This is a genomic window from Amycolatopsis sp. NPDC004368, from assembly GCF_053602515.1.
This window is the reverse complement of record NZ_JBSGDT010000005.1, coordinates 180,792-235,149: the sequence shown is the minus strand read 5'-3', so window position 1 is coordinate 235,149 and position 54,358 is coordinate 180,792. Positions and strand designations below refer to the sequence as shown.

Annotated in this window: 62 protein-coding genes (2 of these 62 only partly in view); 18 read left to right on the top strand and 44 right to left on the bottom strand. The window is 69.7% G+C overall.

The genetic code is table 11. From position 1 onward, the window contains the following. The 3 genes from ispG to dxr form a co-directional block, all read right to left on the bottom strand. Window positions 1–112, bottom strand: the beginning of a protein-coding gene (gene ispG / locus ACWEOE_RS11225; protein ID WP_326569405.1) for a flavodoxin-dependent (E)-4-hydroxy-3-methylbut-2-enyl-diphosphate synthase. Its footprint begins 1,040 nt before the window's first position; only the first 112 of its 1,152 coding nucleotides appear in the window; it begins with the start codon at window positions 110–112; the stop codon falls past the left edge of the window. Window positions 113–231: 119 nt separating this feature from the next. Beyond that, on the bottom strand, window positions 232–1,458 hold the full coding sequence (locus tag ACWEOE_RS11220; protein WP_452007094.1) for a M50 family metallopeptidase: 1,227 nt from the start codon (window positions 1,456–1,458) through the stop codon (window positions 232–234). Window positions 1,459–1,461: 3 nt separating this feature from the next. Next, window positions 1,462–2,667: a 1-deoxy-D-xylulose-5-phosphate reductoisomerase gene (dxr, locus tag ACWEOE_RS11215; RefSeq protein ID WP_452007092.1), complete on the bottom strand. Its 1,206-nt coding sequence runs from the start codon at window positions 2,665–2,667 to the stop codon at window positions 1,462–1,464. A gap of 104 nt (window positions 2,668–2,771) precedes the next feature. Here dxr and ACWEOE_RS11210 point away from each other — a divergent pair, with 104 nt between their 5' ends. The 3 genes from ACWEOE_RS11210 (at window position 2,772) to ACWEOE_RS11200 (ending at window position 4,914) form a co-directional block, all read left to right on the top strand. Beyond that, entirely contained in the window at window positions 2,772–3,026 is a 255-nt protein-coding gene (locus tag ACWEOE_RS11210) for a DUF2631 domain-containing protein (RefSeq protein WP_452007090.1), read from the top strand. Window positions 3,027–3,052: 26 nt separating this feature from the next. Further along, the gene (locus tag ACWEOE_RS11205; protein ID WP_452007088.1) at window positions 3,053–3,733 is read left to right on the top strand and encodes a peptidylprolyl isomerase; all 681 of its coding nucleotides are present in this window, start codon (window positions 3,053–3,055) and stop codon (window positions 3,731–3,733) included. Window positions 3,734–3,846: 113 nt separating this feature from the next. Then, window positions 3,847–4,914, top strand: coding sequence for an acyltransferase family protein (locus ACWEOE_RS11200; RefSeq protein ID WP_452007086.1), 1,068 nt, complete (start codon window positions 3,847–3,849; stop codon window positions 4,912–4,914). Window positions 4,915–4,969: 55 nt separating this feature from the next. Here the strand turns inward: ACWEOE_RS11200 and ACWEOE_RS11195 are convergent, their stop codons facing one another. After that, complete coding sequence (locus ACWEOE_RS11195; RefSeq protein WP_452007084.1) at window positions 4,970–6,736, bottom strand: MFS transporter; 1,767 nt, start codon at window positions 6,734–6,736, stop codon at window positions 4,970–4,972. Window positions 6,737–6,863: 127 nt separating this feature from the next. Then, entirely contained in the window at window positions 6,864–8,246 is a 1,383-nt protein-coding gene (locus ACWEOE_RS11190) for an FAD-binding oxidoreductase (protein ID WP_452007082.1), read from the bottom strand. Window positions 8,247–8,456: 210 nt separating this feature from the next. On the opposite strand from ACWEOE_RS11190, the gene ACWEOE_RS11185 reads away from it, so the two are divergent. Then, window positions 8,457–8,705 carry a hypothetical protein gene (locus ACWEOE_RS11185; protein ID WP_452007080.1) on the top strand — a complete coding sequence of 83 codons (249 nt, stop codon included), beginning with the start codon at window positions 8,457–8,459 and terminating at the stop codon, window positions 8,703–8,705. Window positions 8,706–8,783: 78 nt separating this feature from the next. Here the strand turns inward: ACWEOE_RS11185 and ACWEOE_RS11180 are convergent, their stop codons facing one another. The 4 genes from ACWEOE_RS11180 to ACWEOE_RS11165 form a co-directional block, all read right to left on the bottom strand. Beyond that, a complete protein-coding gene (locus ACWEOE_RS11180; RefSeq protein WP_452007244.1) occupies window positions 8,784–9,374 on the bottom strand; it encodes a class F sortase in 591 nt (196 codons plus the stop codon). A 20-nt stretch (window positions 9,375–9,394) separates the two neighbouring features. Continuing rightward, entirely contained in the window at window positions 9,395–10,195 is an 801-nt protein-coding gene (locus ACWEOE_RS11175; protein WP_452007078.1) for a choice-of-anchor P family protein, read from the bottom strand. 846 nt (window positions 10,196–11,041) lie between these two features. Beyond that, window positions 11,042–12,079 carry a tryptophan--tRNA ligase gene (gene trpS / locus ACWEOE_RS11170; RefSeq protein WP_452007076.1) on the bottom strand — a complete coding sequence of 346 codons (1,038 nt, stop codon included), beginning with the start codon at window positions 12,077–12,079 and terminating at the stop codon, window positions 11,042–11,044. Further along, window positions 12,079–12,483: a MarR family winged helix-turn-helix transcriptional regulator gene (locus ACWEOE_RS11165; RefSeq protein WP_452007074.1), complete on the bottom strand. Its 405-nt coding sequence runs from the start codon at window positions 12,481–12,483 to the stop codon at window positions 12,079–12,081. The genes trpS and ACWEOE_RS11165 overlap by 1 nt, the downstream gene beginning before the upstream one ends. A gap of 137 nt (window positions 12,484–12,620) precedes the next feature. On the opposite strand from ACWEOE_RS11165, the gene ACWEOE_RS11160 reads away from it, so the two are divergent. Genes ACWEOE_RS11160 through ACWEOE_RS11150 form a run of 3 tightly spaced genes read left to right on the top strand, consistent with a single transcriptional unit; the run spans window position 12,621 to window position 14,154 of the window. Further along, window positions 12,621–13,073, top strand: coding sequence for a DUF3237 domain-containing protein (locus ACWEOE_RS11160; protein ID WP_452007072.1), 453 nt, complete (start codon window positions 12,621–12,623; stop codon window positions 13,071–13,073). Window positions 13,074–13,094: 21 nt separating this feature from the next. Beyond that, window positions 13,095–13,892, top strand: a complete 798-nt coding sequence (locus tag ACWEOE_RS11155) for a methyltransferase domain-containing protein (RefSeq protein ID WP_452007070.1) — start codon at window positions 13,095–13,097, stop codon at window positions 13,890–13,892. A gap of 34 nt (window positions 13,893–13,926) precedes the next feature. Beyond that, window positions 13,927–14,154: a hypothetical protein gene (locus tag ACWEOE_RS11150; RefSeq protein ID WP_452007068.1), complete on the top strand. Its 228-nt coding sequence runs from the start codon at window positions 13,927–13,929 to the stop codon at window positions 14,152–14,154. Window position 14,155: 1 nt separating this feature from the next. On the opposite strand, the gene ACWEOE_RS11145 is transcribed toward ACWEOE_RS11150, so the two are convergent. Further along, a complete protein-coding gene (locus ACWEOE_RS11145) occupies window positions 14,156–14,743 on the bottom strand; it encodes a TetR/AcrR family transcriptional regulator (RefSeq protein ID WP_452007066.1) in 588 nt (195 codons plus the stop codon). A gap of 196 nt (window positions 14,744–14,939) precedes the next feature. Here ACWEOE_RS11145 and ACWEOE_RS11140 point away from each other — a divergent pair, with 196 nt between their 5' ends. Both ACWEOE_RS11140 and ACWEOE_RS11135 read left to right on the top strand, forming a co-directional pair. Next, window positions 14,940–16,286 (top strand): MFS transporter, encoded by a 1,347-nt coding sequence (locus ACWEOE_RS11140; RefSeq protein ID WP_452007064.1) that lies wholly within the window; start codon window positions 14,940–14,942, stop codon window positions 16,284–16,286. 313 nt (window positions 16,287–16,599) lie between these two features. Continuing rightward, complete coding sequence (locus tag ACWEOE_RS11135) at window positions 16,600–18,102, top strand: GMC family oxidoreductase (protein ID WP_452007062.1); 1,503 nt, start codon at window positions 16,600–16,602, stop codon at window positions 18,100–18,102. 324 nt (window positions 18,103–18,426) lie between these two features. On the opposite strand, the gene ACWEOE_RS11130 is transcribed toward ACWEOE_RS11135, so the two are convergent. The 6 genes from ACWEOE_RS11130 to ACWEOE_RS11105 all read right to left on the bottom strand — a co-directional run bounded on the left by ACWEOE_RS11130 (window position 18,427) and on the right by ACWEOE_RS11105 (window position 24,479). Then, a complete protein-coding gene (locus ACWEOE_RS11130) occupies window positions 18,427–18,699 on the bottom strand; it encodes a hypothetical protein (protein ID WP_452007060.1) in 273 nt (90 codons plus the stop codon). 29 nt (window positions 18,700–18,728) lie between these two features. Further along, window positions 18,729–19,835 (bottom strand): 23S rRNA (adenine(2503)-C(2))-methyltransferase RlmN, encoded by a 1,107-nt coding sequence (rlmN, locus tag ACWEOE_RS11125; protein ID WP_452007059.1) that lies wholly within the window; start codon window positions 19,833–19,835, stop codon window positions 18,729–18,731. Between the two features lie 262 nt (window positions 19,836–20,097). Further along, complete coding sequence (gene folP, locus ACWEOE_RS11120) at window positions 20,098–20,925, bottom strand: dihydropteroate synthase (RefSeq protein ID WP_452007057.1); 828 nt, start codon at window positions 20,923–20,925, stop codon at window positions 20,098–20,100. Then, the gene (locus tag ACWEOE_RS11115; protein ID WP_452007055.1) at window positions 20,922–22,187 is read right to left on the bottom strand and encodes a glycine cleavage T C-terminal barrel domain-containing protein; all 1,266 of its coding nucleotides are present in this window, start codon (window positions 22,185–22,187) and stop codon (window positions 20,922–20,924) included. Before ACWEOE_RS11115 ends, folP begins: the two co-directional genes overlap by 4 nt. 211 nt (window positions 22,188–22,398) lie before the next feature. After that, window positions 22,399–23,049, bottom strand: coding sequence for a response regulator (locus ACWEOE_RS11110; protein WP_452007053.1), 651 nt, complete (start codon window positions 23,047–23,049; stop codon window positions 22,399–22,401). Beyond that, entirely contained in the window at window positions 23,046–24,479 is a 1,434-nt protein-coding gene (locus ACWEOE_RS11105; protein WP_452007051.1) for a histidine kinase, read from the bottom strand. Before ACWEOE_RS11105 ends, ACWEOE_RS11110 begins: the two co-directional genes overlap by 4 nt. Window positions 24,480–24,564: 85 nt before the next feature. Here ACWEOE_RS11105 and ACWEOE_RS11100 point away from each other — a divergent pair, with 85 nt between their 5' ends. Genes ACWEOE_RS11100 through ACWEOE_RS11090 form a run of 3 tightly spaced genes read left to right on the top strand, consistent with a single transcriptional unit; the run spans window position 24,565 to window position 26,974 of the window. Continuing rightward, complete coding sequence (locus tag ACWEOE_RS11100) at window positions 24,565–25,500, top strand: bifunctional 5,10-methylenetetrahydrofolate dehydrogenase/5,10-methenyltetrahydrofolate cyclohydrolase (protein ID WP_452007049.1); 936 nt, start codon at window positions 24,565–24,567, stop codon at window positions 25,498–25,500. Continuing rightward, window positions 25,497–26,354 (top strand): formyltetrahydrofolate deformylase, encoded by an 858-nt coding sequence (gene purU / locus ACWEOE_RS11095; RefSeq protein ID WP_452007047.1) that lies wholly within the window; start codon window positions 25,497–25,499, stop codon window positions 26,352–26,354. Before ACWEOE_RS11100 ends, purU begins: the two co-directional genes overlap by 4 nt. After that, complete coding sequence (locus ACWEOE_RS11090; protein WP_452007045.1) at window positions 26,351–26,974, top strand: cyclodeaminase/cyclohydrolase family protein; 624 nt, start codon at window positions 26,351–26,353, stop codon at window positions 26,972–26,974. The genes purU and ACWEOE_RS11090 overlap by 4 nt, the downstream gene beginning before the upstream one ends. Window positions 26,975–27,091: 117 nt before the next feature. Here ACWEOE_RS11090 and ACWEOE_RS11085 read toward each other — a convergent pair whose 3' ends face one another. Further along, a complete protein-coding gene (locus ACWEOE_RS11085) occupies window positions 27,092–28,744 on the bottom strand; it encodes a glutamate--tRNA ligase (RefSeq protein ID WP_452007043.1) in 1,653 nt (550 codons plus the stop codon). Between the two features lie 194 nt (window positions 28,745–28,938). Between ACWEOE_RS11085 and ACWEOE_RS11080 the strand changes: the two genes are divergently transcribed. After that, window positions 28,939–29,586 (top strand): PadR family transcriptional regulator, encoded by a 648-nt coding sequence (locus ACWEOE_RS11080; RefSeq protein WP_452007041.1) that lies wholly within the window; start codon window positions 28,939–28,941, stop codon window positions 29,584–29,586. On the opposite strand, the gene ACWEOE_RS11075 is transcribed toward ACWEOE_RS11080, so the two are convergent. Further along, entirely contained in the window at window positions 29,532–30,347 is an 816-nt protein-coding gene (locus ACWEOE_RS11075) for a class I SAM-dependent methyltransferase (RefSeq protein ID WP_452007039.1), read from the bottom strand. The genes ACWEOE_RS11080 and ACWEOE_RS11075 overlap by 55 nt on opposite strands. Before the next feature lie 109 nt (window positions 30,348–30,456). On the opposite strand from ACWEOE_RS11075, the gene ACWEOE_RS11070 reads away from it, so the two are divergent. Beyond that, a complete protein-coding gene (locus ACWEOE_RS11070) occupies window positions 30,457–31,299 on the top strand; it encodes a VOC family protein (RefSeq protein WP_452007037.1) in 843 nt (280 codons plus the stop codon). On the opposite strand, the gene ACWEOE_RS11065 is transcribed toward ACWEOE_RS11070, so the two are convergent. From ACWEOE_RS11065 to rpsB, 6 genes are all read right to left on the bottom strand, one after another. Continuing rightward, window positions 31,287–32,624: a DHA2 family efflux MFS transporter permease subunit gene (locus tag ACWEOE_RS11065; protein WP_452007035.1), complete on the bottom strand. Its 1,338-nt coding sequence runs from the start codon at window positions 32,622–32,624 to the stop codon at window positions 31,287–31,289. The genes ACWEOE_RS11070 and ACWEOE_RS11065 overlap by 13 nt on opposite strands. Window positions 32,625–32,712: 88 nt before the next feature. Continuing rightward, complete coding sequence (locus ACWEOE_RS11060; RefSeq protein WP_452007033.1) at window positions 32,713–33,630, bottom strand: phosphatidate cytidylyltransferase; 918 nt, start codon at window positions 33,628–33,630, stop codon at window positions 32,713–32,715. Continuing rightward, entirely contained in the window at window positions 33,630–34,187 is a 558-nt protein-coding gene (gene frr / locus ACWEOE_RS11055) for a ribosome recycling factor (protein WP_452007031.1), read from the bottom strand. The genes ACWEOE_RS11060 and frr overlap by 1 nt, the downstream gene beginning before the upstream one ends. A gap of 49 nt (window positions 34,188–34,236) precedes the next feature. After that, window positions 34,237–34,980, bottom strand: a complete 744-nt coding sequence (pyrH, locus tag ACWEOE_RS11050; protein ID WP_452007030.1) for a UMP kinase — start codon at window positions 34,978–34,980, stop codon at window positions 34,237–34,239. A gap of 132 nt (window positions 34,981–35,112) precedes the next feature. Next, window positions 35,113–35,928: a translation elongation factor Ts gene (tsf, locus tag ACWEOE_RS11045; RefSeq protein ID WP_452007028.1), complete on the bottom strand. Its 816-nt coding sequence runs from the start codon at window positions 35,926–35,928 to the stop codon at window positions 35,113–35,115. Window positions 35,929–36,010: 82 nt separating this feature from the next. Beyond that, complete coding sequence (rpsB, locus tag ACWEOE_RS11040; protein ID WP_452007026.1) at window positions 36,011–36,895, bottom strand: 30S ribosomal protein S2; 885 nt, start codon at window positions 36,893–36,895, stop codon at window positions 36,011–36,013. 860 nt (window positions 36,896–37,755) lie between these two features. Between rpsB and ACWEOE_RS11035 the strand changes: the two genes are divergently transcribed. Beyond that, a complete protein-coding gene (locus tag ACWEOE_RS11035) occupies window positions 37,756–38,193 on the top strand; it encodes a murein hydrolase activator EnvC family protein (protein WP_452007242.1) in 438 nt (145 codons plus the stop codon). Between the two features lie 3 nt (window positions 38,194–38,196). Here the strand turns inward: ACWEOE_RS11035 and ACWEOE_RS11030 are convergent, their stop codons facing one another. The 7 genes from ACWEOE_RS11030 to ACWEOE_RS11000 form a co-directional block, all read right to left on the bottom strand. Continuing rightward, on the bottom strand, window positions 38,197–39,045 hold the full coding sequence (locus ACWEOE_RS11030; protein ID WP_452007024.1) for a FliA/WhiG family RNA polymerase sigma factor: 849 nt from the start codon (window positions 39,043–39,045) through the stop codon (window positions 38,197–38,199). Window positions 39,046–39,154: 109 nt separating this feature from the next. Then, window positions 39,155–40,156, bottom strand: a complete 1,002-nt coding sequence (locus ACWEOE_RS11025; RefSeq protein ID WP_452007022.1) for a tyrosine recombinase XerC — start codon at window positions 40,154–40,156, stop codon at window positions 39,155–39,157. Window positions 40,157–40,214: 58 nt separating this feature from the next. Then, complete coding sequence (dprA, locus tag ACWEOE_RS11020; RefSeq protein WP_452007020.1) at window positions 40,215–41,384, bottom strand: DNA-processing protein DprA; 1,170 nt, start codon at window positions 41,382–41,384, stop codon at window positions 40,215–40,217. Next, window positions 41,381–41,524 (bottom strand): hypothetical protein, encoded by a 144-nt coding sequence (locus ACWEOE_RS11015; protein ID WP_452007018.1) that lies wholly within the window; start codon window positions 41,522–41,524, stop codon window positions 41,381–41,383. The genes dprA and ACWEOE_RS11015 overlap by 4 nt, the downstream gene beginning before the upstream one ends. After that, window positions 41,521–43,026 (bottom strand): YifB family Mg chelatase-like AAA ATPase, encoded by a 1,506-nt coding sequence (locus ACWEOE_RS11010; protein ID WP_452007016.1) that lies wholly within the window; start codon window positions 43,024–43,026, stop codon window positions 41,521–41,523. Before ACWEOE_RS11010 ends, ACWEOE_RS11015 begins: the two co-directional genes overlap by 4 nt. Window positions 43,027–43,101: 75 nt before the next feature. Then, on the bottom strand, window positions 43,102–43,287 hold the full coding sequence (locus tag ACWEOE_RS11005; RefSeq protein ID WP_452007015.1) for a DUF397 domain-containing protein: 186 nt from the start codon (window positions 43,285–43,287) through the stop codon (window positions 43,102–43,104). Next, window positions 43,284–44,168 (bottom strand): helix-turn-helix domain-containing protein, encoded by an 885-nt coding sequence (locus ACWEOE_RS11000; RefSeq protein ID WP_452007013.1) that lies wholly within the window; start codon window positions 44,166–44,168, stop codon window positions 43,284–43,286. The genes ACWEOE_RS11005 and ACWEOE_RS11000 overlap by 4 nt, the downstream gene beginning before the upstream one ends. Before the next feature lie 166 nt (window positions 44,169–44,334). Here ACWEOE_RS11000 and ACWEOE_RS10995 point away from each other — a divergent pair, with 166 nt between their 5' ends. The 3 genes from ACWEOE_RS10995 (at window position 44,335) to ACWEOE_RS10985 (ending at window position 45,624) form a co-directional block, all read left to right on the top strand. Then, entirely contained in the window at window positions 44,335–44,541 is a 207-nt protein-coding gene (locus tag ACWEOE_RS10995) for a hypothetical protein (protein ID WP_452007011.1), read from the top strand. Next, on the top strand, window positions 44,538–44,849 hold the full coding sequence (locus ACWEOE_RS10990) for a hypothetical protein (RefSeq protein WP_452007009.1): 312 nt from the start codon (window positions 44,538–44,540) through the stop codon (window positions 44,847–44,849). The genes ACWEOE_RS10995 and ACWEOE_RS10990 overlap by 4 nt, the downstream gene beginning before the upstream one ends. 592 nt (window positions 44,850–45,441) lie before the next feature. Next, window positions 45,442–45,624, top strand: a complete 183-nt coding sequence (locus ACWEOE_RS10985; protein WP_452007007.1) for a hypothetical protein — start codon at window positions 45,442–45,444, stop codon at window positions 45,622–45,624. Between the two features lie 61 nt (window positions 45,625–45,685). On the opposite strand, the gene ACWEOE_RS10980 is transcribed toward ACWEOE_RS10985, so the two are convergent. The 13 genes in view from ACWEOE_RS10980 to ACWEOE_RS10920 are tightly spaced (at most 22 nt apart) and all read right to left on the bottom strand, a layout consistent with a single transcriptional unit that may run on beyond the window. Further along, complete coding sequence (locus tag ACWEOE_RS10980; RefSeq protein WP_452007005.1) at window positions 45,686–46,018, bottom strand: hypothetical protein; 333 nt, start codon at window positions 46,016–46,018, stop codon at window positions 45,686–45,688. Next, the gene (locus ACWEOE_RS10975; RefSeq protein WP_452007003.1) at window positions 46,015–47,304 is read right to left on the bottom strand and encodes a LamG-like jellyroll fold domain-containing protein; all 1,290 of its coding nucleotides are present in this window, start codon (window positions 47,302–47,304) and stop codon (window positions 46,015–46,017) included. Before ACWEOE_RS10975 ends, ACWEOE_RS10980 begins: the two co-directional genes overlap by 4 nt. Before the next feature lies 1 nt (window position 47,305). Beyond that, entirely contained in the window at window positions 47,306–47,764 is a 459-nt protein-coding gene (locus ACWEOE_RS10970; protein ID WP_452007001.1) for a hypothetical protein, read from the bottom strand. Between the two features lie 3 nt (window positions 47,765–47,767). Next, window positions 47,768–48,172 (bottom strand): hypothetical protein, encoded by a 405-nt coding sequence (locus ACWEOE_RS10965; protein ID WP_452006999.1) that lies wholly within the window; start codon window positions 48,170–48,172, stop codon window positions 47,768–47,770. Continuing rightward, window positions 48,169–49,071: an N-acetylmuramoyl-L-alanine amidase gene (locus ACWEOE_RS10960; RefSeq protein WP_452006997.1), complete on the bottom strand. Its 903-nt coding sequence runs from the start codon at window positions 49,069–49,071 to the stop codon at window positions 48,169–48,171. Before ACWEOE_RS10960 ends, ACWEOE_RS10965 begins: the two co-directional genes overlap by 4 nt. Window positions 49,072–49,093: 22 nt before the next feature. Continuing rightward, window positions 49,094–49,795: a hypothetical protein gene (locus tag ACWEOE_RS10955; RefSeq protein ID WP_452006995.1), complete on the bottom strand. Its 702-nt coding sequence runs from the start codon at window positions 49,793–49,795 to the stop codon at window positions 49,094–49,096. Beyond that, on the bottom strand, window positions 49,792–50,070 hold the full coding sequence (locus tag ACWEOE_RS10950; protein ID WP_452006993.1) for a hypothetical protein: 279 nt from the start codon (window positions 50,068–50,070) through the stop codon (window positions 49,792–49,794). Before ACWEOE_RS10950 ends, ACWEOE_RS10955 begins: the two co-directional genes overlap by 4 nt. Continuing rightward, complete coding sequence (locus ACWEOE_RS10945; RefSeq protein WP_452006991.1) at window positions 50,067–50,465, bottom strand: hypothetical protein; 399 nt, start codon at window positions 50,463–50,465, stop codon at window positions 50,067–50,069. The genes ACWEOE_RS10950 and ACWEOE_RS10945 overlap by 4 nt, the downstream gene beginning before the upstream one ends. A 12-nt stretch (window positions 50,466–50,477) precedes the next feature. Continuing rightward, window positions 50,478–50,834 (bottom strand): hypothetical protein, encoded by a 357-nt coding sequence (locus tag ACWEOE_RS10940; RefSeq protein ID WP_452006989.1) that lies wholly within the window; start codon window positions 50,832–50,834, stop codon window positions 50,478–50,480. A 13-nt stretch (window positions 50,835–50,847) separates the two neighbouring features. Further along, the gene (locus ACWEOE_RS10935) at window positions 50,848–51,366 is read right to left on the bottom strand and encodes a hypothetical protein (RefSeq protein ID WP_452006987.1); all 519 of its coding nucleotides are present in this window, start codon (window positions 51,364–51,366) and stop codon (window positions 50,848–50,850) included. A 10-nt stretch (window positions 51,367–51,376) separates the two neighbouring features. Continuing rightward, window positions 51,377–52,537, bottom strand: coding sequence for a hypothetical protein (locus ACWEOE_RS10930; protein ID WP_452006985.1), 1,161 nt, complete (start codon window positions 52,535–52,537; stop codon window positions 51,377–51,379). Then, on the bottom strand, window positions 52,537–53,733 hold the full coding sequence (locus ACWEOE_RS10925; protein ID WP_452006983.1) for a hypothetical protein: 1,197 nt from the start codon (window positions 53,731–53,733) through the stop codon (window positions 52,537–52,539). Before ACWEOE_RS10925 ends, ACWEOE_RS10930 begins: the two co-directional genes overlap by 1 nt. A gap of 12 nt (window positions 53,734–53,745) precedes the next feature. Then, a protein-coding gene (locus ACWEOE_RS10920; RefSeq protein WP_452006981.1) for a hypothetical protein crosses the window boundary here: on the bottom strand, window positions 53,746–54,358 show its 3' portion. The gene runs 314 nt beyond the window's last position; the window shows 613 of its 927 coding nt (coding positions 315–927); its start codon lies off the right edge, out of view; the stop codon is at window positions 53,746–53,748.

The window sequence follows — 54,358 nt, the reverse complement described above, 5'->3', positions numbered from 1 at the left end:
AGATGGGGAAGTCGCTGCCGACACCGACGGAACCCACGTGGAGCTGGCGGGTCTTGCGGCGCTCGGCGAGGACGGGGGGCGGCAGTGCGGGCATACCCAGAGCGACGGTCACGCCCCCCAGCCTACCTACTCCATCCGGCCCTGCCTCAACGAAGTCAACCGTCACGGTGAGCAGCGTTACGCCCGGTCGGGGGCCCACCGGCCGGGTGCTGCCCCGACCGGTGGGACGCGCTACTGCAAGCGAATCGGGTTCACGATGTCCGCGACGACCGTCAGTAGAGTCACGCCACCGCCGACGACGACGAGCACCATCGTGATCGCCGACAGCTTCGTGTAGTCGACCGGTCCCCCGGCCGCCTTGCCGCGCAACCCGCGCAACCAGTCGCGCACCCTCTCGTACCAGGCGACGGCGATGTGCCCACCGTCCAGCGGCAGCAGGGGCAGCAGGTTGAACACGCCGATGAAGAAGTTCAGGCTGGCCAGCAGGAAGAAGAAGATCTCCCAGAGCCCCTGCTCCACGGCCTCGCCGCCGATGCGGCTGGCGCCGACGACGCTGACGGGCCCGTTGGGGTCGCGCTCGCCGCCGAAGATGGCGTTGACCACGCCGGGCACGCGCTCCGGGAACTGCACGAGCCGCACGGCGGTCTGGGCGAACATGTCGCCGGTGAAGGAGAACGTGGCGCCGATGCCGGTGATGCCGTTGTAGTGCAGGTACTGCGGCGGGGTCACGGTGGACGCGCCCATCATGCCGACCTCGTGCACCTTGCCGTCGGTGCCCAGGCGCTGCACGCGGGGGATGTCCACCTGCAAGGTCAGGGTCTGGTTGCCGCGCTGCACGGTGATCGGCGTGACGCCCTTCGCGTCCTGTACGACCTGCAGCACGTCGGTCCAGCTCGGGGTGGGCTTGCCCGCGACGGCGACGATCTTGTCGCCTTCCTTGAGTCCGGCGGTTTTTGCCGGAGTGGGCGCCCCCGGCGGGCACGTGAGGTCGTTGAGCTGCTGCGGGGTGGTGGCCGTGCGGGCGCAGGACGTGCTCTGGATGACTGGCGGCCACGGCTCCGACGCGGCCGCGATGTTCGGCAGGCCCATCGTGATCGACATCAGGTAGAGCACGATGAAGCCGAGGATGAAGTGCGTGATCGAACCGGCCGACATCACGACGGTGCGCTTCCACGTCTTGAACCGCCACATCGCACGCGGCGCCTCGTCGGGCGTCACCTCGTCGAGCGCGGTCATGCCGGCGATGTCGCAGAACCCGCCGAGCGGGATCCACTTCGCGCCGTACTCGGTCTCGCCGCGGCGGAAGGAGAAGATCGTGGGCCCGAACCCGATGAAGTACCGGCGGACCTTCATCCCGAACATCTTGGCCGTGACCATGTGGCCGGCCTCGTGCAGCGCGACGGAGAGGCAGATGCCCAGGGCGAACAGCACCACCCCGAGAATGTTCTTGACGAGCACGCGCTACTTCCCCTTACCCAGCATCGATCCGGCGCGCGCCCGAGCCCAGCGCTCGGCGGCGAGTACGTCGTCGACGTCGCGAGGCTCGCGGCGCCATTCGTCAGCGGCTTCCACCACCTGCGAAACAGTGTCCACAATCGACGTGAAGCTGCTGTTCTGCGCCAGGAAGGCCGCCACCGCCTCCTCGTTCGCCGCGTTGTAGACGGCGGGCAGGCAGCCGCCGACGGTGCCGACGTGGCGCGCGAGCTCCACCGAGGGGAAGGCCTCGTTGTCGAGCGGTTCGAACGTCCAGCTGGCGGCCGTGTCCCACGAGCACGCCGCGGCCACGCCGGGCACGCGCTCGGGCCAGTGCAGCGCCAGCGCGATCGGCAGCCGCATGTCGGGCGGGCTGGCCTGGGCGATGGTCGAGCCGTCGGTGAACGTCACCATCGAGTGCACGATCGACTGCGGGTGCACGGTCACGTCGATGCGCGCGGGCTCGATGCCGAACAGCAGCGCGGCCTCGATCAGCTCGAGGCCCTTGTTGATCAGCGTGGCCGAGTTGATGGTGATGACCGGGCCCATGGACCACGTGGGGTGCGCCATGGCCTGCTCGACGGTGACGTCCGTGAGGTCCTCGCGCTTCTTGCCCCGGAACGGCCCACCCGACGCCGTGAGCACCAGGCGCGCCACCTCGTTGTCCCGCCCGGCGCGCAGGGCCTGCGCGATGGCCGAGTGCTCGGAGTCCACCGGCACGAGCTGCCCCGGTTTGGCCGCCGCGAGCACCAGCGGCCCGCCCGCGATAAGGGACTCCTTGTTGGCCAGCGCGAGCGTCGAGCCGGTGGCCAACGCCTTCAGCGTCGGGCCGAGCCCCTGCGAGCCCGGCAGTGCGTTGAGGATCACGTCCACGTTGACGGAGTCGATGAGCTCCGTCACGGCGTCGGCACCGGCGAAGATGCGCGGGATGCGGAACTCGCCCTTCGAGTAGCCACGATGCTGCGCCTCGGCGTACAACGCGAGCTGCAGGTCTTCGACCACCGTCGGGCGGCTCACGGCCACGGCCTGCACGCCGTGGGCCAGGGCCTGCGCGGCGAGCGCCTGCGGGTCGGACCCGCCCGCGGCGATGCCCGCGACGGTGAACAGGTGGGGGTAACGGGCGGCGACGTCGAGGGCCTGTGCCCCGACGGACCCGGTCGAACCGAGCACGAGGACGCTTCGCGAGGTAGTCATCGCGCGCCATTATCGCCCGCCGACGCACGGCCCGTCTCCGCGGCGCACCCGGGGGTGTGGGATCATTGCGCCGTACGAGGTTGAGCGGGTCAGGAGGAGTGATCGTGGCAGGCAAGGCGATCGAGAAGCGCCCCGCGGTGGACCCGCGCGACGAGCCGTCGGCCGAGTGGGGCTGGCACGGCTCGTTCCCGACCGCCACGCGCGTCGCCGGCTGGGTCAGCGTGGTCATCCTGCTGCTCATGCTCAAGGGCAACCACGAGAACAACACCGAGAACGTGTGGCTCATCGGCCTCGCCGCGTTCCTCGCCCTGTTGCTCGTGCTCGACTTCCGCAAGCGCCGCACGGCCTGGCGCAAGTAGGTCGATCTTCGCTACCTTGCGGGGCTATGAAGTCACGCTGGGTCGCTCTCGTTCTTTCGGTCGTGGCCGGTCTGGCGTTGTTCGCCGGGCCGGCCACTGCTGCGTCTGCCGCCGTTTCTGCTGCGGCGCCTGTGGTCGGCTGCACCTTCACCCCGACCCCGGACAACCCGGCGGCCCGGCCGGTACTGCGCCCGCTGCCCTTCGCCTTGACGCGCGGCACGGTCGACGTGACCTTCCACTTCAACTACGGCCCGGTCACCGTGCGCCTGAACCGTGCCGGGGCAGCTCCGTGCGCCGTGGCGAACATGGTGTCGCTGGTCCTGCAGCACTTCTACGACCGTTCCCAGTGCTGGCGCCTGTCCGATTCCGAACGCCTCGGCGTCCTCCAGTGCGGTGACCTGTACGAGGTCGAAAAGGGCGGGCCGGGCTACAAGTTCCCGGACGAGGTCTCGGGCGCGGAGACCTACGACCGCGGCACGATCGCGATGGGGAACCAGGGCCCGGGCACGAACGGGTCGGAGTTCTTCATAGTCCATTCCTTCGCCCACATCCCGGCCCAGTACTCGGTGCTGGGGAAGGTCGTGCGCGGGATGGGGGTGATCGACCGGATGGTGGCGGACGGCATCGTGCCGACGGATCCCGACGGACCGTTGGACGGCGCGCCGAAGAATCCGGTGAAGATCGGTTCGGCGTCGTTCGGCTGGTAGGTCGAACCGGCCGTTCCGGCTTGATCAGCACGCGTCACCCCAACGAGTGAACGCCCCCGAGATCCAATTACAGTACGCAAGCACTCGGGCGGCGGATGGGGGACCTCATGCTGATGAGCCACGAAACCTACCTCGCCACCAGGCGGTTTCCGGCGCTCGACGGGGTGCGGGCCATCGCGGCGGTGCTCGTGGTGCTGTTCCACTTCGGGGGCAGTGCCTGGGTGCGCGCGAACGGCTGGATCGGCGTGCACGTGTTCTTCGTGCTCTCCGGGTTCCTCATCACGACGCTCGCGTTGCGCGCGGAAGACCGCAACGGCCGTCTGTCGCTCAGGAATTTCTACCTGCGGCGGGCCTTCCGGATCCTGCCGGTGTACTACGTCGTGCTCGCGATCTTCGTCGTGGTCACGTTCGCGCGCGGGGAGCTGCGGTCGAGCGGGCTGCTGGGGGCGCTGCCCTGGTTCGCGACGTTCCTCAACGAGTTCCACGTCGTCGGGGTGTTCGGCGTGGCGTGGACGCTCGGGGTGGAGCAGAAGTTCTACCTGGTGTGGCCGTTGCTCGCCTTCGGGGTCGCCCGCCTCCGCTTCGCCAGAAGGGTCAGCCTCGCGCTCGGCCTGGTGGTCGCGCTCGTCGCGTTGGTGCCGGTGCTGCCGTACTCCGGGGCGTACTCGTCGATCGTGATCGGGTGCACCGTGGCGATCGCGCTGCACCACAAGCGAGGATTCGCGGTTCTCAAGCCCTTCACGCACCCGGCGGCGGGCATCGTGGTGGCCGCGGCGATCGTGGTGACGCAGGTGTTCTTCACCGACCTCACCGCCGCGCTGCACGACGACGGCGGAGTCGCCCTCGGCACGACCTACGCGGTGCTCGTGGCCCTGCTGCTGCCGTCCCTGGTCGCGGGCGGGCCGCCGGCGAAACTCCTGTCGATCACGCCGCTGCGGTTCATCGGGGAGCGGTCGTACTCGCTCTACCTCATCCAGTCCATCGCCGGCTGGACGCTCGCGGGGCTCGTGCCGCAGCTGGCGCACCCGCGCACGCTCACCGCGGTGGGCGTGACGGCCGTCGCGTTGCTGATGGCCGATCTGCTGTACCGCTGGGTGGAGCTGCCGATGATCGCGCTCGGCCGCCGGGTCACGGCGAAGCCGGCAAAACCCGTCCCTGCCAAGGAACCCGTCCCGGCATAAGAGGGGCCGCCCCGGAACCGTAGTCCCGGAGCGGCCCGTGCACCCAGAAGTGGTCTCAGCGTTCGCTGGTGGGCGCCACCAGCTCGCTCGGCCCGGCACCGGACTCGCCGGCGACGGCCGCCAGCTCCTCCCCCACCGATTCCGAAGTCTTGCCCTTGTCCTTCGTCAGCACCGAAGCCACCGCGCCGATCAGGCACACCACGATGGCGAAGCCGAACGCCACGGCCAACCCGTCCTGGAACGGTCCCGAGATCAGGTTCGGGAAGAAGCTGCGCCCGGTCAGGAACGACGCCTGGTCCGGCGGCAGGCTGCCCAGCTGGCCACCCAGCAGCTGCTGGATCGGGTTGTAACCGAGGAACGCGGCGAACAACACGGCCACCGCGGGCAGGTGCGCAACCTGGTTCGCCGACGCGGCCGGCACGCCGTGGGCGGTGAGGCCCTGGAACATCGCGTTGGGCAGGTTGTCGGAGAGACCGGCGATGATCAGGCTGAAGAAGAAGCCGATCGAGAGCACCATGGCCGCGTTCTGGAAGGTGGTCATCATGCCCGCGCCGGAACCGCGGGCGTCCGCCGGCAGGCTGTTCATGACCTCGGCGCGGTTGGGCGAGGAGAACATGCCCATGCCGATGCCGTTGATGAGCAGGATCGCCGCGAAGGCCCAGTAGTTGAAGTTCACCGGCAGCAGGATCAGCAACAGGAACGTCGCCGCGGTGATCACCAGTCCGCTGGAGGCGAGCAGCCGGCTGCCGATGCGGTCGGACAGGATGCCGGCCGTCGGCGCGGACACCAGGAAGCCCACGGTCATGGGCAGCATGTAGATGCCGGCCCACAGCGGGGTCTGCTCGAAGGTGTAGCCGTGCTGCGGCAGCCAGATGCCCTGCAGCCAGATGATCAGGATGAACTGCAGGCCGCCGCGGCCGAGCGAAGCCGTGAGGTTCGCCAGGTTGCCCCAGCTGAACGAGCGGATCCGGAACAGCGAAAGCCGGAACAGCGGGTTGGCCACCTTGGTCTCGATGACCACGAACGCGATCAGCACCGCGACGCCGCCGATGAGGCACGCGAGCACCATCGGGCTGCCCCAGCCGGTGGGCGAGGAGCCGTAGGGCTGGATGCCGTAGGTGATGCCCACGAGCACGGCGATGAGGCCGACCGCGAAGGTGATGTTGCCCCACCAGTCCATCTTCGCGTGCTTGCGCACGCCGGTGTCGTGCAGCTTCACGTACGCCCAGATGGTGCCGACGATGCCGAACGGCACCGACACCAGGAAGATCAGGTTCCAGTCGACGGGCGCGAGCACACCGCCGACGACCAGGCCGAGGAACGAGCCGGCGATGGCCGCGACACCGTTCATGCCCAGGGCGAGACCACGCTGGTTGGCCGGGAACGCGTCGGTGAGGATGGCCGAAGAGTTGGCCATGAGGAACGCGCCGCCGATGCCCTGCACGATGCGCCAGCCGATGAGCCACAGGGCCGCCGCGTCACCGTCGAACCAGGTGATGGCGAGGAAGATCGACGACACCGTGAACACCGCGAAGCCGAGGTTGTACATCCTGGCGCGGCCGTACATGTCCCCCAGCCGCCCGAAGCTCACCACCAGCACGGCGGTGACCACCAGGAAGCCCATGATCATCCACAGCAGGTAGCTGGTGTTCGCCGGCTCCAGCGGGTTGATCCCGATGCCCTTGAAGATGTCGGGCAGGGCGATGAGCACGATCGACGAGTTGATCGTCGCGATCAGCATGCCCAGCGTCGTGTTGGACAGCGCGATCCACTTGTATCGCGGGCCCAGTTCCGCGAGTGAATACGTTCTGCGCTCAGCCACGGTCAAACCTTTCTCTCGTTCCCTTAGCTAGGCTAAGCAAGTTGGTTGCCTGTGGCAACCAACTTCAAAGATCGGTTACGAGAGAACCGTCACAGCACCTTTACTGTCCTTTGAGGACTATTTACTTTCACTCGACCGAGTGAAAAGCGAAAACCTTCCCGGGATTGAGGATTCCGTGGGGGTCGAGCGCGTTTTTCACGGCTCGGTGCATCTGGAGCACGGCCGGTGCGAGCTCGTTTTCCAGGCCGGTCCGCTTGAGCAGCCCCACGCCGTGCTCGCCGGTCACGGTGCCGCCCAGCGCCAGCGCGTCGGCCACGATGTCGTCGAACGCGGCCTGCGCGCGCCGGCGCGCGTCCTCGTCGCCGAGGGGGGTGCTGAGCAACGGGTGCAGGTTGCCGTCGCCGATGTGGGCCACGTTGGCGATGTGCGTGTTGTGCCGCTTCGCCGCGAGGTCGATGCGGGCGAGCATCTCGGGCACGAGGTGCGTGGGCACGCAGACGTCCTCGGTGAGCACCGGGCCGAGCCGCTCCAGCGCCGGGTAGGCCAAGCGCCGCGCGGCGAACAACGCGTCGGCCTCCGCCTGGTCCGACGACTGTGCCGCCCAGCTCGCGCCTGCCTTTTCGAAGCACTCCAGCATCACGGTGGCCTCGTGCTCCCCCGCCGCGCCCGGGGCGTCGCTGCGGCCCAGCAGCACCACCTCGGCGTCGGCCGAAAGGCCCATGTTCTTCCACTCGTCCACGGCCACCAGGCAGTGCCGGTCGACGAGTTCGAGCGCCGAGGGCACCACGCCGGCCGCGCGGATCGCCGCGGCCGCCTCACCCGCGGCGACCGTGGAGTCGAAGTAGCCCGCCACGGTGCGCTCGGGCGCGCGCTTGCCGCGCAGGCGCACGGTGATCTCGGTGATCACGCCGAGCGTGCCCTCGGACCCGACCATCAGGCCGGCCAGGTCGTAACCCGCCACGCCCTTCGCGGTGCGGCGTCCGAGCCGCACGAGCTCACCGGTGCCGGTGACGACCTGGAGGCCGAGCACGTAATCCCGAGTGACGCCGTACTTCACGCAGCACACGCCGCCAGCGTTGGTGGCGACATTGCCGCCGATCGTCGACCACGGGGAGCTCGCCGGGTCGGGCGGGTACCAGAGGCCGTGCTCCGCGCAGGCCGCGCGCAGGGCGTCGTTCACGACGCCGGGCCCGACCACCGCGAGGCGTTCGACCGGGTCGATCTCGTGGATCGCCGTCATGCGGTCGGTGACCAGCACGACGCAGCCGGCCACGGCGTTGGCGCCGCCGGACAGCCCGGTGCCGGCGCCGCGCGTGACCACGGGCGCGCCGTGTTTCACGCACACCTGCACCGCGGCCTGCACGTCCTCGGCCGAGCGCGGCCGCACCACGACCTCGGGCAGCGCCCACGGTGCCCACTCGGCCTCGTCGTGGGCGAACCCGCGCAGCACGTCGGGATCACGCACGAGGACCTCGGGCGGCAGGACGGCTTGCAGGTCGTCGATCAGCATGGGCACTCCCGTCACATCGCGGCTTCTCCCGCCAAGTTACTGATCCGACCAAAAGTAGGCCGACCCCCTCGCGGCACGTAACCGTTGCTGCGAAGTCATTCGGCCGTGACTGTGGTCGGATCGGTAACAATCGACACAGTAGGGGCGGCGATGTCGAAACGGCGGCCTCAGCTTCGACGTAGAGGTAAGGAGCGACTTCAGAAGGCAGCCATGGAAACCAGCTCACGCGGGATCGCGATGTTGCGGGCCGTCGCCGCCGGGCGCGCGCGGGTGACGTGCAGTGCCGAACCGGACCTGTTCGTGGACGGTCTGCCGTGCTGCGATCAGTTCGCCGCCCACGCCCTGGCCCACGAGGGGCTCGTGCGCCCGGCGCGGCTCGGGCTCGTCGGGCAGCAGGTGCCGGCGGAGCTGACGCCGGCAGGCGCGGCCCTGCTGACGACAGCAGCCGCAGCGGCGTGAGATACCACGGGGGTGGGAAAGGGCAGGGCCCTGTCGACTCGCCCGAGCGCGAGTCGGCAGGGCCCTGGTCCGGGACGCCTACGTGTTGAGCGAGCCGTAGACGATGATGTTGTCGAGGTAGCTGTGCGCGGCGGCGTCGAACGCCCCGCCGCACGTGATGAGGCGGATCTGCGGGTCGCTGGTGTTGCCGTAGACCGCTTCGGTGGGGAATTCCTTCTTCGCGATCTGGTCGACCTTCGTGACGGTGAACGTGGCCTTCGACCCGTCCTGGCGCCCGATCACGACCTGGTCGCCCTTCTTGACCTCGTGCAGGCGCCAGAAGATGCCCTTCTGGTGGTTGCCGTCGATGTGCCCGAGCACCACGGCGGGGCCGACCTGGCCCGGCGTCGGGCTGTTTTCGTACCAGCCCGCCTGCAGCGGTTCGGTCACCGGCGGGACCTGCACGGTCTTGTCGGCGTTGAGGCCCAGCTGCACCAGCGACGAGTGCGCATCGATGCTCGGCACGTCGAGCGACACCGGCACCGAGCGGGAGAGCCCGAGCTGCGGTGCGGCGCTCGCGGGCGCGGCCGGCTGCTGCGCCGGGGCCGGCGCCGCGCCGCAGCCGGACAGCGCGAAGGTGGCGACGAGCGCCACCAGCAGCGCGAAGAACCCGAGGCGGCGGCGGATCACCGGGCGGTCGTTCACCGCGCTCACTGGGCGAAGACGGTGGCGAGCGAGCCGTCACCGGTTTCCGGCGCGCCGGCCGGGATCACCGTGACCTGGCCGGGGCCCTGGGCCGGCGGCTTCGCGGGCGCGGTGGGCTTCGTGGGCTCGCTCGGCGTCGCGGCGACCTTCGCGCAGGTGGCGGAGGCGAGGACGATGTCGCCGCTGCCCAGCGCACCGGTGGCCTTGCCGCCGAGGAGCTTCACGTGCAGGGCGTTGACCGTCAACGAGCCGTCTTCGTGCTTGATCTGCTCGTTCACGATCACCTGCACCACGCCCGGAACGCCGAGCTTCTGGTTCGGCGCGGTGCCCACGGGCAGCTTGCCGATGCGGCCGAGGTCGAGGCCGGCGAGCTCGGAGGAGGCCTTGATGCCGTCGGCCGTCGACGTGCACTCGGAGCTGATCACGCGCGCCTTCGGTGTCGCGCCCGCGAGCGGGGTGAGCACGGGCAGCGTGGCGTCGACGATCGAGGCCTTCGACGCGACCTGGCCCTCGGTCTTCTTGGCCGAGCTGCTCACCGCCTTCGCCGTGACGAGGCCCTTCAGCGGCACGTTCACCACCTCGGCCGACGTGGGACCGTCGGTGTTCGACGGCGCGATCTTGCCCGTCTCCACGGAGATTCCCTTGTCCCCCAGCACTCCCGCGAGCAGCGAGACCGACGCGGACGCACCGTAGGCCGACCCGGCGGGCGCGTCGGCGGCGACCGCCGAGGGGGCGGCGGTGGCGAGCAGGGCGAGGGCTGGAGCGGCGACCACGAGGGTCCGTCCGCGCAGCAGGGCAGAACGCATGAATTGTCCTTTCGAACACCAAGAATGGAACCCGCCCGCGGATCCCCGAATCCACGCGTGACCCGACGCAACTGTCGATCACCGGCGAGGAACGCGACGCTATCAAGGGGGCCCGGAATTGCAAAGCAAGATCCGCTGCGGTGCGCGCCGGTCAGCCGAGTTTGTGACCACGTTTTCCGCAATTTCACCACTAAAGAGTGATGTAACGCGCTGGGTTGCGCTCGGTTTTCTTACGCTGCGCAAGGGTGGTCCCGCGCCCACTTGGCGGAATGCTCCCCCTTCCACTCTTCGGAGTGATCCTAGGGATGGGTGATCGGCCGCCACTCACCGTCATGTGACCACTACGGCAGACCGTGAGTTTCTCGTCAAAGTCGCACAACCCGAGACGCACGGAATCGTCGTCCGGAATTGTCCACAATGGAGCATGGGCGGCATTCCCCGTCAGCGCGTACGCAGGTACTCGGTCGTCTACGCCGCGGTGACGACGTCGGCGCACCGGGCGAGCCACTGAGCACGCCGGCGACAACCACGGACACACAAGAGAGGAGGGGAACCCCCTCGGCTCCCCTCCCCGTCGCGTCGGCCCGTCCAGCGGGTCAGATAGCTCCGCCGTTGGCGAAGATGTTCTGGCCGTTGACCCAGCGGCCCGGGGCCGGCCAGGAAGGCGACGACCTCGGCGATGTCCTCCGGCTGACCGAGGCGCTCCGAAGGCACCTGCGACGCGATGCGGTCCCTCAGCATCCGTTTCTGGTGCCGGTGACGTGCAACCCGCCCGTGTACCGCGGCGCCGGCCACCGGAGGCGAAGTTGAACCGATCGCGACGGAAGACGAGTCCGAAAACGGTCCTCAGTAGACCGTCGCCATCGCCTCCCGCACCTCGGCCAGCGTCGCGTCCGCCGCGGCGGACGCGCGCAGGTTGCCGTCGCGCAGCAGCTCGGACACCAGCGCCGGATCGCCGGCGAACTCCGCCCGGCGCTGCCGGATCGGCGCGAAGTAGTCGTTGACGGCTTCGGTCACCACGCGCTTGAGCACGCCACCACCGCCGCCACCCACCTCCTGCGCGATTTCCGACGGCACGACGCCCCGGCACAACGCGGCCAGCAGCACCAGGCTCGACACCTCGGGCCGCTGCTCGGGATCGTAGGTGATCACGCGGTCGGAGTCGGTTTTCGCGCCCTTGATGAGCCGCGCGGTCTCGTCCGCACTGGCCCGCAGGGCGATCGCGTTGCCGCGGCTCTTGCTCATCTTCCGGCCGTCGGTGCCGAGCAGCGACGGCGCCGCCGACAACAACGCCTCCGGCTCGGGGAAAACGGGGCCGTACCGGTCGTTGAAGCGGCGGGCGATGGTCCGCGTCACCTCGAGGTGCGGCAGCTGGTCACGCCCGACGGGCACGAGATTGGCCTTGCAGAACAGGATGTCCGCCGCCTGGTGCACCGGGTAGGTGAACATCAGGCCGCTCACCGAACCCTGGTGCGAGTGCGCGATCTCCTCCTTCACGGTCGGGTTGCGTTGCAGCTCGGGCACGGTCACGAGGCTCAGGAACGGCAGCAGCAGCTGGTTGAGCGCGGGCAGCGCGCTGTGGGTGAACACCGTCGAACGCTCGGGGTCGATGCCCACGGCGAGGTAGTCGAGCACCAGCTCCCGCACGTGGCCGGGCAGGTCGTCGGCGACGTCGCGGTCCGTCAGCACCTGGTAGTCGGCGATCACGAGGATCGTGTCGACGCCCTGGTTCTGCAGACGAACTCGGTTCTGCAGGGTGCCGAAGTAGTGCCCCAGGTGCAGCGGCCCGGTCGGCCGGTCGCCGGTGAGCACGCGGAAGTCGGCCGGCGACTTGAGGATCTCGGCCTCGAGCTCGGCGCTGCGCGCCACGGCCGGGTCGGTCATCAGGAGTTCCGTCCTCGGTGGTGTTCGACGATCTTCGTGGTCAGCGCCAGCAGCTGCTCGCGCTCTTCGGCGCTCAACGGTTCGAGGCTCGCCTTCTCGGCCGCCCGGGCGCGAGGTTTGACCTTTTTGAGCAACGCCGCACCTTCCTCGGTGAGCCCGAGCAGCTTCCGGCGCGCGCTGGCCGGGTCGGTCGTGCGGGTCAGCAGCCCGCGTTCGACGAGCCGGGAGACCAGCGGCGTGAGCGTGGCGGAGTCGATCATGGTCACCGCGGTGACCTCGGTGAGGCTCGCCCGGGGGTTGGCCTCCAGCGCGAGCAGCACCGTGTACTGGGGCGGCGTGATCTCGGTGATGCGCTCCTGCCAGCACGCGGTGGTGGCCTGGACGGCCCTGCGCAAGATGATCACGTGGTTGCCTCGCAACCCGGTTCGCTCGGCACGGACCACCACTCCTCCGTTCTCGACACAACACCTCGACACGGCGCTGATCTCTCGTGTACGAATGTTTCGTACACGAGTGTACTACAACCACCGAAGGAGCACCCGTGCTCGACCTCGCGCCCCTGTTCACCCTCGACGTGCGGCTCGCCGCGCCGAAGTTCGTCCACAACGGACCCCACGGCGAGCGCCGCGTGATCGACGTCCTCGGCGGGACCTTCACCGGGGAACGCCTGAGCGGCGAGGTGCTGCCCGGCGGCGCCGACTACCAGCTCATCCGCCCCGACGGCGTGGCCGAGATCGACGTGCGCACCACCCTGCGCACGGAGCACGGCGACCTCGTCTACGTGACCGGCCGCGGCCTGCGCCACGGCCCGGCCGAGGTCCTGCGGCGCATGGCGGCGGGCGAGCCGGTGGACCCGGACTCGTACTACTTCCGCGAATGCCTGCTGTTCGAAGCGGGCAGCCCGGAGACGGAGTGGCTCAACCGGGTGGTGACTGTCGCACGCGGAGAACGCACGCAGTCGACGGTGAAGGTCGAGGTCTTCGAGGTGCTGTAGCCCCTGGGCTAGGTTGGCGCCATGGCGGCTTACACGCACGGCTATCAGGAGTCCGTCCTGCGCTCGCACCGGCAGCGGACCGCGGAGAACTCCGCCGCGTACCTGCTCCCGCGGCTCGCGCCCGGGCAGACGTTGCTCGAAATCGGCAGCGGCGCCGGCACGATCACGGCCGAACTGGCCGCTCTGGTCGCGCCGGGCCGGGTCACCGCCGTCGAACTCACGGAAACCGCGCGCGACCTCGGCCGGGCCGAAGCCGGGCGCCGCGGCCAGGACAACATCGACTTCGTGGTCGGCGACGTCCATGGCCTCGACTTCCCCGACGACACGTTCGACATCGTCCACGCGCACCAGGTGCTGCAGCACGTGGCCGACCCGGTGCAGGCCCTGCGGGAGATGCGGCGCGTCTGCCGGCCCGGCGGCGTGGTCGCCGCGCGGGACTCCGACTACGCCGCCTTCACGTGGTACCCGGCCGACCCGGTCCTCGACCGCTGGCTCGCGCTCTACCAGCGCGCCGCCCGCGCCAACGGCGGCGAACCGGACGCCGGCCGTCGTCTCCTGGCGTGGGCCCACGCCGCGGGCTTCACCGACGTCCGCCCGTCGTCCACCACGTGGTGCTTCGCGACCCCCGACGCCCGCACCTACTGGGGCGGCATGTGGGCCGACCGCATCCTCGAGTCGGACATCGCCGCCCAATCCCTGCGCGACGGCCTGGCGACCCAGGAGGAACTCGACGAGATCTCCGCCGCGTGGCGCCGCTGGACGGACAATCCGGACGGCTGGATTTCCTTGCTGCACGGGGAAATCCTCGCCATCGCCTGAGGACCGTTTCCGCGGTCACGGTTACGCACAAGCGTTGACGCGGCGGCGTGGCGCGCTGTTGGATTCCCGATCGTGCGTCGAAGAGAACTGGTCCCGCGAGCTGGGCGCGGCCGGCATCGCGGACCCGCACGCCCTCATCCCGCAGCTCGCCGTGCGCTACGACGGCGGCCTGGCCGGTTCGAAAGCCGCGAAGAACGCCGAACCCGTGCGGTTGGCCCGCGCGATGGCCGAACGGCTCCTGGCGGGCGCGGAACGCGCGTGAGCTACGGGAGCCGGTAGCCGACGATCCGCAGGGCGAAAGTGCCGTACAGCGCGGCCACTTCCGCCGCGCTGTAGTGCCCGTCCGGGTGGAACCACGCCTTCGCGTTGTTGCCCATCTCCAGGATCGCGAACGACGCGACCCGCGGCTCGGGCACGTCGAACAGGCCTTGCGCGCACCCACGGTCGACGATCGAGAGGATTTGCGCGCCGTAGGCGTCGCGTTTGTCGATGATGGCCTGGCGCAGCGGGGTGTCGAGGTTGCGGATCTCGCTGTTGCAGACCGTGACCTCGGCAGGGTTCTCGAGGAAGTCCAGCACCGTGACCTCAGTGGCGCGCCGCAGCTGGTCGGCCAGGTCCGTCACGCCGTCGAGGGCCGTGGCGAGCGCGGTCAGGGCGCGGTCCATCGCCACGTCCATGATCCGGTAGAGCAGATCCTGCTTCGACGGGACGTGGTTGTAGAGGTTCGGCGCCGAGACCGCCAGGACCTGCGCGATGTCCTTCATCGACGTGCCGCGGTAGCCCTGCCTCGCGAACAGGTCGCGAGCAGCTTCGTGCACGGCCTGCGGCGAGACGGCCGTTGACTTGGTCACAGCATCCAGACTATCGTCTCTTTCCACCCCCATTAATTAACGTTCATTAACCATCGACCGGGGACTCCGGCCGGTCGATCTCGCGAACGGCCGACACCAGCCACCGCCACGCGGCCGCCCTCGCTCCTGAATGCCAGTGCAGTCATCAGGTTCGGACGGTGCTCCCCGCCGTCCCCAAAGCGACGAGGAGAGCTCCATGGCCAGTGAGCCGACGCCGGGTGCGGGAGCACCGGCGACGACGGAGGCCCCCGGGACACACGCCCGGCCACCCATGCGCCGGGTCGCGCTCTCGGTGCTGATCGGCACGACCATCGAGTGGTACGACTTCCAGCTCTACGGGATCGCCGCCGCCCTGGTCATCGCGCCGCTGTACTTCCCGTCCGCCGACCCGCTCGCCGGTTCGCTGCTCGCGTTCTCCACGTTCGCGATCGGGTTCGGCGCCCGGCCGGTCGGCGGCATCATCCTCGGCCACTTCGGCGACCGCATCGGCCGCAAGAAGATGCTGGTCCTGTCGCTGACGATGATGGGGTTCGCGACGTTCCTCATGGGCGTGCTGCCCACCTACGCGCAGGTAGGCGTGTGGGCACCGATCCTCATGGTGCTGCTGCGCCTCGTGCAGGGCTTCGGCGTCGGCGGCGAATGGGGCGGCGCGGTGCTCACGGCCGTGGAATACGCGTCGCCACGCAAACGCGGCCTCTACGGCAGTCTGCCGCAGGTCGGGGTCCCGGCCGGGCTGGTCCTGTCCACGCTGATCTTCCTGCTGGTCTCCCAGCTGCCCGAGCAGCAGTTCATGGCGTGGGGCTGGCGGATCCCGTTCCTCGTCAGCATCGCCCTGGTGGTCGTGGGGCTCGTGGTGCGGCTGCGGCTGCGCGAGACACCGGTCTTCGAGAAGGTCCGAGAGCGCAAGGAAGAGCAGCGCGCGCCGCTGATCACGGCGATCCGCGCGTACCCCAAGCAGATCCTGCTCGCGATCGGGTCGATGATCAGCACCGGCGCCTACTACTACATCGTCAACACCTACGCCCTGAGCTACGCCGCCTCCTCGAAGTCGATGGACCGGGCTTCGCTGCTCACCGCCATCATGATCTCCGGGGTGGTCGCGTGCGCGGCGCTGCCTTACTTCGGCTCCATGAGCGAACGGTTCGGCCGGCGCCGCATGATCCTGGTGGGCCTCGCGGCGATGGCCGTGTGGATCTACCCGACGATCCTCGCGGTCGCGAGCGGCAACTTCGCCGCCGTGCTGGGGGCTTACGTCGTGGGCGCGGTCTTCTTCAGCGTCAGCTACGGCCCGCAGGCCACGTTCATCGTGGAGATGTTCGACGCCCGGGTGCGCTTCAGCGCCGCGTCGACCAGTTTCCAGATGGGTGTGCTGCTGGGCGGCGCGCTCGCCCCGATCATCGCGGCTTCGCTGGCGCGGGCCACCGGCACGGTCGTCTCGGTCGCCGTCTACGTCTGCCTGGTTTCGCTGCTGTCGCTCGGCTGCGTGCTGGGCGTCAGCCGGGCGGCGCTGGCCCGGGGCAGTGCCGACCTCGACTCCGTGTGATCCCTTCCGTCCCCATCACACGGTGTTTTCAGCGCCGAGGGGCCGTGCCCGAGCGGGTGCGGCCCCTCGGTCGCGTCTGCCGGGCCGGCAACGATTTCGGTGAAATCTGAGCCGATGGAGACTGGTTTCCCGCTTCTCAAGACAGGTACAGATAGTAAAGAGACGGTACTGTCAGTAGTGCTGTCTTTTACCTGCCCGCGGCGACCGGCCCATCGAGGAGTGATCACGTGCTGATCAGGCACCCCCAGCGCAAGCATCGAGACCGGAGGGTGCCGTTCGGCGCCAGCCGGGTCCTGGCGACGGGATCCGGGCGATGAGCGCGGGTTCCGACTACCTGATCGTCGGTGGCGGGTCGGCCGGTGCGGTGCTCGCGAACCGCTTGAGCGCGGGTGGGCGCTCGGTGGTCCTGATCGAGGCCGGGCGCTCGTTTCCCCCGAACCTCTACCCGGCCGACCTCGCCGATGCCGACACCGTGGGCGGGCCCGACGGGCACGACTGGGGGTACACCGCCGACAGCGGCCAGCTGGGCCGGCGCATCCCGGCGATCCGGGGCAAGGCGCTGGGCGGCTCATCGGCGGTCAACGCCGCGGTGGCGATCCGCAGCCGTCCCGCCGACTTCGCCAAGTGGGCGGCGGCGGGAATCGAGGGCTGGACGTGGGACGAGGTGCTCCCGTCGTTCCGCGCGATCGAGAACACCACCGACGGCGGCGACGAGCTCCGCGGCCGCAGTGGCCCGCTGCCGATCCGCACCCGCCGGCCCGAGGAGCTCACGCCGTCACAGCTGGCCTTCATCGAGGGCGCGGCCGAACTCGGCTTCGGCCGGGTGGAGGACTTCAACGGTGCCGCGCCGGAGGGTGTCGGGCCGTATCCGCTGAACGTGATCTCCGGCCGGCGGATCAACACCGGCATCGCCTTCCTCGACGATGGCGTCCGGAGCAGGTCCGGGCTGCGGATCGTCGACAACACCGAGGTCTCGCACGTGCTGCTGGACGGCCGCAAGGCGGTGGGCGTCGTCGCGGCCGACGGCACGGAGTTCCGGGCGGGCACGGTCGTGCTGGCCGCCGGCGCCTACGGCAGCCCCGCCGTGCTGATGCGGTCCGGCATCGGCCCCGCCGACCACCTCGGCTCGCTCGGCATCGAGGTGGTCGCCGACCTGCCGGTCGGCGACGGCTTGCAGGAACACCCCTTCTACTACAACGTCTACGCCCTGCGGCCGGACGCCAACTCGATGCACCCCGCGGCGGGCGCGATCCTCTGGACCTCGTCGTCCAGCGCACTCCCGGGCGATCTCGACGTGCACATCTCGGCCACCCACCTGTTCGACCCGGCCGCGAGCCCCACGGGCGGCGCGATGGTACTGGCCGTGTCGGTGACCCAGCCGGAGTCCCGCGGCCAGGTCCGCCTCGACCCCCGGAACCCGCACGGCGCACCCGCCATCTCGTACAACCTGCTGGCGACGCCGCGTGACAAGGAGCGGATGCTCGAGGCCGTCCGGCTGTCCCGCCGCATCGGCACGTCACCGGCGTTCGCCAAGGTGGTCGACCGGGAGATGACGCCGGGGCCGGATGTCTCCGACGAGGGGCTGGAGCGCGCGGTGCTGGAACAGCTGGACGTCTACGCCCACCCGACGTCCACGGTGGCGATGGGCCCGGTCGTCGACAACCGCGGCCGGGTGCACGGCATCGAAGGCCTGCTCGTCGCCGACGCGTCGATCATGCCGCTCGCGCCCAGCGCCCCGACGAACGTCACGACGATGATGATCGCGGATCGCATCGCCGGCTGGCTGCTCACCGATCCGGGGCCGTTGGGGCAGTGATCACCGGACCCACCCGTCGTCAACTGGCGGCGGGTGGGTGCTCCGGGGTGGGGACGCGTGTGCAGCCGTCGGCGTAACCATTCCAGGAGGTCCCGGTCGGCACCGCGGGCGATCAGGTCTTCCAGTTCGGCGTGATCCAGCCGAACCCTCCGCCGAGAGCTCATCGCCGGATGATCAATGCGGAGACCTTCGGGTGCCTTGAGCTTGGTCCCCATCGGCCCCAGCCGAACTCGACCGGTTTCGAAACCGCCGAGCCGCTTGAACCGCGCATCTTTCATCACGGGGTCGACAAGCCGCTTCACCAGCGTGTCGAGCGCGCCTTGCTCAATTCGTGGCGAGCCAGGGCGCGAGCAGCACTTCCAGATCCGCATCCGACAGCGCCCGCCGGCTTTCGCCGAAGCCCTGCCAGCGCGAGGCGTCACGTGCGGCGTGGAAGTCCACCGCGTACGCGCGCATCAGCACGTACATGAAGCTCTCCGAATCGAACCGCTCGCCCAGCAGCGTGCGGGCCGTGCGGGCCACGTCGATGGCGGTGCTCCCGCCCGCGAGCTTCAGTTCTTCCGCCGCCGGGTCCAGCAGGCACGGGGTAGCGATCACAACGACTTCTCCATCACCGAACGAAAAACTCAGCCTTCAGCAGCCAACTGCCCACACGCGGCAGCAATGTCCTGACCCCGCGTGTCGCGCACCGTGCACGCCACACCACCGGCGTTGACCAACCGTACGAACTCGCGCTCCACCGGCTTCGGGGAGGCGTCCCACTTGCTGCCCGGCGTCGGGTTCAGCGGGATCACGTTCACGTGCACGAGCTGGCCCAGGTGCTTGCGCAACCGCTTCGCCAGCAGTTCCGCGCGCCACGGCTGGTCGTTGATGTCCCGGATGAGCGCGTACTCGATCGACACCCGGCGGCCCGACGTGTCCGCGTAATACCGCGCTGCCTCGAGGACCTCGTCCACCGACCAGCGGTTGTTCACCGGCACCAGCGTGTCGCGCAGCTCGTCATCCGGCGTGTGCAGCGACACCGCCAGCCGCACCTGCATCTTCTCGTCCGCCAGCTTCCGGATCGCCGGGGCCAGACCCACCGTCGACACCGTCACCGAACGCTGCCCGATCCCCAGGCCCTCGGGGGAAGGATCCGTGATCCGCCGCACCGCGGCCACCACCCGCTTGTAGTTCGCGAGCGGTTCACCCATGCCCATGAAGACGATGTTCGAGAGGCGGCCGGGGCCGCCGGGCATTGCGCCGTCGCGCATGACCGCGGCGGCGGAGCGGACCTGGTCCACGATCTCGGCCGTCGAGAGGTTGCGGTCGAGGCCGCCCTGGCCGGTCGCGCAGAAGGGGCACGCCATGCCGCAGCCGGCCTGGCTGGAGATGCAGAGCGTCGCGCGGTCCGGGTAGCGCATGAGGACGCTTTCGAGCAGCGTGCCGTCGTGGGCGCGCCAGAGCGTCTTGCGCGTCGCGCCGCCGTCGGCGGACAGGGCGCGCACCTCGGTGAGCAGCGACGGCATGAGATCCGCGACGAGCCGCTCCCGCGCAGCCGCGGGAATGTCCGTCATGTCGGCCGGGTCGACGGTCAGCCGCGAGAAGTAGTGGTTCGACAACTGCTTCGCGCGGAACGCCTTCTCCCCCAGCTCCACCACCGCCGCGGCCCGCTCGGCCACCGAAAGGTCCGCAAGATGGCGCGGCGGCAGGCCGCGCTTGGGCGCATCGAAAACAAGGGGGAGGGCAGTCATAACCGATCCAGTATCCCACATGTCGGTCAAACCCGTTCGGGTGGTCCAAGGTGACGACGGCGCCCACGTTGCCCATGGTGCCGAGCACGGAGGACGCCCCGCGTCCCCGCCCGCACCCCACGCCCCGAGCATCACGGCCGCGTTCCCCGGACCCCGACCACACGCGCAGCGGCCTACGCCATCAAGGTCATGGAACCCCACCGCACGCGCGGCCAGGACCGCGACAGCCGCCGTGGCCGCGGCGCAACGGGAGCCAAGCCACTCACACCGCACCAACCCGTGCACCCCGCACCGCCTCCACCACCCGCACCGCGTCCACCGACCCCGCAACGTCGTGCACCCGCACGCCCCACGCACCGGCGTGAGCGGCAAGGACCGTGACGGCCGCCGTAGCCGCGTCGCGGTCGCAGGTGGGGCGGTCCACGGCGTGGCCGAGAAAACGTTTGCGGGAGGCTCCGACCAGCACCGGGAAGCCCAGCCCCACCAGGGCACGCAGGCCCGAAAGCACAGCCCAGTCGTGGTGGGCCAGCTTCGCGAAGCCGAGGCCAGGGTCAAGGATGAGCTGCTCCGCGCGCACGCCGGCGGCGAGGGCGGCCTCGACGCGCACCGAGAGCTCGGCCACGACCGTGCCGACGACATCGGACGGGTACGTCGCCGCCGAGTTCATGTGCCGGCTGGGCCCGCGCCAGTGAGTGAGGACCCACGAGGCCCCGGACTCCGCCACCACCCGAGCCATGGCCGGGTCGGCCAGGCCGCCGCTGACGTCGTTCACCAGCGTGGCCCCGGCGGCGAGGGCAGCCTCCGCCACGGCCGCGCGGGTCGTGTCGACGCTGACGGCGACGCCCGCCGAGCACAGCTCCTCGACGACCGGCACGACCCGCGGCAGTTCCTCCTCGACCGGAACGCGCTCGGCGCCCGGGCGCGTGGATTCGCCGCCCACGTCGACGTAGGACGCGCCGGCGGACCACAGCGCCAGGCCGTGGGCCACGGCCGCCGAACGCGCGGCGTAGCGGTCGCCGTCGGAGAACGAATCCGGCGTGACGTTGAGGATGCCCATCACCGCGCAAGGAGCCATCGCGAGAGCCGTCATGCGATCTTGCGCAGGTCACCCCGCCGGTCGTCCTGCTTGTACGGCGCCTGCGCGACTGTGACGCGGATCGGCAGCTCCGGGTTCCCCGGATTGCCCCACACGACCGTGAGCTCGGTGCCGATCTCGCTGTGCGCGACGTCGATCGTCGCCAGGGACAGCATTTGGCGGAAATAGTAACTGTAACCCCGGGAAGTCGCGACGCCGACGACGTTTCCGTCGCGTTCGACCCGGTCGGCCCACATCATTCCCCGCTGATCGCGCGGCATTTCCATGTACGTGTAGTTCTGTCCCGGCTCGAACAAGGAGTCGTGGACCTTGCGCACGTCTTCACTGTTCCACACCAGCGTTCGCAGCACTCGGCGCGGATTGGCCTTCTCCTCCATCAACGCTGTACGGCCGCGGAACTCGTGGTCGAAGTTGATCGTCCGGGCCCAGCCGAGCTCGACCGGGCTGCGGTAGTAGTCGCTGATCCGCTTCCCCTCGAAACTGCCCGCCACATAGGCGGGCTGCGCGAAAGCCGGCATCGACGAGCGGAACACCTCCAGGTAGTCAGCCATCCCTTCGTCGAAGATCGCCGGGATGTAGTCGGTGGCAATGGTGGGGTAGGACGCCTCCAGATGGTTGATCATCGCCACCCGCCCGCCCAGCTTCCGGATCCCGAACTCCTGCCCTGCCTCGACGACGGCGTCGTACACCTCCTGCCCGAACTCACGAGGACCCTGCAGCTCGAACCCGATCTCCCCCGCCATCCCCTGGCGCAGCGCGTACACCTCGTGCCCGGCGATCCGGATCGGCGCGACCCACATGAACCTCGTCTCGAGCAGTTTCTCGGGATCGGCGAGCTTCGAGAGCACCTTGAGTGCGGTCGGCCCCGAGACCTGGAAGATGAACCAGTCTTCCCGGGTCAGCGAAACGTCGTGACCGCTCGACGCGGCTTCGTGGTTCACCAGGAACCCGCCCCGGCCGTGCAGCACGAAATCGTCGTCGCCGAAGCGCGTGAGGATTCCTTCGTGGATCACCTTTCCGTCGACGTTGGTGTGGATGGCGTGTTTCGACTGGCCGACCCGGAAGTTCTCGAACGTGTTCACGGTGATCCCCGACAAAAGACGCAGCGCGTCCTTTCCGCGAATCCGGTGCTGCCACAGAAAAGACCAGTCGCCGATGTAGCAGGTCTGCTTCCACGACATGCTCTCGTCGAGCCAGTCCGTGTACTCGGGACTGCCGAAACGGCTCCACGCGTAAATCTCGGGCGGCGTCCGCATGCTTTCGACGCTGAACTTCACGGTCGGTCCCCTTCCGGATCGGGTGTGATCACGTCGACGTTAGGGCCGCTCGCGAGCCGCCGGATCGACCCGACGGCCACCCCGGTCTACGTCATTCGGCCAGTACCGGTCGGGCGTGATGCCGGATCCGCCGCAACGGCGAGCTGCCTAGCGTCGAAAGGGACACCCGGAAGGAGACGCGGATGAGCGATCAGCCCTCGACCAGCCCGGTGCGCACAGCGACGATCGCCGCCTGCGTACGCGTGGCACAACCAAGCTTCGCCAGCACGGCGCTCACGTGGGTGCGCGCCGTCCGCTCGCTGATCCGCAACCGCGTCGCGATCTCCCGGTTCGCCAGCCCTTCGCCCACCAGCGTGAGCACCTCGCGTTCCCGAGGGCTCAACGAGTCGACCGCGTTGGGCTGCCGCACGCGGTTTCCCGGCGCGAGGGCCCGCGCGAGTGCGGGGTCGATGAACAGCTCGTCCCGCGCGGCGGCCCGGATCGCGGCCTCCACCTCGGCCGGGCCCGCGTCCTTGAGCAGGTACCCCGCCGTGCCCAGTGCCAGCACCGCGTCCACGCGTTCGAGCTCGCTGAACCCGGTGAGGATCACGGTCTTCACCGAGGGGAACTCGGCCGCGATCGCCTTCGCCGTCTCGACGCCGTCCATGCGCGGCATCATCAGGTCGAGCAGCACCACGTCGGGCAGCCGGTTGTCGCCGGCGAGCCGCCGCAGCGTCACCAGCGCATCCACGCCGTCCTCGGCCTCGCCGACGGCCGCGATGTCGTCGAACGCGGCGAGGAAGCTCAGGAGCCCCCGGCGGACCATCGCGTGGTCGTCGACGATCAGCACGCCCAGTGTCACGACTTCGCCTCTTCCGATCGTGCGCTCAGCGTCGCCGCCAGGCGCGTGCGGTCGCCGACGCGCCGCAGCCGGATCGTGCCACCCCACCGCGAAGCCCGGTAGCGCATCGACGCGAGCCCGTACCCTTGCGGATCCCCGTCCGGGCCGACGCCGTCGTCCTCGACCACCGCAGCAACCCGCGCACCGTCGACCGACACGGACACGGTGACGGCATGGGCGTGCGCGTGTTTCACCACGTTGTGAACTCCCTCGGAGACGATGTCGTACAGGTCGTCGGCGAGAGCGGTGTCGAGGTCGTCCGCCTCCGCGGCCACCTGGAGCGTGACGCTGATGCCGGCTCGTTCCGCCGTCTCGTCGGCGAGAGCGGCGAGCCCACGGCGCAGCCCGCCCTGCGCCGTGATCGACTTCCGCATTCCCTGCACGATGGCCCGCAAGTCCCCCTGAACGGACTTCGCGAGGTCCTGGATGTCGACGGCCTGGCGGACGACGGCCTCGGCCCCGCCGCGGGCGCCCAGCGCCTCGATTCCCTTGGCCTGCATGCCGATGGCGAAGACCTGCTGGATCACCGAATCGTGCAGGTCGCGCGCAAGCCGCTGCCGCTCGTCGACGCGCACCTGCGTGCGGCTGCGCTCGATCAGCTCGTGGTAGTCGATCGCGACCGCGGCCTGCTCGGCCATCGCGGTGAGGAACTCCGTGAGCGCGGGTTTGATCTCGTAGCCGGAGCGCACGTAGACGAGCAGCGCGCCGATGGGGTGCTCGCGCGCGATGATCGGTGTGGCCACGAAATCGCTCCAGTCGAGGTCGGCGACGTACTCGTGCATCGGCTCGTAGAAGCTCGATTCGAGCATGTAGCGCTTGCGGTCCCGCTGGATCCACTGAGTGCCGGTGTCCATCGTCGCCAATGTCGCCAGCGGCGCCCCGAGGTCACGACAGGCCTTCAGGCGCTCGAAGAAGTCGGGGTACTCGGCGAAACCCGTCGCGCCCATGATCGCGATGTTTTCACCGCCGGGCTCGGAAGTGATGATCTGCACGGCCGCGATCCCGTCGGCGGCGTCGATTTCCTCGGCCATCGTGTGCAGCAGCGAGCTGATCGTGCTGCGGGCCGACACCCGGGCCGCGGTCCGTGCCAGGGCCGCGACACGGTGGTTGTGCAGCCGTTGCTCCGTGACATCGCGAAGCAGGTGCACCAACCCTCCGCCCGGGTTCGGCCGGGACTGGCACGCCACGTGCAGCTCCGCACCCGAAGCCGAGGTGAGCCGCACCTCCGTCTCGGCCTCGCCGGCGCCGGCGAGGCCCGCGGGTGCCGGTCGGCCGACGAGCCCTGCACCGAGCAAAGCCTCCGCTTCGGCATTGACGGCCGTGACCACGCCTTCGCGGGTCAGCAGGACGGCACCGGGCACCGCGTCGAGCAGCACCACGTCGTCGCTCATCAGTCGTCACCCGCCTCCCGAGTCGACCCAACCTACCGCCGACGCAACCGCGCCCGGTGTTCCGCGGACAAGGAGTAACCATTCGATGAGTGCGGAAGTCATCGACGGGCGCGTGTGCGCCGAAGCCCTCAAGACCGGCCTGGTCACCGACGTCGGGCTGCTGACCGCCCGGGGAATCGGCGTCGGCCTCGCGACCGTGCTGGTCGGCGACGACTACAGCGCGGCCGCCTACGAACGCCGGCTGCGGCGCCTCGCCGAGCAGGTCGGTGTGCCCTACACGCACCGGCGGCTGCGCGCGGAAACCACTCAGGCGCAGCTGCTCGCGGTGCTCGAAGAGCTCAACGCCGACCCCGGGATCTCGGGGATCCTGGTGCTGCGGCCCCTGTCGCCGCACCTGGACGAGGCAGTGGTCTTCCGGGCGATCGACCCGGCGAAGGACGTCGAAGCCGTGCACCCGGAGAACGCCGGCCTGCTCGCGCTCGGTGTGCCGCGGTTCGTGCCGTCGACCGCCGCTTCGGTTTTCCACCTGCTCGACAACTACCTCGACTCCGTCGGCGAGCACCGCGCGGACTTCTACCACCGGTCGCTGATCGTGGTTGTCGGACGCTCGAACAACGTCGGCAAGCCCGCGGTTTCCCTTGCGTACGAACGACAAGCGACCGTGTTGTCCGTGGACGAGTGGGCCGACCGCACCACCGGCATCGGCCGGCACACGCGCTGGGCCGACGTGCTCGTGGTGGCTGCGGGCAAGGCCGGGCTCGTGAAGGCCGAGCACGTGAGCGACCGGGCCATCGTGCTCGATGTCGGCATCAATCCGCAGGTGAGCGCCGACGGCAGGGTGCGGCTGGTCGGCGACGTCGACCACGCGTCGGTCTCCGCCCGGGCGCGGGCGCTGACCCCGGTGCCCGGCGGCGTCGGACCGGTGACCGACGTCTGGCTGCTGCGCAACACCGTCCTGGCCGCCCAGCTGCGCGCCGGTCTCCGTCCGTCGTCGACCCGTCCCGTCCTGGAGGCATCGTGACCCAGCGCGCCGTTTTGACCCTGTCCTGCCCGGACACCGCCGGCATCGTCCATGCCGTCTCGGGTTTCCTTGTGGAGCGTGGGCTCACGATCCTGCAGAGCCAGCAGTTCGGCGACCCGATCTCGGGCCGGTTCTTCCTGCGGCTGGAGTTCGCCTCGGTGGCAGGGGAACCGCTCGACCTGGCCGCGTTCCGGCGCGACTTTTCTTCGGTGGCAACACAGTTCTCGCTCGACTGGCGCCTCGCCGACTCGGCCGAGCCCACGCGCACGGTGCTGATGGTGAGCAAGTTCGCGCACTGCCTCAACGATCTGCTGTTCCGCAACTCGATCGGCGAGCTGAACCTCGACGTCGTCGCCGTGGTGTCCAACCACCCCGACCTCGGCCGGATCGCCGACAGCTTCGGCGTGCCGTTCAAGCACATCCCCGTCACCCGCGACACGAAGGCCGAGGCGGAGGCCGCGCTGATCCGGCTGGTGCAGGAGGAGAACGTGGACCTCGTCGTGCTCGCGCGCTACATGCAGATCCTGTCCGACGATCTGTGCAAGCAGCTCGACGGCAAGGCGATCAACATCCACCACTCGATGCTGCCGAGCTTCAAGGGCGCCAAGCCGTACCACCAAGCCCACGCTCGCGGGGTGAAGGTCATCGGGGCCACCGCGCACTACGTCACGGCTGACCTCGACGAGGGCCCGATCATCGACCAGGAGCTCATCCGCGTCGACCATTCGCTGACACCGGACCAGCTCGCCGCGCGCGGACGTGGCGCGGAGACCCGCGCGCTCGCCCGTGCCGTGCGCTGCCACACCGAAAACCGCATTATCGTGGACGGCGGCCGCACCGTGGTCTTCCAATGACGGCCGCGCTGCCGATCGGCGACTTCCTCACCGCGCTCGCCGCCCGCTCCCCCACCCCGGGCGGCGGCGCGACGGCCGCCCTGCATGCCGCCCAGGCCGCGGCCCTGCTCGGCATGGTCGGCCGCTACACGACCGGCCCGCGTTATGCAGACCACGCCACGTCCGTCGAGGCTGTGCTGGCTTCGGCCGACGCCGCCCGCTCCGCGGCGCTGACCCTCGCCGACGACGACGCGACCGCGTTCGCCGCCGTCGCCGTCGCGTACCGCCTGCCGCAGACCACTGGCGCCGAACGCGCCCACCGCACCACCTCGATCACCACGGCCACGGCGGCGGCCGCCGAGCCACCCGCCGCCGTGCTCGCCCTGGCTCTCGAGCTGATGGACCTGGCCGAGGACCTGCTGCCGATCGCGAACCGGAACGTGCTCACCGACGTCGCCGCAGCCAGCGAAGCAGCGCGGGCTGCCGCGACGACAGCCCGGCTGAACGTGGAGATCAACCTGCGGCTGATCACCGAGCCCGCTCTGCGGACCCGCCTGCTCAAGGCCGTCGCGACGGTCGAGCCGCTGTGCCGACGAGCGGCACGGATCGATGACCAGGTGAGGCAGGAGATCGCTTCGTGAGGGTTTCGAGCGGTCCGGGCGACGAAAACCACAGTCCAGCCGAAAGGCCGGTGATCAACCTCGGCTGATCACCCACCACGCCTTCCGCGACCGACAAGCGGAGGTTCGTGAACCCCGTCAGCTGGTGAGGGTTTCGAAGCGCCGCAGCGTCTCCTCGCGGCCCAGGGCCTGCGTGATCGAGTGCAGGTCCGGGCTGCGGGTCGAGCCGGTGATCGCGATGCGGATGATCTGCGACGCCTCACGGATCGAACCCGGGAACGCATCGGGGTTCTTCTTCAGTTCCTTGGCGTTCTTGGCGAAACCGTGTTTGGCCGCGACGTCGCGGATCTGCTGGAACCACTCCTGGCCGTCGTCGAGTTGCTGGTAGTTCGCGACGAAGTCGGACGCCACGGCGCGCACCACGTCGGGGGCCACGCCCAGCGCCGCGATGCGTTCGTCGGACGGGCCGGTGGCCGGGGTGTGCAGTTGGGGGAAGAAGAAGCCGTAGACCGCGCGGAACTCGCTCCACTTCTTGAGGTCCTTGCGCGGGTTCTCGGCGCCTTCGCGTTCGACGGCCAGCGCCCGAAGCGCCAGGTCCTCGGACGAGGAAAGCACCGACAGCAGCTCCGGGTCGAACCGCTCGGCCCACGTGCGCACGGCGGCGAGGATGTCCGTGCCCGAGAGGGTCGCGATGTGGTCGGCCGAGATGTCGTCGAGCTTGACCAGGTCGACGAGTGGGCCGGCGACGCCCATTTCGGCGAGGTTGATCGGCTCGTCGAGCGCCTGTGTCAGCGGCATTTCGGCGAGGCGGCCGTTGGCGAGGCCGCGCAGGTAGTAGAGCACGGCCTCGACCGGGTAGCCGGCCTCGATGTAGAAATCGACCGACGCCTCGGGGTCCTTGCGCTTCGACAGCTTGCGCTTGCTGCCGCCCTCCTGCTTCATCAGCGGGGCGATGTGGGCGTAGGTGATGGGCTCGAAGCCGAGCGCGTCGAACAGCTGCTGGTGCACCGGCACGGACGAGATCCACTCGTCGCCGCGGATGACGAGGTTCACGCGCATGAGGTGGTCGTCCACGGCGTGCGCGAAGTGGTACGTCGGCAGCCGGGGGCTCTGGTCGGAGCTCTTGAGGATCACCACGTCGTTGCGGTTGGCCTCGGCTTCGATCGTGCCGCGGATGGCGTCGGTGAAGCGCACGCGGGCGCCGGTGTCGTCGGGGGCGCGGAAGCGGACGACCCACGGCTCGCCGGCGTCGAGTTTGGCCTGCACGTCCTGCGCCGAAGCGTCGCGCCAGAGCGCCCACGAGCCGTAGTAGCCGGTGGGCAGCTTCGTGGCCTGCTGGCGCGCGGTGATGGACGCGAGCTCGTCCTTCGTCGCGAAGTCGATGTACGCGCGGCCTTCGCGCAGCAGCTGGCGCACGTACGTCAGGTAGATCTGCTCCCGAGCCGACTGCTGGTACGGGCCGTAGTCGCCGCCGCGCAGCGTGTCTTCGTCAGCCTGCAGGCCGAAGTAGGTGAAGCCGCGCTCGAACTGCTCCAGCGCGCCCTCGACCTCGCGCGACTGGTCGGTGTCCTCGACGCGCACGAGGTAGCGGCCACCGGACCGGCGCGCGATGTCCTGGTCGATCGTGGCCACGTAGATGCCGCCGATGTGCACGAACCCGGTGGGCGACGGGCCGAACCGGGTCACCTGCGCGCCGGCGGGCAGCGGCCGCGCCGAGTACTGCTGTTCCCAGTGCTCCGGCTCGGGCAGATCCGCGGGGAACAGGGCGTCGATGACCACTCGGTCCAGCATGGGGGGTCGGGTCTCCCAGGTCGTCTCAGGGCGTCTTCTTACTCCTTCGAGTATCTCCGACCACCGCAAACACCCCTCGCGCAGGTCCCCGGCAGTCGGCAGGTTGCATCGCGATCGTTTCCGATATATCGTGAACCAGTCGCAACCGTTCGCCCTGCCGGAGGCGGGGCAGACAACACAGAAGGAACACTGACATGAGGCACCCTTACCCCGGTGCGCGAGGCGCGCACCAACACGGAGAACACGGTCGTCCCGCTTTCGGCCCCTTCGGCCGCGAGTTCGGCGACTTCGGCTTCGGCCCCGGCGGCCCGATGGGGCGCGGCGGCCGGCGCGGTCACGGTCCCGGCGGACGGCGAGGCCACGGCGGCCCGCGTCGCGGCCGGCGCGGTGACGTCCGCGTCGCGATCCTGACCCTGCTCGCGGAACAGCCGCGGCACGGCTACGAGATCATCCGCGAGATCGGCGAGCGCAGTGGCGGCTTCTGGAAGCCCAGCCCCGGCTCGATCTACCCGACGCTGCAGATGCTGGCCGACGAAGGTCTGGTCGTGAGCAACGACGAGAACGGCAAGAAGCTGTTCGAACTCACCGACGAGGGCCGCGCGGCCGCGGAGCAGCAGACCGGCACCCCGCCGTGGGAGCACTTCGCCGAGGACGTCGACCCCGTCGAGGTCGATCTGCGCAAGGCGGGCGCCACGCTCGCGGCGGCGGTCGTGCAGGTGATGCGCGCCGGCAGCGCGGGCCAGCAGGCCCGGGTGGTCGACGTGCTCAACGAAGCACGCCGCTCGATCTACACGATCCTCGGCGAGGTCGAGGAAGACGAGTCACCGGAAGCCGCGGAGTGACCCGGCAGGACGAGGCCGGTGGGCTTGATCCGCGTGTGCACGCGGTAGCCCACCGGCAGCGTCACGTCCGAGCCGAGAGTGCGGCGACGCACCTCGGCGACGGCTCGCGCGGCCACTTGCGCGCTGAACTCGATCTTCAGCACCGACTCCAGCGCGGCGTGGTCGGCGAACCGCCAACGAGTGGCCACCCGGCGCAGGCGGAAACCCTGTCCGTCGAAGAACCGCTCTACCTCGGCCGGGTCGTAGTGCGGAAGATCGGCGCGCAGCCACCCGCCGGAGGGCTCGCTCGTCGCGTCGAGGTCCACGATCAGGATCGAACCGCCGGGCCGCAGCACGCGTTCCGCTTCGCGCAGCCCCGGTTCGCAGCCGGGCCCGAAGAAGTACGCCGTGCGCGCGTGCACCACGTCGACGCTCGCGTCTTCGACCGGCAGCCGTTGCGCGCGGCCTTCGCGCACTGACACGTTCGGCAGTTCCTGCACCCGCTTCGCCGCGTCTCGCGCCAGCGGTGGGTGCGGCTCCACACCGAGTACCGAACGCGCGTCAAGAGCGAAGCGCGGCAAGTGGAATCCGTCACCACAACCGAGATCCAGGACGTCACGACCGGTCCAGTCGCACTCCTCGCGCAGCACGCGCCAGATCTCGTCGTCGACGTCCTGCGCGCGGTTCTCCACCTCGTAGGCCTGCTGGTAGTACCAGATATTGGGGCTCGGCAAGACCTCCGTCGCACGGGAGCCGCGCGGGGAGCGGGAGAACCATCGCACGAACTCCTCCAACGACGAGAGCCCCGAACCGGTTCCGGGTTCCGCGGCTCACAGGGAAAAAATCACGGGCACCGCATAGACTTTCCTCCTCACCGAGAGGGAGGCCGCGATGACCGTCGGTTCGGCCAGTTCACGTCCGATTCCGGCCGGCCTCCCGTGCTGGATCGAAGTGGCCTGCCGGGACGAAGCGGTGTCGCAGCAGTTCTACACCGGCCTGTTCGGCTGGCAGTTCGCCGCGCGCCGCGACCCCGCCGCACCCACCGGCCGTTACTGGATCTCGTCGCTCGCCGGTGAACCGACCGGCGGGCTCTACCAGGCCGGGGTCCACAGCGCGCCGGGCTGGACGCTGCACGTCTCGGTGCCGCACACGGCGAGCGCGGCCGAATGGGTGGAGCACCTGGGCGGCCGGGTGACGCTCGGTCCCGTCGCGATCCCCGACCGCGGCAACATCCTGCACGCGATCGACGCCGCGGGCGCGCCCGTGGTGTTCTGGGAGGCGCCGCCGGACTGGCGGTTCTTGACCGGCATCCCCAACACCTTCAGCGGCGCCGACCTCAACGCCCACGACGGCGCGGCGGCTGATCACTTCTACACCAAGCTTTTCAACTACTCGAGCCACCAGATCGGCGACGGCGACAGCGTCGACTACACGGAATACCTCATCGAGCACACGCCCGTGCTCTACCGCTACGTGATGGGCCCGGAGTACGCGCGCGACACTCCCCCGCACTGGCTCGTGTACTTCGAGGTCGACCCGGCCCGCGGCTGCGACGCGACGGCCGGTCAGGCGCTGATGCTCGGGGGCACCGTGGTGATCGAGCCGTACGACACGGCCTTCGGCCGCATGGCGATCCTCGCCGACCCCGACGGTGCGGTCTTCGCGGTGATCGACCACTCGCGCACCCTCGACGACGTGGGCCGAGCCGAGGTCGACGACCCCTACGACGACTGATTTCCGCCCAGCAGCCCCGTCAGTGCCACGACCCCCGCATACCCGGCCGCGACGACCCACATCGCCACACCAGGCAGCAACCCGCCGACGAGCGCGACACCGATCGCGCCCCCGGTCTGGCGCGCCGCGTTGAGCACCCCCGCCGCGATGCCTGCCTTGCCGGGCAACGCGTTCATGGCCAGCGACGTCATCGCGGGCATCGCGAGCGAACAGCACCCGAAGACCACGGAGAACACCACCAGCGGCACCGGCGACGACGTGGCGGGCAGCAGCGCGAGGCCGGCCGCGCCCACGAGCGCGACGACGCCGCCGGCGACGATCGGCAGCCGTTCGCCGAAGCGGTGGGTGAGCCGTCCGCTGAAGAAGGCGTTGAGGCCCACCGACAGCGTGAGCGGCACCAGCGCGAGGCCGGCGACGAGCGCGTCGAGGTGCCAGACGCGCTGCAGGAACAAGGCGAGGCAGAACAGCGTGCCGTAGAGGCAGAAGTTGAACAGGCCGCCGATGGCCGTCGCGACCGCGAAGGACCGGACCTTCAGCACCCCGAGCGGCAGCACCGGCGCGGTGATCACCTTTTCCGCCGCCACGAACGCGATCCCGGCGACCACCCCCACGCCGATCAGCACCAAAGTGGTCGCGTCGGTCCAGCCGGCGTGCCCCGCTTCGATGAAGCCCGCGACCAACGCGGCCAGCGCCGCCGTGCCGAGGATCTGCCCGACGACGTCGAGGCGGGTGGTCCGGTGCGGCGTGGTCTCCGTGACGTGGCGGTGGGTCAGCCAGATCGCGATCAGGCCGACGGGCACGTTGACGGCGAACACCAGCCGCCAGTCGGCCAGGCCCACGGCGAGCCCGCCGAGCACCGGGCCGGCCGCGAGCCCGACCCCGCTCATCCCGCCCCACACGCCGAGCGCGCGAGCGCGAGCGCCGACCTCGGGGAACTGGTGGACGATCAGCGCCAGCGAGGACGGCAGCAGCGCGGCCGCGCCGGCACCCTGCACGGTGCGCGCGGCAACCAGCCACGGCAGTGAATCCGCTGTGGCGCAAGCGATCGAGGCGAGCACGAACACCGCGGTGCCGATCTCGAACACGCGCCGCGAACCCCACCGGTCCCCCGCCTCACCCCAGGTCAGCAGGAACGCGGCGAGCGCGACGGTGTAGGAGTCGACCACCCACTGCAGCGCGGCCGTGGACGGTTCGCCGAATTCGGCGCCGATGGCCGGCAGCGCGAGGTTCACGATGGTCGCGTCGAGCGTGATCATCACGAACCCGAGGCACACCGCGGTGAGGGCGAGCCGTGCGGAACCGCGGTGCCGGGTCGAAGTGGTCATGTCTCGAGTCAAGCCCGCGAACGCTTCGGTGGTCCACGAACCGTTCCCTCACGCTGGGAGGGCGAAGCTCCCAGCGCAGATCAGCGCGCTACGCCGGGACGAACGCCGACAGCAACAGCCAGGAAACCACGGCCGAGGGCAGCAGCGAGTCGAGGCGGTCCATGATGCCGCCGTGGCCCGGCAGGAGCGTGCCCATGTCCTTGATGCCGAGGTCGCGCTTGATCAGCGACTCGACGAGGTCGCCCAGCGTCGCGGTGAGCACGATGGCCGCGCCGAAGACCACGCCCTGCCAGGTGTGGCCGTGGAGCATGAGGCTGATCGTGAGGATGCCGGCGACGATGCCCGCCACCATCGACCCGGCGAAGCCCTCCCAGGACTTCTTCGGGCTGATGGTCGGTGCCATGGGGTGCTTGCCGCCGAGCACGCCGGCGATGTAGCCGCCGGTGTCGGAGGCGACCACGGCGATGAGGAAGGTGAGGACGCGGCCGACGCCGTCCTCCGGCGGCACGAGCATCGCGGCGAACGCGCCGAACAGCGGCAGGTACGCGCTCGCGAACACCGAGGCCGAGATGTCGCGCAGGTAGCCGTCGGCGCCACCGGGCAGCCGCCACAGGAGGCTGGCCAGCACCGTGATCACGAACGCCGTGAGCGCGCCCGCGCGGCCGAACGGCCAGGCCAGCCAGATCATCGCCTGGCCGCCGACGAGCACAGGGATCATCGCGACCTTGATGTTCGCGACGCGCTTGAGGACACCGGCGAACTCGAAGGTGCCGACCCCGATCGCGACCGCGATGACCCCGATGAAGATGAAGCGGACGGTGAGCAGGGAAACGATGATGGCCGCGCCGAGCAGCACGCCCACGCCGATGGCCGCGGGCAGGTTGCGCCCGGCCCGGGAGGCTTTCTTCGCCGGCTCCGGCTGTCCGCCCGGCTCAGGCTGGTCAGCCGGATCCGGCTGTGGGGTGTGCTCCACCCGCTCGTCTCGTTCCTCGCTCACCTGGCTCATCAGACCTCGAGCAGCTCGGCTTCCTTGTGCTTCACCAGCTCGTCGACCTGGTGCACGTAGGTGTCGGTGAGATTCTGCAGCTCCTTCTCGGCGCGCGCGACCTCGTCCTCACCCGCTTCGCCGTCCTTGGCGATCCGGTCGAGCTCTTCCTTCGCCTTGCGGCGGACGCTGCGGATGGACACGCGGGCGTCCTCGCCTTTGCTCTTCGCCATCTTCACCATCTCCTTGCGCCGCTCTTCGGTGAGCTGCGGGATGACGATGCGGATCACGTTGCCGTCGTTGCTCGGGTTCACGCCGAGGTCCGACTCGCGGATCGCTTTTTCGATGGCGCCGAGCTGGGTCTGGTCGTAGGGCTTGATCAGCGCCATCCGGGCCTCGGGCACGTTGACGCTCGCCAGCTGGTTCAGCGGGGTCATCGCGCCGTAGTACTCGACCACGATGCGCGAGAACATCGACGGGGTGGCCCGGCCGGTCCGCACCGACGTCAGGTCGTCCTTCGCGACGGACACCGCTTTTTCCATCTTCTCCTCGGCGTCGAGGAGGGTCTCGTCGATCACGGCTACTCCCGGTGTTGTGATTGTCGAACCTGTGCTGATCCCAGCAGGTCTAGGCGGATACCCCGTCGGCGGGGGTGCTGACCAGCGTCCCGATCCTCTCACCACTCACCGCACGCGCGATGTTCCCCTCGGTGAGGAGGTTGAAGACGATGATCGGCATGTTGTTGTCCATGCAGAGGCTGAACGCGGTGGCGTCGGCGACCTTGAGGCCGCGTTCGAGCACCTCGCGGTGGCTGATCTCGTGGAACATGGTGGCGTTGGGGTTGATCTTCGGGTCGTCGGTGTAGACACCGTCCACGGCCTTGGCCATGAGCACCGCTTCACACCCGAGCTCCAGCGCGCGCTGCGCGGCGGCGGTGTCGGTGGAGAAGTACGGCATGCCGACCCCGGCGCCGAAGATGACCACGCGGCCCTTCTCCAGGTGCCGCTCGGCGCGGCGCGGGATGTACGGCTCGGCGACCTGGCCCATCGTGATGGCGGTCTGCACGCGCGTGGGCAGGCCTTCCTTCTCCAGGAAGTCCTGCAGGGCCAGGCAGTTCATCACGGTGCCCAGCATGGCCATGTAGTCGGCGCGGTCACGGTCCATCCCGCGCTGGGACAGCTCCGCACCGCGGAAATAGTTGCCGCCGCCGATCACCACCGCCACCTGGACGCCGGTGCGCGCCACCGCGGCGATCTGGCGCGCGACGGAGTGGACGACGTCGGGGTCGACCCCGATCGAGCCGCCACCGAACATCTCGCCGCCCAGTTTCAGCAGGACCCGCCGGTAGCCACCGTCGACCCGGTCACCCATTTGTGTGTCGCCTCCTGTGTTCGCTCGCCGCCGGCCCCGGGTAAGGGACCATCCGCGGCCGGACCCGACTGTGCCCCGTCCCCGCACCGCGGAGACGGGGCACAGTCGCAGAACTTAGACCCAGTACCTCGCTCAGGCCTGGCCGACCTCGAACCGGGCGAACCGGGTCACGGTCACGCCGGCCTCGTCGAGCAGGGCCTTCACGGTCTTCTTGTTGTCCTTGACCGACGGCTGCTCGAGCAGGACGTTGTCCTTGTAATACGCGGTGACCTTGCCCTCGATGATCTTCGAGAGGGCCTGCTCCGGCTTGCCCTCTTCGCGGGCGGTCTGCTCGGCGATGCGGCGCTCGTTCTCGACGATCTCGGCCGGCACCTCCTCGCGGGTCAGGTACTTCGCGCGCAGCGCGGCGACCTGCATGGCGGCACCGCGGGCGGCCTCGGCGTCGTCACCGGTGAACTCGACGAGCACACCCACGGCCGGCGGCAGGTCCGAACCGCGACGGTGCAGGTAGGTGGCGGTCTGCCCCTCGAACGACACCACGCGGCGCAGCTCGAGCTTCTCGCCGATGCGGGCCGAGAGCTCCTGCACGGTGTCGATCACGGGCTTGCCGTCGAGGTCGGCGGCCTTGAGGGCCTCGACGTCGCTGGTCTTGAGGGTCTTCGCGACCTCGACGATCTTCGCGGCGAGCTGCTGGAAGTCGTCGTTCTTCGCGACGAAGTCGGTCTCGGAGTCGAGCTCGATGAGCACGCCGCCGTCGCCGGTCACAAGGCCTTCGGCGGTGGCGCGCTCGGCGCGCTTGCCGACGTCCTTGGCACCCTTGATGCGCAGGAACTCGACGGCCTTCTCGAAGTCGCCGTCGTTCTCCTCGAGGGCCTTCTTGCAGTCCATCATGCCGGCGCCGGTCATCTCGCGCAGGCGCTTCACGTCAGCGGCGGTGTAGTTCGCCATCGTGTTGAATCCGTCCGTTTCAGGTACGTGTGAGGTGATCAGCGCCCGGGCGGCCCGGCGCGGGCCGCCCGGACACGGTGGATCAGGAGTTGGCCGGGGCCTGCTCGGTCACGGCTTCGGGGGCCGCCTCGGTGGCGGCCTCCGTCGCGGCAGCCGCCTCGGTGGCGTCCACGGCGGCGGTCTCCGAGCCGGCGAGCAGCTCCTTCTCCCACTCGGCCAGCGGCTCGTCCGACGCCACGCCCGGCTCCGGCTTCGCGTCGGCCGACGCGCCACCTCGGCTCGAACGGGCCATCAGCCCCGCGGCGGCGGCCTCGGCCACCACCTTGGTGAGCAGCGCGGCCGAGCGGATCGCGTCGTCGTTGCCCGGGATCGGGTAGTCGACCTCGTCCGGGTCGCAGTTGGTGTCGAGGATCGCGACGACCGGGATGTTCAGCTTGCGAGCCTCGCCGACGGCGATGTGCTCCTTCTTCGTGTCGACGATCCACACCGCGCTCGGCACCTTGGCCATGTCGCGGATACCGCCGAGGGTCTTCTCGAGCTTGTCCTTCTCACGGGTGAGCGTGAGGATCTCGCGCTTGGTGAGACCCGCGAAGCCGCCGGTCTGCTCCTGGGCCTCGAGCTCCTTGAGGCGCAGGAGGCGCTTGTGCACGGTCTGGAAGTTGGTCAGCATGCCGCCGAGCCAGCGCTGGTTCACGTAGGGCATGCCCACGCGCGCGGCCTCGTTGGCGATGGCTTCCTGAGCCTGCTTCTTCGTGCCGACGAACATGATCGTGCCGCCGTGCGCGACGGTTTCCTTGATGAACTCGAACGCACGGTCGATGTACGTCAGCGTCTGCTGCAGGTCGATGATGTAGATGCCGTTGCGCTCGGTGAAGATGTAGCGCTTCATCTTCGGGTTCCACCGACGCGTCTGGTGCCCGAAGTGCACGCCGCTGTCGAGCAGCTGCTTCATGGTGACGACGGCCATTGCCGGAATCACACCTTCTCTGTGGTCACGCACGCCTTGGGGGCCGTGCTTGTTCGGTTTGTCGCTCGCGGCCGGGTGACCGCTCGCCCTGGTGCTCGTGCCGGCGCCCGGACCCTGTTCGTCTTCTCGGAAACCCCAGGGACCGCCGAACTCCGTGCGGCTTCCTCCGTCCGGGCCTCCGTGTTTCCACGGAACCGGCCGGGGCCACGCGCACGAGCACGCGAAGTCAGCCCAGCGAGTGGGCTGCGGGAAAGATTCTACCCCCTGTCACCAGGGTCGCTCCCACCGGCAGCCGTCGTGACCGGCGGAGTTGTCCACAAGTCGGCGGGTCTGTGGACAACTCGGCTTGTTGGCGGGGTGTCGGTCGGGGGGTGGGTGATGATCCGAGGGTGATGTCGATCTTGGGTCGTTCGGTGAGCTGGGTGGGGGTTGTGGTGAGGGGTGGGGTCGCTCTTTCCGGTTTTTCGGAGGTTTCCCGGTCTGTCGAGTGTGGCCGGTCTGTTCGGCGGGGTCGCCATCGGCGACCGGAGCCATCGCGGTGGGTGCGGTGGGGTGAGGTGCTGCGGCGAGGTGCGGCGCGGACTCGGCTGGTGATGGCGGCGGTGCTGGTGGTGGTTGCCGCGCTGCCGGGTGCATGGGCGGGGCAGGCACTGGCCGCATCGCCGTCGGTCAGTGCGCCGTCGGTCAGTGCGCCGTCGGTCAGTGCGCCGTCGGTCAGTGCGCCGCCGAGTGCTTCGGCGGCGGGTGCGCCGCCGTCGTCGGACGCGCCTGGGCCGCCGGCGTCGAGTGCTCCGCCGTCGCCCGGTGCATCCTCGTGGCCTGCTGCTCCGCCGTCGGTTGGTTCGCCGCCGTCGTCGGGACTGGGCGCGCAGGCGGGGCGGCTGGCGTGGCCGCTCGCGCCGAAGCCCAAGGTGGCGCGGTTCTTCGAGCCGCCCGCGACCGCGTTCGGGCCGGGCCACCGGGGCGTGGACCTCGAGGCCACCGTGGGGCAGGAGGTGCTCGCGGCCGACATGGGCGTGGTGATCTTCGCGGGTGAGGTCGGGGGGCGGGGTGTCGTCGCGGTGGACCACGACGGAGGGCTGCGGACGACCTACCTGCCCGTTGTTCCGGGCGTCGCCACCGGGGACCAGGTCTATCGCGGTCAGCCGCTGGGCACCGTCGCCGCGGGGCATCCCGGGTGTCCGGTGATGGCGTGTCTGCATTGGGGTGCCAGGAGAGGAGAGGAGTACCTCGATCCGCTGGCGCTCGTCGGGGTGCCGGGGCGGGTGCGGCTGAAACCGTGGGACGACGGGCGCTGAGGCTCAAGCGGTGGGCTGCTCCACCAGCTTGGCGCGCAGCCGCATCACGGCGCGGGTGTGGAGCTGGCTCACGCGGGACTCGGTGACACCCAGGACCTTGCCGATCTCGGCGAGGGTGAGGCTTTCGAAGTAGTAGAGGCTGACGACGATCTTGTCGCGCTCGGTGAGCTGGGCGATGGCTTCCGCGAGCTGGCGGCGGTTGTCCTGGTCGACGAGGACGGCGACGGGGTCGACGGCGCCGTCGTCGGGGAGGGTGTCGACGAGGGAGCCGCTGTCCTTGCCGGCTGCGACGAGGTCTTCGAGGGCGACGACGCTGGTGAGCTGGAGCTGGCCGTAGAAGTCGCGCAGGTCATCGAGGCCGATGTCGAGCTCGGTGGCCAGCTCGGCGTCGGTGGGGGTGCGGTGCAGGCGCGCGCCGAGGCGTTCGAGGGCGCGCTCGGCTTCCTTCGCCTTGCTGCGCACGGCGCGGGGCACCCAGTCCTGGGAGCGCAGGTCGTCGAGGATAGCGCCGCGGATGCGTTGCATCGCGTAGGTCTCGAAGCGCAGGCCGCGCGCGGGTTCGAACTTCTCGATGGCGTCGACCAGGCCGAAGATGCCGGACTGCACGAGGTCGCCGACGTCGACGTGCGTCGGCAGCCCGGTGCCGACCCGGCCGGCGACGTACTTCACCAGCGGGGCGTAGTGCAGCACCAACCGGTCGCGTGACGTCTGGTCCGGCTTGTCGGCGAACTGCTGCCACAAGGCCTGGATGCCCGCGTCGACGTCATGACCGGGACGCCCGTCGTCACTGACGGCGCCCTCGCCGGCGGCGGTGCTCACCCCGGCGTCCGTGACTTGCGGCGTGGAGGTCATTGCACGGTCGTTCTCGGCATGAGGCTCAGTATGGTCTCCGTGCTCGTGCGGATGCGCGTGCGCCGGCGGTTCGGCCTCGGCTTTTCCGGCCGAGCCGCCACCGGCCCCGTCAGGCCCGGGGGTGTGCTCGGTCATGGATCGCCTTCAGCCGATCGACGGTCACGTGAGTGTAGAGCTGGGTCGTGGCAAGCGTAGCGTGACCGAGCAGTTCCTGAACGCTCCTGAGATCGGCACCTCCTTCCAACAGATGGGTCGCCGCCGAGTGGCGTAGTCCGTGTGGCCCCATGTCGAGGGCACCGGGTACCGCCGCCACGGCCTCGTGCACCACGCGCCGCGCCGCCCGCGGGTCGAGCCGGTTGCCACGAACCCCCAGGAAGAGGGCGTTTTCCGACTTCGCGGCGGCCAGTTCCGGACGCCCCGCCTCGAGCCACGCGGCCAGCGCTTCGGCCGCCGGAACGCCGAACGGGACCGTCCGCTCCTTGTCCCCTTTCCCGATCACCGAGACGACACGCCGCTCGAAATCGACCGCGCCGACGTCCAGACCACACAGCTCCGACACCCGGATGCCACTCGCGTAGAGCAACTCGACGACGGCACGGTCACGCAGCGCAACCGGATCCCGCTGCTCGGCTCCTTTCGCGGCCGCGTGCATCAGCTCGCCCGCCTGGTCGGCCCGCAGCACCCCCGGCAACGTCCGGTGCGCCCTCGGCGCCGCGAGCCGCCCGCCCGGGTCGGTGCGCAGGGCGCCCTGGCGGTGCGCCCACGCCGTGAACGTGCGCGCGGCCGCCGCCCGACGCGCCAGGGTCGTGCGGCCGGCGCCGTCGGTGCGCTGCCCCGCGAGCCACGCGCGCAGCAAACCGATGTCGAGATCGGCGACCTGCCTGTCCTCCGCCTCGGTCACGAACCCCAACAGCGACACCACATCGCCCACGTACGCCCGCACCGTGTGCGGCGACAGCCCGCGCTCCAGCGTCAGGTGCCGCTCGTACTCGGTCACCAGCGCGCGCTCCGCCGCGGGCAACGCCTCTCGCACCGCCCGCAGATCCACCCGCGGCGGCCCGTTCCTCCGCCCGGCTCCCCGGGGGGCCGCGTCCCGGCTCGCTGACGACATGCTCATCACGCTGCGCGAACCACCGCCCGAGGTCAAGCATCGCCACGCCGTGCGTTGCTCACCGTGGCGCCGCGCGGGTGATGCGGCGCCAGCCGGTGTCGCCGCGGACGGTGAAGCCGTCGAGTTCCAGCTCGGGCAGCAGGGCTCTGACCCGATCGACCGGCACGCCCGAGGCCGCGGCGACCTGGTCGGTCGAGCGGCCGGCCCGGGGCAGGAGCGCTTCGTACACGCGGAGGGCCTCGGGGGCGAGGACGTCGGTGGGCCGGCGCGGCCGCGGTTTCTCGGGCTCCGAGGCGGGGCCGAAGCGTCCGACGGTGTCGAGGACCTCGTCGACGGAGGTGACGAGGGTGGCTTTGCAGTCGCGGATCAGGGCGTGGCAGCCGGCGGAGTTGCCGGACTGCGCGGGTCCCGGCAGGGCCATCACGACTTTGCCGAGGGCGCCCGCGGTGGTGGCGGTGTTGCGCGCGCCGCTGCGGATGCCGGCTTCGATCACGACGGTGCCGTCGGTGAGGCCGGCGATCAGGCGGTTGCGGACGAGGAAGCGGTGCCTCGCGGGTGGCGTGCCCGGGGCGTACTCGCTGACGACGGCACCGCCGTTGCCGGCGATGCGGTTCAGCAGATCGATGTGGCCGGCGGGATACCCGACGTCGGCGGCGCAGCCCAGCACCGCGACGGTGACACCGCCCGCGCTGAGCGCACCCCGGTGGGCGGCGCCGTCGATGCCGAGGGCCGCGCCGGAGAACACCGGCACGCCGCGGGTGGCGAGCCCGTGGGCGACCTCGGCGGCGTTGTGCTCGCCGTAGTTCGTCGCGAGCCGCGCGCCCACGACGGCGACCGCACGATCGGCCGCCTGCGCCAGGCTCGCGTCACCCCGCACCCACAACGCGAGCGGCGCCGCGACGTTCTCGACGCCCCGGCCGCTCGCGACCGCCAGCGAAAGCAACGGCCACGCGGGCCACTCCTCGTCTTCCGGCACGACCAGGCGGATGTGGGCCTTCGCCGCCGCTTCGAGGTCCTGCTCGGCCAGGTCGACCTCCCGCCGCGCGGCGGTTTCCCGGCGGACCTTTTCGGGGCAGTCTCCGCTTCGCACACGCGCCGCCGCTTCGACCGGCCCGCACTCCCCGACGAACGCACCCAACGCCGGCGCGGGCGGCTCGGCGACGCGGAGGAGGTAGGCGCGGGCTCGGCGCAGGTCGTCGGTGGGCTGCTCGACGGGCAGGGCGGTCACGCGGCACCTCTCGGTCTGACGAGGGAGAGGCGCCGCGGGGCGAGGATGGCGCGGACGTGGGCGGGGTCGAGTTCGCGTGGCAGTGCGGGCACGACGTGCAAGTGGCGTTTCACGGCGAGTTTCATTCGGGAGCGGGTCATGCGGCGGTCCTTTCACGGAAGTCGAGAGCAGCTGCCACGTGGTCGGGAGTCGGGCTGGGTGTGTCGGACAGGTCGGCGAGCGTCCACGCGATTCGGAGACAGCGGTCCGCACCTCGAGCGGAGAGAGCACCTCGGTCCAGCGCGCGGTCGAGGAGCGCGGTCGTCGCGGAGGGCAGCAGGTACTCGCGCCGCAACGCCGGACCCGGGACCTCGGCGTTGGCCCGCCAGCCGTGGGCTTGCCATCGCTCGGCCGCTCGGCCTCGGGCAGCCAGAACTCGGGCGCGGACGGCCGCGGAGGGCTCCGGTGTTGCGGATTGGTGCGCGGAGATCGCGGTGAGCGGACGGAGCTTCACCCGGAGGTCGACGCGGTCGAGCAGAGGTCCGGAGATACGGCCGAGGTACCGGCGCCGGACTACCGGCGAGCACGTGCAATCCACTTCGCGCGGTGGGGCGCAGGGACACGGGTTCGTCGCCAGGACGAGCTGGAACCGTGCCGGATACCGAACCGAACCCTTGACTCGGGCGATACGCACCTCGCCTTCCTCCAGGACAGTGCGCAGCGAGTCGAGGCGTTGTGCGCCGAATTCGCAGACCTCGTCCAAGAAGAGGACGCCGCGATGAGCGCGGCTGATCGCACCTGGACTCGCAATGCCACTGCCACCTCCGACGAGTGCAGCGACAGTGATCGAATGGTGAGGAGCCACAAACGGTGGGGCCGTGACGAGCGGCGACGACTTCGACAGAGAGCCGTCGAGCGAGTGGACAGCCGTGACCTGCAGTGACTCCTCCTTCGAAAGAGGCGGCAGGATGCCGGGGAGGCGTCTGGCGAGCATGCTTTTGCCGACGCCGGGTGGGCCTGTCAGCAGCAAGTGATGCCCGCCCGCGGCCGCGACTTCGAGGGCCCAGCGAGCTTCGGGTTGGCCCACCACGTCGGCGAGGTCCGGCACGTCCGGTGGTTCGGCGGTGACGGGATCGGGGCCGGTTTCGAGGTCGCCTTCGCCCTTGAGCCAGGCGACGAGGTCGGCCAGCCGCGAGACGCCCGCGACTTCCAGGCCGTCGACGAGGGCGGCTTCGAAGAGGGACTCGGTGGGGACGACGGCGCGCTCGTAGCCGGCGGCGCGGGCGGCGAGGAGGCCGGGGAGCACGCCGCGGACCGGGCGGATGCGCCCGTCGAGGGCGAGTTCGCCCAGGAGGATGGTGCGCAGCAGCTTGGTGGCCGGGACGGCGCCGTTCGCGGCGAGGACGGCGGCGGCGATACCGAGGTCGTAGCCGGAGCCGACCTTGGGGAGGTTGGCGGGCGACAGGCCGAGGGTGATCTTGCCGTCGGGCCAGGGCTGGCCGGAGTTGCGCACGGCCGAGCGCACGCGGTCCTTCGCCTCGCGCAGGCCGGCGTCCGGGAGGCCGACCAAGGTCACCCGGCTGAGGCCGCCGCCGAGGTCGGCTTCGATTTCGATCACGCGGCCTTCGATGCCGAGCAGAGCGACCGACCACTCGTACGACAACTCACGGGGATTTAAAAGCCCTGAGCGGCAAGGCGATGCCCCGGCACGACTGGGGTGTGCCGGGGCGTCGCCGTCTTACCTCTGGATCGCGTCGAGCAGCGCCCGCAACGACACCGGCGACAGCGTCAACTGCCCGCCGTCTGGGTCCTTGCTGTCGCGCACCCCGGTCTCGTCTCGACCGAGCGCGACCTCGACACAGTTGTCGGTGTTGGAGCTGCGACTCGACTTCCGCCAGATGCGGGGTCGGTCGGGTACGGTCACGTTGTCGTCTCCTCCTCGGATGATGGGGACTTCGCCTTCGCGATGAGCTCCGCGGTGCGCGCGGGGCTCATCGCCACCTCTTCCAGTCTCGGAAGAGCGTCCATGTAGACCTGCACCTGGTCTGGGTCGTGGAGCATCAGGCCGGCCATGCGGTCTTCGCGGTGGATGACCGTCGAGTCGGAGCTGCGGAGCACGCTAAACGGCCCCTCCAGTTCCGCGCTCCAGCCAGCGTCGAACGGGATCGCCTTGATGTCGACGTTGTCGAGCGCGCCAAGCTCCAGCAGAAGCTCCAGCTGGTGGTTGAGGATGTCCCGGTCACCGAGGGTCCGGCGAAACACACCCTCGTCGACGTAGGCAGTGAACTTCGGCGGGTTGACGCGGCGCAGGATCGACGCAGACCGCCGGCCTTGCCGCTCGGCGACGCGGCGCGGGATTTCTGCGTCGGGGACGCCAGCCTGCTTCATGATCAGACGGGTGTACTCCGGGGCCTGTAGCGCGCCGGGGACGAGCAGCGGGGACACGGAAACGATCTCGACAGCGTCGGCCTCGAGCCCGAGCAGCGCGTCGAGTTGCCGCTGCTGCTCGGTCGAGCCGGACGCGTTCCAGACGCTGTCCTCGACGTTGTTCGTCATGGCCATCAGTTTGGTCGCGACCGCAAGCGGAACCTCGAGCGCGATCAGCAACGTCGACAGGTCCTCCGCGGACAGTGGCCGTTCGCCGGTCTCAGCGCGGTGGATCTTGAGGTGGTTCCACCCGACCCGCGCAGCGAGATCCCGCTGAGTCACGGTCCCGCGCGCCTTGCGGAGGTCAGCGCCGATCGCCTTCGCCTTCGGTGTGTTTCCGGCCATGTAACAGAGCATAGACACGGCCACCGCCAGCACCAGGTGAAGGCATGGATCAGACCAGCATCACTCGCTTGGGGCATTGCGGGCGGGCTGTTTCCGCTCCGATACTCACACCGGAAACAGGTTGAAACAGGCGGAAACAACCGGGCTCGGGGCGAGGCTGATGACACGAGGATGGCGCAACGAACGCACCGTCCGGACGGTGGACACCACCGGCCGTCCGATCGACGTAACCACGGGGATCACTCTCGACCAGCGCGGCATCGAAGTTGTCGCCCTCAGCGTCGACGGCGGCCCCAGCGCCGTGATCGCCGACCCCGACGCCTTCGACACCGCGGCGGCCGTAACCGTGAACCTGCAGCACGCTCAACTCGACCTCATCCGCCGCGCGCGCCGCCAGGAACCATGATGGAGACCCTGAGCAGGCCTTCGACCGAGCCACGGCTCTACGAGTTCGCGTTCGGCCCGGAACACACCACCACCCACACCTGGTCGAAAGACGGCCGCAACCACGCGTTCTCGGTGCAGCACATGAACAGCCACGGCCACCAGATGGTGGCCCCGGAATGCGCCCGAGCAGCATCGACATCCGTCCCCACAGCTTGGGCGTTCGCCGGCGAACTGAGCCGCAACCTCGGCGAGGACCGCGACCACACTCACGACTGCCCGCGATGCTTCCGCCGCCGGCCGATCGTCCGTCGCCGGAGGGCATGGTGAGCGTCTGGTGCCGCGACGACGGCACCGAAGTCACCGAGGACGTCGACGGCCTCATCGTCGACACCGCCATCGAACCTGACGACGACACCCCCTGATCGCCCGGTCGGCGCGGTCTTTCCCCCGACACCGCGCCGACTGGGTTTCCAAGCTGTACCCGTGAGTAGGAACTGGGGCGGGTACAGGGCCCGCGCCCCGACTCCCGTTGTCGGGGCGCGGTGCTTGTAACACCAGGCTTGATCAACGCGAGTCATCAGAGCGAACGCCACGAGGGGAAACGACGATGTACACGCAGCCAAACCCATACCAACAACACATGCCGCCCGCACCGCCGAAAAGGAAGCCAGTGTGGCCATGGGCCCTGGGTGGGCTCGGAGTTCTGTTTCTCGTCTTCTTCGTGGTTCTCATCGGATCTGCCATCGGCACCGCCGCCAAGCGTGCAGCGCAGACGGCAGCCACGCACATGCCGACTACGTCCGCGTCCGCACCCGCGGCGCCAGTACACCAGCCTCCGACGACATCGTCGAGAGCGCCAGCGGAGCCGACCGGCCCGGTGAGCGTGGTCAGCGGCGGCGTGCTCAAGGTGGGCGTGGATATGCTCCCCGGGACCTACAAGGGCGACTGCCAAGGATATGGGTACTGGGCGCGGCTCAACAGTGACGACCCGATGGACATCATCACCAACGACATCGCGACCCACGGTGGGCTGATGCAGTTCACCGCCAAGAAGGGCGAGTACGTTCGGGTCAACCACTGCACGTTCACGCTTCAGCACTGAGCACGACGAAAGAGGGCCCCCGCGCACGTAGCGCGGGGGCCCTCTTTCGTGTGGTCCGTGGTCAGCCGAGGTCGGGGCCGAAGCGGATGATCTTCGGTTCGCCAGCGGGGAACGTCTGGGGCCGGTCACCCGGCCACATCGCCTCGGCCTCGACCCGCATGTCGCCGAGTGCCGAGGTCTCGCCGGCCTGCCAGGCTCGGGTAAGGGTCACCTTCGCTGGGTTGTCAGGGTCGACTTCGAACGAGTCGGGTGGTCCGTCGATGACGAGGACCCCGTTGAGTTTGCCGATGATCCGCCACGACTCGACCCCGCCCAGGTCGGCCACGCCGGCGGCGTCCTCGGCGATCAGGGTGAGTGGGGGTTCGAGGTCGTGCTGCTTCATGCGGCTGGTCACGTGGTTCCCCCCTGGATGGTCAGCGTCCCGGTGTTGGCGTGGGCGGTGAGGGTGGCGCGGTTGGGCACGATCGTCAGCCGCGGCGCGGACGCGGTAACCACCGGCTCGCCGCCCGAGCTGGTGCGCGCAGGCGCATGCGCGGTGGCGATGGTGGCGACGCGGGCGAGCGATTGCCCTCGCGCGAGCGCTACCGAGCTGTCCGTGACACCGATCCGGCTCAGCAGCCGTACGGTGCCGCGCGCGGGCGCCACCACGCTGTCGGTTTCCGTGAGCCGCGGGGCGGAACGGCCGCGGGCCAGCGGCCGCGTGATGTCAAGCTCGTCGATGCGGTCGATGGGGTGTGCCGTCCCGCGCGCGGGCGCCGTGCCCTGGTTGGTCTCGGTCGCGCGGGTCAGCGTGGTCGAGCGTGACCGATTGAACGCCAGCACACTGTCAGCTTCGGAGACGCGCCCCATCAGGTGAGCTCGGCTCCGCAACGGCACGATGGACACGTCCGTCTCGGCTGCCTGGTTTACCGCGCGGCCGCGCGCGAGCCGGGCCGCGCTGTCCGTCTCGGTTGCTCTCGCGACCGCGCGGGATCGCGAGCGCACCGGAGCGGTGGTGCTGTCGGTCTCGGTGACCTGCCCCACCGTGTGCCCGGATGCGCCGACGGGCGTGTTCATCGCCGTGCCGATGGCCGTGGCGTCGAGGGCCTCGTTGTAGTACCGGACGTCGTCGACCACGACGTCCGTGTCCAAACCAGCCGAGGCGTGCGCGCCGGCCACGTAGAACGAGGTGCTGTTCGCGAGCGTGCCGGCGTTCGCGACCGTGGTGACGAGCGACCCGTTGACGTACAGCTTCATGTTCGCGCCGTCGAACGTGAGCGCCACGTGGGCCCAGTTGTTGAGCGTGAGCCCGGCCGTGCCATTGACCGCCACGAGGCCACCGACGCGGATGTCGCCTTGGACGCGGTTGGCTGTACCGAAGTCTCCGCGCTGGGTGAAGATCGCGTAGTCGGTTTGCCCGGAGCCGTCGGACTTCACCACGCCGCAGATGAAGTGCGTTGTGTTCGTGGTGAGGTCGAGCGGTTTGACCCACGCCATGAGGGTGCACCCGGTGCCAGTTACCGCGGGAACGGTCGCGGTGGCACCGGGTGAGCTGGCAGCGGTGTTGGTCAGGCCGGGCCCCGTGTGGCCGCTGGCGGTCCACGAGGCGCTGCCGATCGTCAGCGTGCGGCCGTTGCCGGAGTCGTCGGTGACTGTGGAGCCGCTGCCGGCGCCGAAGCCATACGCGGCGAGCAGCGCCACGTCACGCCGCCCGGAGGAAGCCCGGGGACTGCGGGGTGAACGTCTCGTCGACGCCGCTGGTGGTGAACGACTGGTCGAACGCGCACAGCGGCACGAGATCGGCGTCGGTGCCGCCGGTGGTGTCCGGGTCGTAGCAGATGACCATCTTCCCGACCGCCTGGTTGCTCGCGCCGCCGAGCGTCGACCAGGTCCACGCCGAGGCGGTGATGTCGACCCGGTCGTTGGTGTCGTCAACCGTGGACGTGACGCCGGACAGCGTCTTGCGCGCGTAGTTCGTGGCCGTGAGCTCGTCGCTCGCGCCGGCCAGCAGCGCGCTGAGGTTGTCGTAGTCCTTCAGCGTGCTGTCGGCCTCGAGGTTGGTGCTCTGCAGCAGCACCGCGACGAGGGCGTCGTTGGTGGCGGGCAGCCCGGCGTAGTACGCGATCTTGCCCTTGGCGATGTTGAACACGAAGTCGGCCACGGCCTACTCCTTCGGGGGAACGTTGCGGTTGACGTCTTCGGCGTAAAGCGGGTCGAGTCCGCGCACGGGGACGGCGGGGAACTGCTTGGCGGGGAGCCCAATCACACCCACAGCGCCGAGAGCGGCGAGGACAAGCTGAATGATCTCCCCGGTGCCGATCGCGGTACCGGCGGTGAGGAACGTCGTCAGGAGTGTGCCGACGGCGAGGACCACGGCGACGATGCCCTTGGCGTACTTCGCGGTGCCGGCCGACAGGTTCGGCACGACCGCCACGAGCGCGCTGCTGGCGGCAAGCAGGATGAGGTTGAGGACCTCGAGGTTGGACAGCGACCCGTCGATCAGGAGCGGCACGACGGCGGCGAGCACGGTGGCTGCGAGCTGGGCGATGGCTTTCCCGATGGCGTTCACAGGGCGTCACCGCCGACGAAGGTCAGCGAGCCGGTGACCTCGACGTCCGGGTGGTCGTCCATCGTGTACTCGGCTTCCACTGCGACGGCGCCGGCCGGGACGTCGATTTCCCACGGCCGCGCGGGGGCCACCTGGAACGGGCCGGACGTGGCGTTTCGCGCGAACACGACCTTGACGATGTTCGAGCCGGCCGCGGGCGAGGGGCCGATGAACTTGAGCACGTTCCAGTAGCTGGACACCCAGCCCTGTTCGACGACGAGGCCCTTCTTCGTGCCGCGGGCCCAGTCGGGCACGCCGACCGTGATGTTGCGCGGCTTCCCGCTGGTCTTCGTGAACTCCGCCATGCTTTCCTCCCGGGTTGTGGTGGTGCTGGGGACGGTGCCGCCGCCCGCGGATCCTCCGCCACCGGCGACCGCGCCGGAGGCCATGCTGATGACGACGTCCCACGGGAAACCGGGGCCCGGGTCCCAGTGGGTGCCGTCGCCGGTGCCGTTGGTGTAGTCCACGTGGCCGATCACGCCTGCCTTGCCCGCGTGGACGTCGGCCGCGGAAAGCTTGGTGATCGGGATGCCGCGCGCCGTGCAGCGGCTGCGGATCCAGTTCGCCGCGTTGCGCAGCATGCCCTGATGTTCCGTGAGCCACTCGTCGCGGCTCCACGACGCGAAGCCGCACAGCTCCAGGTTGTCGGACTTCGGGTTGCCGTTGCGCAGCGTCCACGCGGCACGGTCGTAGGGCACGAGGTTGTCCAACAGGGTGTTGTCGTCGGCGACCGCGTGCGCGCTGGAATCGGTGGAGCGGTTGAAGAAGGCCTGCAGATCGGAGGCCTTGCGAATGCCTTCAGCGGTGTGCACCGTGACCCACAGGACACGAGCACCGCCACGGCTGGAACTTCCTGCCATGGTTTCCGGGTTTCCTCTCTGTCTACGACGGACGTGCGGCCGGGTCGCACAGTTCGGGGCTCGCGTTGAACTGCTCCGCAGACCCGTCGGTGTAGGTCAGCACCACCGCGCACGTGTCCGGGCTGGTCCACCGGAACTCGGTGTGCGACACCCCTCGCCCGTCTTTGCCGGCGGCGCCTTGGCACTTGGCGTCGGTGCTCATACACGGCGGCGTGATGCCGTCCTTCGGCGTGGGGATGAGCGCGAGCACAGCTGTCACGATCTTGTCGTAGTCGACGACCGCGTCTTTGCCGTCCTTCGGGTCCGGGATCTCACCGCGGACCAGCGCCACCAGTTCCGCCTTGTCTGCGTCGGTGAGCACGTAGGGTTTGCCGTCCTCGCCCTTCGGGAGCAGGCTCGGGTTCTCGCGGATGGTCTGCTCGATGAGCGCCATCACCTCGGCGTCGCTGCGCCGTGGCGCGGTCACCACCGTCGCGGCAGCGGGCTCGGGGGCCGCCTTCACTTCCGCGGCCTTCTGGGCTGCCTGGCGGCACTGCGCGGAGTCGGTGGACATCGAGCCCCCTACGCACTGCTCGGTCTGCTGTGCAAGCTGCTTGCCGGCCGCGACCACCGGCTGCGTAGCGGTCAGCTCAGTGCGTGCGTCGCCGGCGGACACTCCGAGGAAGAACACCGCCACCGCGGTGAGGAGCGCGGCGCCTGCGGTCAGAGGCTTGGTCAGGTTCATGCGCGAATCCTTCGCGGCTTCGGCTCGGGAACCTCAGGGAGCTCGGGGAACTCGGGCAGTTCGATGTCCTGGGGGCCGTGCTGGGCCCACAGCTGTGTCACGGTGGCTGCCCACCGGATCACCTTCGGCGACCACTTGTCGTAGACCTTGAGCCGCTTCTCTTCGGTCTCGTCGCCCTGCGCCCGCTTCGAGCGCCAGCCGTTGATGAACGCCCCCAGCGCCATCAGGAACCCGGAACCACCGGCGAACAGCGCGGTCATCAGCTCTGGGGTCACGAGCTCACCCCCACCATGACGTAGCTTCTCTGCATCAGGAAGTGGACTCCAGCAAGGCTCAACGCCATGACTGGGGTCACCAGCGACCCGAACGACTGTCCGAACACGGGCAGCGCTGCCAGGGTGGCGAGCGAAGCGAACACACCCATCAGCACACAGCCGAGCGCGTGCGGGATCACCATCGAGCGCTTCGCGTACGAGCATCCGAGCAGGGCGATGGCGACGGCGAAGAACAGCGGCGCCCACGGCACCAGCTCATTGAAGGTCTGAACCGGCGAGATGCGTCCCGCCGCAGGTGCGCCGTGCCAGGGGCCGACCCACAGGACCCCGAGCGCGACATGCATTCCCCCCAGCAGTCTCGATAAAGCCCGCCGGTGAACATGGTCAAGCTTCATCGTGCCGTCCTTTCAGGACTCGGCGGGCTCCGTGGGGAACGTGGGTGATCCGCCGGAGTTGTGCGCCGAGAGCAGGAAGTACGAGGAGAACGTGACGTCGTAGGTCCAGGCGTCGGGCCAGCGTTTGCTCTGCCACACCTGCTGGCCGCTGACGACATCCGTGCGGGACTGCCACTCGGCCGGGTCGTTGGTGAGCGGGCCGAGGGCCTTGAACTGCAGCAGTAGCTCGACGATGCCCTTGGCGGTGTCGATGTCGGCTTCGGTGAGCTCGGCGTAGGTTCCGACGATCGTGACGATCGCGGCGCGCATCGGGTCAGTGATGCCCTCGTGGTCGAGCTCGGCGATCGCGTGATCTCCCAGCGCGGTCATGGTGCCCCCTTCGTCATGTGCGGTAGCACCACATTTCCGGGTGCATGTTGGCCAACGTGGCTCCTGGGTTCACCACGGCGTTCACAGCCGCGGTGGAGTACACGTACGGGATGAGCACGGACCCGGCAGCGAACCAGCGCTCGATCGAGGTGCGCCACACCGCGCAGGCGCTGCGCTGGTCGTAGTCCCACACTCCCGTGGGCGCGCCGGCCGACAGGCTCGATGCAAGCGCCATTTCGACGTTCGCCGCGGCGTACGTGCCGTCCCGTCGGCAGTGGAACCCCGCGCTGTAGACGCCGTCACTTTTGATCGTGATGGTGTTGCCGGACACCGTGATGTCGCCTTGCTTGTCGAGAACGGTGTTGAACGTCAACGCGGTCCACGTGTTCGCTGCGATCGCCTGGTCCGCGTTTTTGCCTACCAGGGCGCCGATCACCAGCGGTGGCCGTCGCGTATTGCGTTCGATCTTGTTGTCCAGCATCCGCAGGGCTTCGGCGGTGTCGCGGGCCAAGCGGATGTCGTTCAGCGGCATGGCATCCTCCTCAGGCGAGCGACAGTGGCTGGACTTTCAGGGACACGGTGCCGGGGTCGTCGCCGTTGGACATCCCCATGATCCGCCGTCGGTATTCGCCGTCGGCGAGGACCGGGTGGCCGGTGACGCGGAACATCGGCATGTCGCCTTCGGCCCACTCGCCGAGCGCGGGGGAGATCTTCTTGCCCTGCGCGTTCAGCCCGTCGACGCGCACCGACACGTCCCAGGTTTCCTCGACCTGCGAGTACTGCTTGAGCACCGCGGAGGCGTAGGAGTTGAGCTTGGTGAGGTCTTTCTCGTCGGAATGGGTGGTGTCGACGTAGTCGGCGTAGGGGATGCCGAGGGCCTGCAGCGCGGCGGTGTTCTCGGCGTACCCGATCAGGGAGGTGGTGCCGTCGCCGCTGCCCTTGGCCCAGACCCGGTGCGGCACCGGGATCGAGAGGTTCCAGTCGAGGTCGATGTTCCCGAACGCGGCCCCGAGCTCCCACGCGGCGTTGAGGTCGAGGTCCCCGAGCGCGGGGGTGCCGAGGTTGAGGGCGAACCCGTAGGAGGGTTTGCCGGCGGTCTCGAAGTAGTACGGGCGGAAAATGAACTCGGTGCCCTGGTCGGTTTCGGTTTCGTCCGACAGCCGTTTCCACACCTCGGTGAGGTCTTTGCCGAGGTAGGTGCGGGTTAGGGTGCCGGTTTCGCCGGCGCCGTCGTCGACGTTGAACGGCAACGACGCACCCGAGTCGGAGTCCGCCAGCGACTTCACCAGCAGTTCGCGCATCACCGCGCGCTGGGACGCGTTGCTGATCGTCCAGTCGTTCGCAGAGTTCTGGATCGTGGCCGGCTGACCGTTGGGGGCGCGGACTTCGCGGTTGTCGAACAGCCCACCGATCCCCGGGCCGCTCATCGTGAACGTGTTCCCGGCCTGCTGGTATCCGGCCGAGGTGGGGAACCCACCTTGCAGGGGGAACTCGTCGTGCACGATCACGAAGAAGTGCGCGCGGCCCAGCACGTAGCCGCGGATGTCGTCGCCGTTGTTGCCCTTCTGGCCGAGGTCGACGGTGCAGCCCCATTCGCCTTTGTCGCCGATTTCGGTGCTCCAGGTGGGTTCTTCCCGCGGGTAGATCTCCGCCTTCACGATGCCGGTCGTGGCCTGGCAGACCATCACCCGGAAGGTGCCCATCAGAGCCACATCTTGATCGGGTCGATGTTCGCCGGTTCGACAACCACCTGCAGCTGGTGCTGTCCCACGTTGTTGGTCTGCCAGCGGACGTTGCGCAGCGCGTTGACACCGGCGCCGCGCATGAACACGTCCGCGGTGACCGTTTGCTGTGTGGTGAACGGGCCGACGGTCATGTCGGGGCAGTTGGTGACCTGCGAGTAGAAGTCGTTGTCCGCGCCCAGGGAATCAGCCCCACCGAAATTGATCAGCGTGGCGCCGATCTTGGTGCGACACTCCCACGTGAGATCCCGGCCGGCGTCGACGTTCACCCGGGCACGGGGCGTGAGCACCACAGGGATCCCGAACGCGGGGATGGTCACCGACACCATGTCCACGGACGACCCGACCGAGGTGACCGACTTGAAACCGTCCGCGGGGGGCTGGACGGTGTAGATGAGCTTGCCGCCGTCGCCACGCCAGCCGGCTGCCGTGGCATCACTGGCGATGTAGTAGGTCTGGGCCGGGAACGGGTGGCCGACCACGTACCGGGTGTCGCCGGCGTAGGCGCCCGCCTCGAGGAAGGCGGCAGAGGTGATCTTCGCGTCGTTGCCGTACAGGATGCGCCGGCCACCGCGGGCGACGAGCCCGGGGCCGCGGAGATCGTTGACGGCCGAGATGGTGCCGCCGGCCTCGATCTGGATGGAGGCCAAGGGGATCCAGCCGTTGGCGGGCAGCGCGCCCGTCGGGAGCACAGGGGTTCCGCTGGTGTTGTCGCCGGTGACAACCTGCACGGTGAAGCGCCGGTCACCCGTGGTGGAGGCGATCGCCGAGTTGCGGTCGTCGTAGACGCGGGCCACGACGAGGTCGAGGCGGCGTTGCGAGCCGCTGGCGGCGGCGAGCGACAGCGTCTTCTGGCTGTCCAGACCGCACAGGTACGGGCCGTTGGAGGGGGTGTCGATCAGGCAGTTGCCGATCGCGACGACCGCGTTGAGGCCGCTGGTGGTGACCCGCAGCCCGCCGTGGCCGACGGTGCCGAGGGACCCGGAGCCGCCGCCGATCGCCCCGCCGGCGAACACCCCGGAGCGGTAGGACATCACGCTGCCGGGCTGGGGGTTGACCAGGCCGGCCAAGGCGTAGCGGGCGTCCTTCTCGTCCATCTTGAGCTGTACGGCGAACGGGTCGAACGCGGAGTTGACGGTGGTGCCGACGGAAGCCACGCGCGGCCCTCCTCACCAGTAGGCGGCACGGAACCAGGCGGTCAGCGTGCCGAGATCAGTGGATGGCCCGGAGTGCGCGAGGCCGATGGTCAAGGTTTGCCCGGGCGGCACGACGAACGCGTCCCATTTCGCTGGGGAGGCGAGGTAGCCGACAGGGGTGGTGTCGCCGAGCAGGAAACTGGGGTCCTCGGGGGTGATCGTGGCGAAGGCGCCGGGGTCGAGGACCGCGTTGTACTTGATCGACCCGCCCGCGACCGACAGCACGGGGGTGTCGAGGCGTCCGTCGAGGCGCAGGATCGGCGCCGATGGGGCGGTGCCGCGGGTGTTGTCGAGCAGGATCGTGCCCGACACCCCGGCGGGGCCGAAGTCCAGGCCACCGCCGGTGGAGAAGTCCAGGCCGCCTGAGCCGGCGCCGGTGAAGTCGAGGCCGGTGGTCGAGTTCTGCGGGACCGGTGTGGACAGCGTCGTCCATTCCAGGTCGTAGCGGCGCGGATCTGGGGCGGTGTACTGCATCGAGATTTCGAACGCCGGGTCCTGGGCGTCGATGTGCTTCGGCAGGATCTCGCCCTGGCGGGTGATGTTCTGCACGAAGCTGCCGGCCTCGGAGTGCCACACGAACGGATAC

Coding starts and splice junctions, on each gene's coding strand:
- dxr (WP_452007092.1), bottom strand. CDS start 2,667: ATGACTACCTCGCGAAGCGTCCTCGTGCTCGGTTCGACCGGGTCCGTC.
- ACWEOE_RS11205 (WP_452007088.1), top strand. CDS start 3,053: ATGAAGTCACGCTGGGTCGCTCTCGTTCTTTCGGTCGTGGCCGGTCTG.
- ACWEOE_RS11200 (WP_452007086.1), top strand. CDS start 3,847: ATGAGCCACGAAACCTACCTCGCCACCAGGCGGTTTCCGGCGCTCGAC.
- ACWEOE_RS11190 (WP_452007082.1), bottom strand. CDS start 8,246: ATGCTGATCGACGACCTGCAAGCCGTCCTGCCGCCCGAGGTCCTCGTG.
- ACWEOE_RS11185 (WP_452007080.1), top strand. CDS start 8,457: ATGGAAACCAGCTCACGCGGGATCGCGATGTTGCGGGCCGTCGCCGCC.
- ACWEOE_RS11175 (WP_452007078.1), bottom strand. CDS start 10,195: ATGCGTTCTGCCCTGCTGCGCGGACGGACCCTCGTGGTCGCCGCTCCA.
- trpS (WP_452007076.1), bottom strand. CDS start 12,079: ATGACCGACCCGGCCGTGGCGCGCAGCGCCGAGCTCGAGGCCGAGATC.
- ACWEOE_RS11155 (WP_452007070.1), top strand. CDS start 13,095: ATGGCGGCTTACACGCACGGCTATCAGGAGTCCGTCCTGCGCTCGCAC.
- ACWEOE_RS11140 (WP_452007064.1), top strand. CDS start 14,940: ATGGCCAGTGAGCCGACGCCGGGTGCGGGAGCACCGGCGACGACGGAG.
- ACWEOE_RS11135 (WP_452007062.1), top strand. CDS start 16,600: ATGAGCGCGGGTTCCGACTACCTGATCGTCGGTGGCGGGTCGGCCGGT.
- rlmN (WP_452007059.1), bottom strand. CDS start 19,835: ATGACTGCCCTCCCCCTTGTTTTCGATGCGCCCAAGCGCGGCCTGCCG.
- folP (WP_452007057.1), bottom strand. CDS start 20,925: ATGACGGCTCTCGCGATGGCTCCTTGCGCGGTGATGGGCATCCTCAAC.
- ACWEOE_RS11115 (WP_452007055.1), bottom strand. CDS start 22,187: ATGCGGACGCCGCCCGAGATTTACGCGTGGAGCCGTTTCGGCAGTCCC.
- ACWEOE_RS11105 (WP_452007051.1), bottom strand. CDS start 24,479: ATGAGCGACGACGTGGTGCTGCTCGACGCGGTGCCCGGTGCCGTCCTG.
- ACWEOE_RS11100 (WP_452007049.1), top strand. CDS start 24,565: ATGAGTGCGGAAGTCATCGACGGGCGCGTGTGCGCCGAAGCCCTCAAG.
- ACWEOE_RS11090 (WP_452007045.1), top strand. CDS start 26,351: ATGACGGCCGCGCTGCCGATCGGCGACTTCCTCACCGCGCTCGCCGCC.
- ACWEOE_RS11085 (WP_452007043.1), bottom strand. CDS start 28,744: ATGCTGGACCGAGTGGTCATCGACGCCCTGTTCCCCGCGGATCTGCCC.
- ACWEOE_RS11080 (WP_452007041.1), top strand. CDS start 28,939: ATGAGGCACCCTTACCCCGGTGCGCGAGGCGCGCACCAACACGGAGAA.
- ACWEOE_RS11070 (WP_452007037.1), top strand. CDS start 30,457: ATGACCGTCGGTTCGGCCAGTTCACGTCCGATTCCGGCCGGCCTCCCG.
- ACWEOE_RS11065 (WP_452007035.1), bottom strand. CDS start 32,624: ATGACCACTTCGACCCGGCACCGCGGTTCCGCACGGCTCGCCCTCACC.
- ACWEOE_RS11060 (WP_452007033.1), bottom strand. CDS start 33,630: ATGAGCCAGGTGAGCGAGGAACGAGACGAGCGGGTGGAGCACACCCCA.
- pyrH (WP_452007030.1), bottom strand. CDS start 34,980: ATGGGTGACCGGGTCGACGGTGGCTACCGGCGGGTCCTGCTGAAACTG.
- tsf (WP_452007028.1), bottom strand. CDS start 35,928: ATGGCGAACTACACCGCCGCTGACGTGAAGCGCCTGCGCGAGATGACC.
- rpsB (WP_452007026.1), bottom strand. CDS start 36,895: ATGGCCGTCGTCACCATGAAGCAGCTGCTCGACAGCGGCGTGCACTTC.
- ACWEOE_RS11030 (WP_452007024.1), bottom strand. CDS start 39,045: ATGACCTCCACGCCGCAAGTCACGGACGCCGGGGTGAGCACCGCCGCC.
- ACWEOE_RS11025 (WP_452007022.1), bottom strand. CDS start 40,156: ATGTCGTCAGCGAGCCGGGACGCGGCCCCCCGGGGAGCCGGGCGGAGG.
- ACWEOE_RS11015 (WP_452007018.1), bottom strand. CDS start 41,524: ATGACCCGCTCCCGAATGAAACTCGCCGTGAAACGCCACTTGCACGTC.
- ACWEOE_RS10990 (WP_452007009.1), top strand. CDS start 44,538: ATGATGGAGACCCTGAGCAGGCCTTCGACCGAGCCACGGCTCTACGAG.
- ACWEOE_RS10985 (WP_452007007.1), top strand. CDS start 45,442: ATGCTCCCCGGGACCTACAAGGGCGACTGCCAAGGATATGGGTACTGG.
- ACWEOE_RS10960 (WP_452006997.1), bottom strand. CDS start 49,071: ATGGCAGGAAGTTCCAGCCGTGGCGGTGCTCGTGTCCTGTGGGTCACG.
- ACWEOE_RS10955 (WP_452006995.1), bottom strand. CDS start 49,795: ATGAACCTGACCAAGCCTCTGACCGCAGGCGCCGCGCTCCTCACCGCG.
- ACWEOE_RS10945 (WP_452006991.1), bottom strand. CDS start 50,465: ATGAAGCTTGACCATGTTCACCGGCGGGCTTTATCGAGACTGCTGGGG.
- ACWEOE_RS10940 (WP_452006989.1), bottom strand. CDS start 50,834: ATGACCGCGCTGGGAGATCACGCGATCGCCGAGCTCGACCACGAGGGC.
- ACWEOE_RS10935 (WP_452006987.1), bottom strand. CDS start 51,366: ATGCCGCTGAACGACATCCGCTTGGCCCGCGACACCGCCGAAGCCCTG.
- ACWEOE_RS10930 (WP_452006985.1), bottom strand. CDS start 52,537: ATGGGCACCTTCCGGGTGATGGTCTGCCAGGCCACGACCGGCATCGTG.